Raw genomic sequence first — 57,671 nt, forward strand, 5'->3', positions numbered from 1 at the left:
GCGCAAATGGGTGCACTATGACGCTTAACTCTGAAACGAGGGCACGCCGGAGGCTTGTGCTCGATATTGTCAATCATGCGGCCCTTGCGCTCGTCGCAATCGTGTTCCTTTTCCCGTTTTTCTGGATGGTATCGAATGCGGTGCGCTCGAACGCCGAAGTAACGGCGATACCGGTGCACATTCTGCCGGAGGTCTTCGAATGGGGGAATTTCGCCGCCGCGTGGACCCGGCTGCCCTTCGGTCGTTTCTTCCTCAACAGCGCGGTGATCGCCGTCTGCGTAACGGCGATCACCGTCGTTGTCTCCTGCCTCTCCGGCTATGCCTTTGCCCGGCTGAAATTCAGGGGGCGGGAAACGTTGCTGCTTGGCTATATCGGTACGCTGATGGTGCCGCCGCTGATGCTGATCATTCCTCTCTTTCTGATCGTCAACAAGCTGGGTCTGGTCAATACCTTCCCAGGCGTGATCCTACCGATCTCCTTCGGCACCTTTGGCGCCTTCTTGATGCGGCAGTTCTTTCTCTCGATCCCGATGGAGCTTGAGGAAGCGGCCAGGATCGATGGCGCCTCGCGCCTGCGCATCCTCGTCAGCATCATCGTGCCGCTTTCCATGCCGGCGATCGGGCTCTTGTCACTCTTTACCTTCATGGGACAGTGGAACAACTTCCTCTGGCCGTTGATTGTCATGACCGGCGCCGACAACGCCACCTTGCCGGTTGGCCTCACCATGTTCCAGACACAGCAGGGCACGCAGTGGAACTATCTGATGGCGGGCGCAAGCCTTTCCATGCTTCCGGGTATCTTCCTCGCGATCATCCTGCAGAAGCTCATCTACAACAGCATCGCCCTCAATGCGGGCATGGGCGGGCGCTGAAGCGCCGGCCGACACGATCGGGAGAAATTCATGGCGAAACTGACCATTCGCAACGCCATTAAACGCTATGGCGCGCTCGAGGTGCTGCATGGCGTCTCCGTCGCCGCGCAGGACGGAGAGTTCGTTGTGCTCGTAGGGCCTTCGGGCTGTGGCAAGTCCACCTTGCTGCGCATGATCGCCGGGCTGGAAGGCATTAGCGATGGCGAAATCGAGATCGGCGACCGTATCGTCAACGACCTCGAACCCAACGAGCGCGATATCGCCATGGTGTTCCAGTCCTACGCGCTTTATCCGCATATGACGGTGCGCGACAATATGGCCTTTTCGCTGAAGCTCGCGCGCCGCAGCAAGCAGGAGATCGAGCAGAAGGTGAACAATGCCGCTGAAATCCTCGATCTCGCAGCGCTACTCGATCGGTATCCCCGACAATTGTCCGGCGGACAGCGTCAGCGCGTGGCGATGGGGCGCGCCATCGTCCGCAACCCCGCCGTGTTTCTTTTCGATGAGCCGTTGTCCAATCTCGATGCGAAGCTGCGTGTTCAAATGCGCAGCGAGATCAAGACGCTCCACCAGCGCCTTGGCACCACTATGGTCTATGTTACGCACGATCAGATGGAGGCCATGACGATGGCCGATCGCATCGTGGTCATGCGCGGTGGCCATATCGAACAGATCGGAACGCCGCTCGATATCTATGATGCGCCGGCCAATAGCTTCGTTGCCGGCTTTATCGGATCGCCATCAATGAATTTTATCGACGGTCTCGTCGTCGAGCGCAACGGGACCATCGCACTGCAAGCGTCGGAAAGCCTGCACTGGCCATTGCCGGAAAGCGCCCGCCGTCATCTTGGCCGCTCCGTCCAGCTTGGCATACGTCCTGAACATATCGCCATCGACGCCGTTGGCGTTCAGGCCAAGGTCGTCATCATCGAGCCAACGGGGTCGGACACGCATCTACAGGTGCAGGCGGGCGCCCAGTCGATCGTCGCAGCGGTCAGGGACCGTCCCAACGTGTCTCCCGGTCAGCCGATTCAGCTAAAGATCGAGCCGACCAAGGCGCATCTGTTCGACCCCTCGAATGGCCAGCGTCTGCATTGAAAAGCCAAGCCGATCCAGTTTCGGGCAAACGGCGTTGGGCGCTTCTCCGTTCATCCGCCGCCGTTCAATCCAGGCGGCATGAAAGCGGCTCGGTAGGGGGCTGACACGTGGCCTTTTTGATGATGTACTGCGCATTGCGGGACAGCGCGGTTATCCGGGCGGTATAGATCTTTTGAAGATAGGCTTCGTCCTGGGAACGGGCGCGCGTATACCGCGCCCAGTTGCATTGATCCGTGATTAGCACCTTTTGCCGGGATGATCGGCTGCTGCGAAAACCGCCTTTTCCACCTTCAGCGTTTGACACGGCTCGTCATAGTTGCGAAGAGCGATAGCGACGAACGGAGAGCAAGCTGATGATGGAAAGTGCGTCCGCCGCTTCCGGCCATACGGTCGCCAACGGGATTACGAGATGGACGCTGGCCGATCTATTCAGCACCTATCGTTATTGGGCGCTGTTCGGCTCCATATTCATTCTGGAAATGGGAATGCAGGGCCTAACTAGCGTGCTGCCATGGATCATGCGGGATCATGGCAACAGCTATCAGTCGATTGGTTTATTCAGCATCTCCAACAGTTCGGGATGGGCAATCGGCGCCTTTCTGGCCTTTGTGGCGGCCCCGCGACGTGGTCGGCCGGCGTTGGTTTTTCCAATCATTGTTTTGATGATCCTCACCATCGTCATCCTGGTTGTGCCCAATCTTTGGAGCCAGCCGATCTATCTCTGCCTTTATGGCATGGCGCAAGGATCGGTTCGCGGTGTGATTGTGCTTGCCGCGGCTATTTTTCTGTTTGCCGGCCGGCCGGACAAGATCGATTTCGGCTGCGCGCTCACCCTGTTGTCATCGACGATGCTGACCGGGATCTTCGGCGCGACCGGCCTGTCCTTGCTGACCGAAGCCGATCCCTCCGGTATTTATGTCATCCTGTGTTTTCTTGCCTTCCTAGTCGCGGCCCTTGCTTTGTTATTGCCGCTCCGCCAACCGTCTTTCGAGGATGAGCCACGCCAGCGCCACAACCCGCTGACGCCAAGGGAACGCTCGCCTGTCACGGTCGCGCTGATCCTACTTCTGGCGCCGCTTCTCGTCGTGGCGATCTCGATCGCTCTTTATCTGCTGCAAGAGCAGGCGGCCGACGCTGGTGCCGCGACCATCGATGCGTTGCTTTTTTCGATCGCGGCCTTCGTTATCGCGATCGCCGGCTTGATCTATCTCGCTTGGTGGATCTATCGCATTCACGGCGAACTTGCGGGTGCCGAAAAATCCCAGCGCCTGCTGACGCCGCTGGCGGCCCTTCTGATTGCTATCCTCGTGCCGCTCGGCCTGCCGATTCTTTTGATGACACTCGGCGATCTCCTGAATGACCGTGGGCGGAAGAGGCGCGGGACGAAGTTGGTGTCGATTGTCTGGCTCGCCATCTGGACATTGTTGATGCCGCCGATCGCCATCGCCTTGATCCAGAATGCCGCGAACAAGAGCTATCAAGCCGACCAGGCGGCAGCCTGAAGCCCCACCGCCACCGATAATATGTCACTTCTGTCGTGCCTATCGACCTATGAGCTTACTGTCGCCATGGCGGGATCGCGCCACGAGCAATCTTAGCATACGGCTTAAATGTCGGAATGGCGTGTACCGGACCGATTGCAAAACAAGTCGATGGACGCCGACGTTGCCCCATTAAAGTTATGCCGCGGAACTCTTTAGCAGCATCTTGTCCACGTCGATGTTTTTCGCCCAAGCCGTCGGGCTCAGCGTTCTAAGCAAGTCCGCCCGCACATCGATCTCTCTCCATCCGAAGTGCTGAAGCGACTTGGCCGATAATATTGCGTATGAGATCACTTCTTCGATTGCGTTCTTCGTGCGGCCGGCAAAACCGTAGGGGAGGGACGCAACAGCCCCAACGGTGGCAATCGCTCCATGATAATGCTCGACGAGATCACGCGCATATAAAGTGCCACGCCCGTGGTCAGCCTGATATTTGATCTCCACAAGCTTTTCCCACGGCTCTGGCTGACCTTTCAGCCGTGCAGGGACGAACAATTCTCTTTTTCCGCGAAGCTGAGAAAGCTGAAGCAGCGAGCGTTCAATAGCCTCATCCAGATCAGCCCCGCTACCTTCAGCATTGGAACCCTCAAATTCAACCTCTACCGTCTGCAACTTCCACCCCTTCGCGAATTGACGAGAAGCTTCTTTTATCGGGTAAGTTTGCTGGGTGCCAGCCGCTAAGGGTGACCGCTTCGGGCCAATTGCAGGCGAAGACTGTCCCTTTGATGCTCGACTGTCAGCGTAAAGCGTTGAGTTAGGGGAATTTGGATGCCGACGAGCGCCGTCAAGTCGAAGTTGAGCTTGCCGTTGCGATACAGATGCATATGCATATGCCGAAAGATACCGCGTTCGATGCGGTACTCCTCGGTCTGCCTCAGTGACGGCGGTCTTCAGAACCCGGTTTCAGCCAGATTCTTTATACCAACCCGTAGAGCCAGCTATCATTGACTGTGACGTGCCGGGACAACGCTCAATCAAACGGCGGTTCATAAGGCTGACAATTCTGCAAGCGGCAGCTTCGATCCTTGGCCGGTACCCAGTCATCCGTCGCTACCTCGCCGGAATTGCAGTGCCCGCTATCGCTCACATATCGATCGTAAAGCGTTCCCGACTGGCGAGAGCCCGGATGGGTGACGATCGCTGCGCCGCGGCTTGCGATGGCAGAGCGCAGCTCGCCGCATGTGTTGCGAGTGGCGTCGATCCGAGAAATCGCCAAAGCCGGCGAACTCGAAAGGGCGAGGGCGCAGATCAAAAAGATGGGATTCACGTTGCCGAAAAAGTTGCGCATCACTGTAAACTCCCGTTGTCGTCCAACTAAACTTCACCACGTTTGCAATGGTTCCGAAGACGTCGGTAAATGAGGCCAGGATGCTGAAACGAGCAATGTAGGGCGTGCTGGTCTAGAACTTAGGAGGCGAGAATGCTGCCCTGAACCTCAGAAATTGAGGATGAGTCCGATTAAATACCAAAAGACAATGGGCTGAAGCAGTGTCACGCCCCAGGCGTCTTGTTTCCGAAGTTCCTTGCTCCCTCCGGCAGGGATGTTGTTGAGGCAGTCGACAGTAGAATGATTGGCAGGCACACAAGGTAGGAGGTTCTTATACCAGCGTGCTCCGCCACAAATCCTAACAGAGGCGGAGCGAGGAAAAAGACCACGAAAGACATTTGCGCGACCGCTGCGACATTGGCATGTGGGTTTCGATCGCCGCGTTGGGCGGCGGCTGAAAGCGCCAATGGATAAACGGCGCTGCATCCCGTGCCCATGAGGGCAAATCCCGCCAGTGCAACGCCGGAGACTGGTGCCAGACAGACGCAGCAGAGACCAATGACCGCCAACGAAAGAAGCGCTCGACCAACGGCGCGCGCACCATAACGGTCGACAAATCCATCCGCGAATAGACGGGCAAACGCCATACAGAATGAGAAAAGTGTGAGACCAAGTCCGCCAACGAACGGCTCCACATCGAAAACGTCCCGCATGTAGATCGCCGACCAGTCGATGCCTGCGCCCTCGACGAGAAATGCGCCAACTCCAATCACGCACAGCGGAAGCAGCCCGATTGTTGGCAACGCAATGCTAGAAGAAGAGGCCGCTGTTTCCGGTGAGTAGGGCGCCGGCATGTTTCTCATGCCGGAGATGACCGTCGAGCCAACCAAAACCACGAACCCGCAGATAGCGGCCATGTGCAGTTCAATCGATATGCCAGCTTGCCGAACGAACGATGCGGCCAAAGCAGTCAGAAAAAAGCCCAGGCTCCAAAATCCGTGCGCTCGGCTCATGACACCCCGCCCGATCTCAGCCTCAATACGGTTGATCTCGACATTGAGGCTAATTTCCAGCGCTCCGGCTAGCAGCCCTTGGCAAAATAACAGAAGGAAAACGAACGCCGCCCGATCCATCCACGGAACCGTTGCCACAACCAGGGCTGTGCCCAGAACCGAAATGAACGCGGTGCTCCGCGAGCTGAGCTTTCTGACGACTGGTGAGGAAAGAGCGAGCGAAATGAGCGCCCCCACGGCAGCGCCGATCATCGTTAACCCAAGTTCGGACTTGTCGATGTCCAATCTTTCCTGAATATCAGGCAGCCTCGAAAGCAATCCTCCCATTGAAACCGCTATGAGGAAAAAGCATGTGAAGACACGATGGTGTGGTTCAAGACGCATGACCGGTCTCCTGGTCAAAAGCCCGTTGCGATGATGATTTGCCGACGCCAAGGAAAATGATGACGAAAGCCAACGTCATAAGAACGCCCGCCACTCCGATTGGGGCATAAGGACCGCCGGTGTTTAGGGTGACACCTCCGAAACCAGCCCCGAGCGTGTTTGCAAATTGAACTGAGGCCACGTGAAGGCCGCCGCCACTTTCGACATCGTCACCGGAGTTTCTGGTCACCCACGTTTGCCAACCAACCGGAATGAAGCCAAAACAAAATCCCCATAGCGCAATGGCAGTAAAGACCGCGGCCGGGCTCGAGGCGAACATCAGCAAAACTGCCGCGCAAATGGCGATGCCGATCGGTGGAAATGCCATCGTCGCCTTGAGGCTGGAGCGAACAGCCATCGACGATAGGGCCGTTCCAACAACCGTTGTTGCGCCAAATGTCAACAAGGCCAGCGAGACTTCGTCGAGATCAAACTGCGTGACGCGTTCCAAATACGGGCGCATATAAGTAAAAAAGGCGAGCTGACCCGCAAAAAGGCAAAACACCGCCGCTATGGCGATCGGCACGCCGGGCAGTCGCAAGATCCGAAAGACAGCCATCGCGTCTTTCTGCGCCCTTGTCGGTAAAGGCGGGACAGTTATTGCGATCCCGGCAAAGGCGATAACTCCAATCGCGCCTGCAATCGAAAAGACGCCTCGCCAGCCAACGATCTCCCCAAGAAAGCTGCCCAACGGGGCTGCGACGACCATTCCCACGGAAACCGCGCCCATCACAATCGAGAGCGCTTTCGGTATATCTTTGTGCGGCACCAATCTGATGGTGACTGATGCTGCCATCGACCAGAACCCGCCGAGAGCCCAGCCAAGAAGGCCGCGAGCCGCCATGAGAGAAACGGTGCCCGCCGCGGTCGCGGTCATAATGTTTGCAATTACGAGGATAGCGGCATAGCCAAGCAGGACTTTGCGACGGTCTATAGCACCGACGACGACACCGGCGAACAATCCGGCGATTATCGCAACGAAAGCGGTCAGCGACACAGTTTGTCCCGCGACGCCATCCGATATCCCCAAGCCCTTTGCCATCGGAGTCAATACGGCCGCAGGCAGCATTTCGGCGGCTATGATGGAAAAAACACAAAGTGCAATTGCCAGTACTGCACCCCAATTTGCGGCGCGAACATTGTCATCTACGATGCGAAGGTGTGCGTGTGAAATATCCAATATCCAATATCCAAATACCTTTGCCACGTCGAATTGCTGTAATTCCACAAGCAGATAGGCGGGCGGCATCGGAATTGGTATTCGCGCTCAGCTTGACGCGACATCAAGTAAAATTCATCAATTGGTGTTTGATCGGTCCCTATCCGAGAAAGTTTGGGTGCCTGTGACAAAAACGATTCATCACGGCCACAAAATTCATCAGATATAGGAGTCTGCATGTCCGCTAGAAGCCCGCAGGCTTCAGCTCTCTGATAAGTTCGCAGAGCAATCGCAGTCCCGTTGGAACTTGCTTTCGACTTGAGTAATACATGTAAAACGGCGGCCCCAGCGGCGACCATTCAGTGAGTACGACCGCAAGCTTCCCTTCATCGACAAAGGGTTTCGCAAGCAGTGCCGGAACATAAGCAAGCCCTCCACCGGACAGCAACGCCGGCATGAGTGTCTCAGTCGTATTCACAATAATGTTTCCAGCAACTTGAACCGCGAACTCGTGGCCGCTCTGTTCAAATTCCCATTGAACAATCTTGTTATATCCGCTGCGTCCTCTGAAGCATTTGTGCGATCCCAGATCTTCAGGGTGGTTTGGAGTGCCGTAACGGCTCAGATAATTTGGGGACCCCACCACGACCCAACGGATGTCGGCCGACAACCGCTGTGCGATCATGTCGGCGGGTACAGTCCCACCATATCTGATACCGCCATCGAAACCCTCTGCGATAACATCGACCATGTTATTATCAGCGGATATTTCCAGCTCAACTTCTGGATAACGTTCCATGAACGCGGGCAACACGGGACTGATGAGAAGCGTTGCCGCATCGCCAAGGACATTCAATCTGAGCCGCCCCGTTGGCGCCGCGCGGAACTTGTTCAAGTCTTCGAATGCGCCATCGATTGCATCGATATGAGGCGACACATTCGAATGGAAAATCTCACCAATTGCAGTAAGGGTTACGCTTCTGCTGGTTCGATTGAACAGTCGCACCCCGAGACGATCTTCCAGACCCTTGAGAGCGTGGCTTACAGCTGACGTGCTTACCGATAACTCAATGGCAGCGCGCCGGAAATTTCGATGCTTCGCGACCGAAAGAAAATAGACGATGTCGGCTAGGTCAGCTCGGCTGAAATTCATGTGCACTTCTCACCGCGTTGGTTCGTAGCTGGGGATTAATGATTCTTTTCGTGGGGCGAGCAACAAACGATGCTTTGCTCGCCAATCCCGCAGTCGCGTCACGCTGAGCTTTCACCCGACTTTGCATTTAGCGGTTACCCACCTTCGATATCGATGTAGCAGATTTATCAATCGATTTTCCGTGACCGAATGGATCACCCCCAAATGAAAATCTGGATTAAAGCGTCGTGAAACTCGACAATGAAGCTGCTTAACCAAGATTTCTTACTCCCAGAGTTTTCCGCTCCCTTCTGGAGGTAGGTTGCTTAACCGAAAGTTGTGGTCCCAAATCATACGATGCCAGATCACCCGCCAAGTATAATGTATTAGATTTTTCAAAAACTCATCTTTATCAAGCAGCTAATCTGCTCATCTCTACAATATCACCGGTGCGTCTGAAAATGTATAAACCGGTCGGCTTCCGGCTGGCATGCCGGTGGAACTGTCGAGATAGTCTCCCTGTTCATTACGTTGATCGACATGCGGACGCAACTACACATAATCTGCCGAACCCAGACGGTTCGCGCGAATGGCGAGAAAGCTCGAATAATGGATCAAGGCACCTCTATAGATAAGACCGCAGATGATATTGCCGAAGCGATATTTTACCACAAGGTAAAGGCAGCTCACGACAAACTGTTTGGGGCGCAGGGAGGACCTTACAATATAGACTCGGTCGCCTACTTCGCCGCTGCTATCGAGAGCTACCAATATGCTCGCGATCAAATGCGAAAGGCGGCGCGATTTGATAGCCGAGAAGGGCTGCTGGACTTCAGCCTGGACAAGATATCTCTGGATGGGCTCGTTCTCGAGTTCGGGGTTTTTTCCGGACACACGATCAACATCATCGCCGACAAACTCAATCGCCAGATGATCCATGGCTTTGATTCTTTCAAAGGCCTCCCGGAGGATTGGACCGCGGGTGCAAAGGCAGGCGCATTTGCACGGGATGGACTGCCAGCCGTTCGCGGCAATGTCGATCTCGTGGTCGGATGGTTTGACGACACTTTGAGAACCTTCCTGGCCAGCCATCCGGGCAATATTTCATTCCTGCACGTCGACTGCGATCTCTATTCCTCGACGAGAACGATCCTGACCGAAGCGCGTGATCGCATTGTGCCCGGTACCGTCATTCTGTTTGACGAATATTTCAACTACCCTGACTGGAAGCGGCATGAGCATCGGGCGTTCCAGGAATTCGTATATGAGAATAGTATAAAATACGAGTACATCGGATTGGTTCCGGCTTTTGAACAGGTGGCGGCGCGGATTCTCTGAACGGTGCGTCGACAGATGCATCCCGGCTGTCTCGCAGGAGAATGCCGCGGGAGAGACGTTGATCGGTTAAACGCGGTAAGTAGACCTAACAACTACGCGGTGAGGACAGGCGAATGCTCGAAAGCAACGCATCGGTGAGGAAATCCGCCCAGGAACATAGTTTTCGCACCCCGACAGAGCTGGCCGTTTCAGAGAGCGAAGTAAAGCGAATTCTAGTTATAGGCTCCTGCGCCTCGCAAGGTATTTACCATCACGCCCACAGAGTACTTCCGAAGGCTGAAGTAGAACACATTCTTTACAATTTTCCCGGCGTCGCGGACAGCAATTTGCCGAGACCGGCAAGCGATTACGACTTTCAATTCATCTATCTGCCGCTGCGTACCGTTGTGCCTGAGACCATGCTCGCAAACCTCTCCCATGAAAGCGAAGAGCCCTTTATCGCGAAGTTTGAAGAGGCAAGGAGTAGGCTGATACAGACGCTGAACGGTGCATTGCAATACACGGAAAACTCTGGCCTGCTCACATTCATATCGGAGTTTCTGTCTCCGCAGCAAAGCCTGATTGGGCGTCTTCTGCCTCGCCATGATTATCGCAATCCGACATTCTTTGTCGAACAGCTCAACAAGGTTCTTCATCAGATCGCCGGGGAGCGAGCCAACACTCACATCGTTCAAACGGATGCCATAGCTTCCACCTTTGGCAAGAAGTTCATTCAGGAGGATTTTGTTTGGCCATGGAGCCACGCATCCTATGCCAATGATTGGGATAGCATTCACGATACGAAGCGCATCGCTGTTCCGACCAAGCTTTCGGATCTCTATCCATTCAATACGCAGGATTTCATTCTCGCCATCTGGAGCGAGATTGATGCCATGTATCGCACCATCCGGCAGCAAGACAGCGTAAAGCTGGTGATCGTGGATCTCGACGACACCGTCTGGCGCGGCGTCGTCGCGGAAGACGGCATCCACCCCTATATTCTGGAAGGTTGGCCGCTCGGGATAATCGAGACCCTGAATTACCTTAAGCAAAGGGGCATTATTTTGGCGATTGTCAGCAAGAACGAAGAGGCAACGATAACAGAACTCTGGCCCAATATTCTTGGTGGACGAATTGCCCTAGATGATTTCGCCATCCGAAAAATCAACTGGCGGCCGAAGGTCGAGAATATTCAGGAAATTCTCACCTACACAAATCTCTTGCCGAAAAATGTTCTTTTCATCGATGACAACCCGGTGGAACGCCAATCCGTCCGGGCCGCCTTTCCGACACTGCGTACCTTGGGAGAGGAGCTATATTCGATCCGCCGTATCCTTCTATGGGCTCCCGAATTACAAGTGCCCTATATTAGCAAGGAGTCGGCGCGGCGCACTCAGATGATTCAGGATCAAGTCAAGCGCGAGAGCGCCAGATCCGAGATGAGCCGCGATGACTTCCTGGCATCGCTGGGCGTGAAGGTTGTCGTTCGTGAAATAACCGAGACCTCGAATGGCAGCTTTCCACGCGCGTTCGAACTCATCAACAAGTCCAACCAGTTCAATGCGACCGGCAAGAGATGGAGCACGGAGGAATGCAGCCGGGCATTTGCCAATGGCTGGAAATTCTCGACATTCGAAGTTCAGGACAACTACTCCTCATACGGACTGGTCGGCGTAGCGATACTGAACGGGCCTCATCTTGAGCAGTTCGTGATGAGTTGCCGGGTTGTCGGGCTTGGAGTTGAAAACGCGGTCCTGCGCTTTCTTTATGATCATGCAGGCCTGAAGAGCGGAACTATTATTGAAACAGAAGCCAACCTGATCGTTCGCGATCTCTTTCAGAAATGTGGCTTCTATCACGACGGGGCAAAATGGGTGACCGATGGCGATTTCCCCGAGGTACATACACATGTCTCGATCGGAGCTGCTTGAAAGCAGGGTTTACACCATGCGATCAAGGTTCAATTTCGACGGGTGTTGTCACATTGTTTTTCGTCAGATGATTTGCGGTAGGCGCTCACGGATGAATAACGCGACGTGCCGAGCCTTGGTTCAGCATCGTTCCACACAGCGCAAGATTGCGAAGACACCGGATGATGAGGCGGCGTTGACCGCCGACATCACGCGCTCGCCTTCTAGTATGGCCGCTATAGCTATCCCCTGGCTGGCAGCCAATTGCCTTCAATTGGCGTAAGGCGCCGACATCACGGCGATGTTGCATCAGGGTGGCTGGATCGTGAACGTCAAGCGGGCCGAGCGCATCTGGCGACGTGAGGGACTGAAAGTGCCTCACAAGCAACCGACGCGCGGGCGGCAGCGGTTGAACGACAGTTCGTGCGTCCGGCTTCGGCCGGAATATCCCAACCATGTCTGGTCCCACGACTTCGTCGGGGAGCGCACGCACAACGGCAGGAAAATCCGCATGCTCGCGACAAACGCCGCGCGTTTGCGCCGATGTGATCGACGAGTTCAAGCGCGGCAAATCCCGATGCCACGTCGCCATCCTGCAGAGCCGGCAACATCGAGGCGCCACCATGAAAAGTGCAGATTTATCCCACCATGCAGCCACGCGCGTTCAGCAGCGGGGCTTTTCAGATAGCCTCATAGAGCTGGTGCTCGACCATCACGATATCGACTTCTATGCGGGTGATGTGTGCCGGGTGCTTCGCGTAAGCAGACGGCATGCAGAACATGGATCAATCCCATACCTATCAAAATACGTGGCAGAAAAGTTGCATCACTTGGTCGTCGTCTGGAGCGATGACACGGCGCGGATCGTGACGATCCTCCACATGAAATTGGGGCGACAGGGTCGCCGCTATCGGCAGTGTCGAAATTGAGGCGGGCATCATGACCAACGTTATTAAGTTCCCCCCACAAGACGGAAATGTCGACCCTGTAAAAGCGAACGTTGATAGCGAACGTTTAGAACGGATATGCGCCGCTGCATCGCTTAAGGCCCCGTTTCTGGGCACCGATCAGAAACGGGTCGCTGAAAACCTGCACCGCCTGATCGAATATTACGAAAATCGAGTACAGGTTCGGAAAACGGACGTCACCGTAAAGGCGGGCCTAGGCGATCCAGAATTGAATTCCACCAAGCGTCTGGACACGTACACTCTGCCGCCAGGTGCAAACGAAACGCGGCGAGAGCGTCTAGCGAAAAAGCCTCACCGCTACATCGATATCTCTAACGCATTAGCAAGCCTGGTTGATGAAACGAAAGACGCCATGCTCTGCAAGGTTTTCGACGGAAGCAGTTTCGGCACGGAAAGAGCCTCCGAATATAACTGGCAGGCCCAACCGTGGGAAAAGCTGACAGCTCTCTTAGAGGACCTCGTCGAATACGTCATCCAAACAACCGATATGGAACAATACTGGACAGAAGTTTCTCGGCTACCAGGATGGTTCGATGTTCGGGCATCTTCGTTTAAAGCCGGGTCCATCCCAATTGACGGCGGCTTCAGGACACTGATCGGCAATCCCATCGTCTCGGACGAGATCCCGCCAATTCCATCGGTTCTTATAGTCAGATCATTGAAGGCACCTCCAGTCGATGGGAGTGTGTCGGTCGCAGATTCTGAATGGTACCCTGCAAGATTTCTGTTCTGGCGTGAGACGCGACTGGCAGTCGGCCGGATCAGGACAAATATCGGGCCACTTTTGGAAATGCGTACAGTCCTAGAAGCCTCAAGTGACGAACATGGGGCCATCTCGTTTGATAATCCGTTCACAGACGGCTCGGACAAAATCGAAAAAGGTCTTATCGGCGGTACATTGCAGCCCATCCGAGTAACTGTCGATGGTTATGTGGAGGCAGCAAGACGACAGGGCGTCGAACGTAGCTACTTCATGTGGGACGAACTCAGTGCCGCATCGCTTCGGGCCGCATTGATGCTCGGTCGTCACGATGTCGGCTTTGAATGGGAGTGCTACGCAAATCGAGACGAGTGCGCCCTGCATGAGCGTCCCGTGTCACCGTTCCTTTACCCTGATCCTGCCTTGTTTTTCTACTCCTCCATCATATCGGGTTCCCTTGAACGCGATCTTGCGGAGGCTTGCCGATCTTTGGTCTCGAACCTAGATGCGCACAAGCAGTCAGTGGGGGAGATGATCCGCCAAGGGGAAAGCGCGGCGAGGCTTTGTTGGTCCACGAATCTGAAATCCGAAAAATCCGCTGACTGAACGATTCAAGGCCACGAGGCTAAGTAAATCGACGAGGAAAACTCCATGGACAAAGATACTTTCTTAACCCTTACGCACGCGACCGAACGGGACATCGACCTACTGTTGATCGAAGAGCTTCAGTGCTCGACCGAATTTGTGAAATGGCTCGTTGGACGAGTGAGCAACGATGTGGTCGAGCGTAGTTCGGTTGCGCATAGCAAGCGACGCATTCATAACCGCCGCGAGATCGATATTACTTTGATCGTCGAGAGGCAGGCGGGTCAGACGGTTTGCCTGATTGAAAACAAGCTCGACACTCTGGAGCAGCCACGTCAGGCAGAGTCGTATAAAGAAGAAGCGCGCGCGCTGATCTCAGAAGGCAAGGCACGGGCGGTTCACACCATTCTTATCTGCCCACGACAGTATGCTGAAGCGGCCTCTACTTTCGCTGGAAAATTTGATCATGTAATTGCATACGAAGACGTCGCCGACTTCCTCTCGCTTCGCGCATCAGAAGTCTCTGGGGAGCTGCGTGCAAGGCTTCTTCATAGGCGATCTCTTATGGATCAAGCCATCACTAAGGCTCGACGAGGTTACGAGGCGGTCGGGTTGGTCGATATTGATCGTTTCCTTGAAAAGTACGTCGGAATGCTTCGCCAGGAGAAGATTCCACTTGAGCCGGGTCCATCGATGTTGAGGAACGGGCGTCCAGGTGAAAGCAGGACAATGATATTTGATTCGTCGGCACTGCCGAAATGGTCTTTTCTGCCACAGACGCGGTTGGTGCATCAGCTTCGCGAAGCAAACGCCAACATCAATTTCTATGGTTGGGGGGATCACCTCAGCGAAGTGGCGGGGGAAATCGCGGCCGATCTCAAGAACACCGGATATCGGCTCGTTCCTACGGTAAATAAAAGGGTTGGCGGCAAAAGTGGTCTCATGATTGTTGCCAGTACCCCGACCATCGACAGCCTTGCGTCTTTCGAAGACCAACGTGATGCCATTGTCGAGGGAGCAAAAATCACAGCGCGACTGAAGGAATGGATTTGGTCAAATGAAGAGATACTATACAGATGGGGACAGCTTTTCGGTGAGATCAAAGAAAGGGGCTATTCAAACACCAGCGCGGCAACGTAAACGAGAGCCTTCACCTTCGGGGCGTCTGCCGCCTCAGTTATGATCTGTCCGCCCCCAGCTATGACCGCCGAGCACGACGGGATCATCCTGCATCTCGATCACGCGGCGGGTCGCTGCGACGTCCTCCTCAAGGCTCGTCGCCGGCCCCTGGACTAGCGGCTGAACGTTTCGTGGATCACGTCTTCAGCATTTTTTGGCATGCAGGAACTTGCGTCTCGGATAACGCTCATTCTCTGTATTCCCGCAAGTTGAAACGTCATAAACTCAGTCGCTAAACATGTATTCTATCGAGCAATAATGCGCTTTGGCGCAGTTCGAAATGGGTCGGAACGAGCTTGCGGCTCCGACCACTTTTTGCGGTTCGGCATGAGCTGCATTCGCAACAGCCACATGCAGCTGTCGGCCGCAGCGCCGGAGGCATTTTGCCTTATTCTTCGTTTCTGTCAATAAGCGACTTCTCCGTTGCCGCGTCGAAGATATGGACCTTCGTCAGATCCGGCGTGAGTGCAATCGCGTCTCCCGCTTGAAGCTTGAGGCGCTCTCGAATGGTCGCGACGATCTGTGTGTTTCCAAAAGCCGCTGTAATTTGGGTTTCCGCGCCGGTCGGCTCAATGAGGGTGACTTGCGCCGTCGATCCACCCGGAGCAATGGCCAAATGTTCGGGGCGGATACCGTAGATAATCTCCTTTCCCCGATCGAGCGAAACACCTTCGGGAATTGGCAGACGCGCACCGCCGTCGACGACAAGTTCGATCGGCCCGTCGACACTGGTCTTGCCCTTGATGAAGTTCATTCCGGGTGACCCGATAAAGCCCGCGACGAACAGGTTCGCCGGCCGGTCGTAAAGGTCAAGAGGCGAGCCAATCTGTTCGACGTAACCATCCCGCATCACGACGATGCGGTCGGCCATCGTCATCGCTTCAATCTGATCGTGCGTGACGTAGATGATGGTCGTGCCGAGGCGCTGATGCAGCTGCTTGATCTCCGAGCGCATCTGCACGCGAAGCTTGGCATCCAGATTGGACAATGGTTCATCGAATAGAAAAACCTGGGGCTGGCGCACGATCGCCCGCCCCATGGCAACACGTTGACGCTGGCCGCCGGATAGGTTTCTCGGGTAGCGATCCAGGAGATGCTCAAGCCCGAGAATTTGTGCGGCTTCCTTGACGCGCTGGCTGGTCTCCTGCTTCGGCGCCTTTGCCAGACGAAGGGAGAAACCCATGTTCGCCTCGACTGTCATATGCGGGTACAGAGCATAGGACTGGAATACCATCGCAATATCGCGCTCCTTGGGAGCAACGTCGTTCACGACCCTGCCGCCAATCGAGATCCGCCCGTCCGAAATTTCCTCCAGACCTGCAATCATCCGCAGGAGCGTCGACTTCCCGCATCCGGAGGGACCAACAAGAATGACAAATTCTCCATCCTGGATGTCGATATCGACACCATGCAGAACTTCGAAATGACCATAGGCTTTTCGGGCATTCGCTACGCTTACTGACGCCATAATATTCTCCGACTGAACCTGTTTGATGCGCGCTCGCGGCGATATCGCGCGAGCGGCTAAGAGTTTGGCCCTAGCGGCCGGCCGTTGCCGCCACATAGGGAGCGAGCGCCGCATCGATCGCCGCGAGGCACAAATCGCGAGCACGCGGCTTTACCTCTCCCCGGACCACATCCGGATAGACGCGTGCCAGATGCTGGCTGATCAGTGTTTCCGGAATCGGATCAGGCAGTCCGGTTAGCAACTTGTCTACGGCGCTCGACGCCCGCGTGTCCGGCCAGTAATAACGAATACGATCGCTGTAGCTGAAGTGGCGCTGCAATCGCTGCTCTGCAGGAGAACCACTGTAGTGACCGGACCAATTTTGCGGCTGCGCAAGCATGATCGCTTCCATCTCGCGGTAGAGACTGTCAGATCCAGGCTGTCCGTTAATCAGGCTTCTGATTGCGTCCAGTCCGTACAAAGCTTCCCGTAAGGCGAATGTCAGGCCGGGGCCGACCTTGAGGATTGCAAAGCCATCATCGACCAGCGCGGATAGCTCCTGAACTGTCTGGTAATCGGTGGAATGCGCCTCGTAGAGAAGCTCCGGCATCTCGGCAAGCGCCGATGCCAGCCCTTTGGCGCGCCCCGGCTCAAAGAGAACGACATTCGCGTTGCCAAATTCGACGCCCGGTTGAACGACAATGCCGATGACGCGCTCCATAACTGATTTCACACCCGCCTCCTCAAAGGCCTGGGCATGGACTGCGATCGTCTTCAGCGCCGCGTCAGGGCTCGTGACCCCCAGCTCCGCAATCGAATGGGTCGCACCACCGGGCGGCGGAACTTCCGTGCCGATGATATAGACGGGCGGCCGCTGTCCGGCGCGTTGTGCAACATCTTCGGCCACCTTTGCCAAACGAGCAGCCCGTTGAGCGGTCAGCTCATCGCTCAAAGCTATCGGCTCACCCGCGCATCCCATCGACGTATCGAGATGCAGTTTTTCAAAGCCGGCTTCGACATAGGCCGCGACCATCAATTCTGCCCGCGCCATGGCCTCTTCGGCATTCAGCATGCGCCAAGGATTGGGGCCGAGATGATCGCCGCCGAAAATAATGCTTTCGATGGGAAACGAAACGCTCCTGGCAATTGTCTCGATGAAGCGCCTGAAGGCGACAGGTGTCATGCCCGTATAGCCGCCCTCCTGATTGACCTGATTGCAGGTCGCCTCGATCAACACCACTTGCCCTTCGCGAGCCGCCCGTCGCAAAGTCGCTTCGACGACCAGTGGATGTGCCGAGCAAACCGAGGTGATTCCGCGTGGGAGCGGTCGGCGCCGTTCGCCAAACAATTTGGAGAAAGCGCTCTTTCGGTTCTGATCCAGATCGACGCTCATGCCAGTGTCACGACCTTCGTCAAGTGCCGCGGGGATACGGTGTCGATGCCTCTTGCCTGAGCGACGCGTTCTCCGAAGATCTGTAGCGCAGGGAGGATCACAAGCGCGGCCAGCGAGAGGTCGACGTCAACCGGGAGTTCAATATCGCCGGGGCCTCCAACGCCGATAACGATGGCGCCTTTTTCACGTAATTCTTCCACGAGGGTGGCTTCCGCAGCCTTCTGATCTGTTGAGTAAAGCATGACGGCCGCCGTCTTTTCGTCGACCAGGCTGATCGGACCGTGACGATATTCGAGCGGGTGAAACGGCTGTGTCATGACCTGGCTCATTTCCATCAGCTTCAGGGCGCCTTCCGACGCAATTCCGAAGAGAGGGCCACCACCGAGATAGACGAAATGGCTGCGATCAAGCACATGCTTGGTCAAGGACGCGTCGAGCGCATCGGCAAGCTTGCGCGCTGATGCGATAGCAGATTGCGGAATTGCTTGACCGATCATCTGCATACCGAGCAGAAGCATCAAACTTGCCGAAGCGGTCATGACGATGCCTTCTTCGGCATGTGTCGGCGAAGCGACGAGCTGGTCGCAGTGCTTGGCAATCGAGCTTTCGGCCTCGACAGTCAGTGCCGTGACGAAGGCGCCGTTTTCGCGGCTCTTCTTCGCCGCCGCAACAGTCTCCGTGGTCTCGCCGCTGCGAGAGATCGCGACGACATGCGTGTTCTTCCAGTCGGCCCAGAAGAAGGACGGGCGGTTGAGCCATTCTGCGCCGGGGACTGCGATTGCCTTGTGCCCTGCTGCGTTTGCATAGGCAGCGAGCGACATGGCGAGATAATAGGACGTGCCGCAGCCGACATAGACGAGAATCTCGTTGCGGTCCGTGGCGGTGTTCGATCCGAGCGCCTTTTCCCAGAACGGGAATTGCTCGATGATGACTTTTTCGGTCGTATTCATGCTTGCTCCGATTATTTGACCGATCCTGCCAGCAAGCCGCTGACGAGATATCGGTTGAGGAAGATAACGACGAGGGCCGGGATCACGATCGCGATGGAACCGCTTGACGTGATCAGCCCGTAGTCGATGAAATTCTTTGTGACGAACTCGGGAATGAGAACCGTCAAAGGCTTGGTTGCCTGTGGGGAGAAAATCAGAGGGACGAGATATTGGCCCCAGGCGCCGAGGAAGGTGAGAATGGCGGCGGCTGTCAAACCCGGACCGGCCAGCGGCAGGACGATATTGAAGAATATGTAGAGCCGGCCTGCACCATCAAGCTGTGCAGCCTCTTCCAGAGCGAGCGGAAGCGACTCGAACACGCTGCGCAACAGCCAAAGCGAAAGTGGCAGGTAGGCCGACACATAGATCAGTGCAACGCCGACATAGGTGTCGACCAGATGCATCTTGATCATGATCTGATAGAGCGGGATCAACACGGCATAGGCGGGGATCGCAAGCGTTGCGACAACCAGGCCGAAAAGAGTGTTGCGACCAGGAAAGCGCATGCGAGTAAATGCGTAAGCGCCAAGAGCGGAGATCGCGACGCACAGAAACGTTGCACCGGCGGACGTAATGATACTGTTCAGCAGTGCTGCGCGAAACTGCATCCACACTTCCACACCACCGATACGATCGACATTGATGCCCAGAAGACGGGAATAGTGATCGAGAGTAAAGTGTTGAGGGAAGAAGTGAATCGGCCTGACGGAAAAATCGTCCGTCGGCGTTACCGAACTGGCTAGCGTCCAGTAGATCGGTCCAAGCGACCAGAGCAGCAGCAAGGCAACGCCGATCCATATCAGAAAGCGATAGAGAAGCGTGGGTTTCATCAGTCGAACCGTGTGTTGCGATAGACCCGAAGGACGTAAATGAGCGAAATGAGAAGGGAGACGAAGGTGATGACGACCGAGAGTGCCATGCCGTAGGAGAACCGCAGGTTCTGGAAGGTCTCAAGATAGATCTGGACGAGGATAGGCCGCGTCTCCAGGCTGGAACCGGCGAGCACCCAGGCCTCGTCGAAGAGGTTGAAGGCATTCACGGTCGCGTTGGTCATTGCGACGGCAATGGCGCTGCGGACGAGCGGTAGCGTGACCAGCGCAAACATCTGCGGTCGCGTGGCACCATCGATGCGGGCGGCTTCATAGAGGTGCGAGGGAATACTCTGCATCGCCGCAAGAACGATCACGATCGTCAGCGGCATCATCCGCCAGACGTGAACGACGGTAACAGCGATGATCGCGCTTGTCCGGTCATTGAACCAGACATGATTTTCGAAAGGAAGACCAAACGACGACAGAATGCCGTTCAGAAGCCCTGCGCCCGGCTGATAAATCCAGAGCCAGATGACGGAATTGACGACACCAGGGAGTGCCCAGGGTAGAATGACGGCGGCCAACACCCATTGCCTGCCAACCTTGAGCTGGTTGATCAACGAGGCCGCGAGAACGCCGAAAACCGTTTCTGCAATCACGGCCAGGACAACGTAGATCAGGGTATTCACCCAGGTCGTGCCGAGCTGCCCGTCCGAAAACATGCGGGCGTAGTTCTCCAATCCGACAAAGGGCGTGCCGGCTTGCATAGGATTGACCCTGTGCAGGCTGTCCCACATTGTTCGCGCCATCGGATAAAATACCAGCGCCGCCATCGTGATGAGGATGGGTGACACCAGCAGCACCCCAAGGGTGATGTCGGCGTTCAAACCGACACCTTTCCTGCTTTTAGTCCCTTTGAAGGCGACAGAAGTCATTGTGCCATTGCCTGCTTGGCGGATTCAGCGATGCTCTCGACTGCCTGATCGACGGTCATCTGTCCTTTGGCCGCGCTATTGATGGCCGTGTTCACGCCGCTCGAAAACTGCGGATACCAAGGAGGCGTGCCCTGCGGGAAAAGTGCCTCGGCCGTTTTCGACTGAGCGACCAACGCATCGCCGCTGTTCAGCTTACCTTCCGCATTAAGCTCGGCGAGCGCCGATGTGCGGGTCGGCAGGAAGCCATTGGCGACGTTTTTCTTCTGGAACGCACGGCTGGTGAACCATTTCACGAAGGCGACGGCCGCTTCCTTGTTGGGTGAGACATTCGGGATCGCAAGCGCTTCCGGCAGGCCGAAGCTGCGGGTCTCGCCGCTTGCCGTCGGAACAAGGATCGCCTCGACCTGCCCGGCCACCTTCGATTGCTTGGGATCGTTCATCTGCCCAAGGCGACCCGGTTCACCCGAAATCATGATGCTGGTCAGACCCTGGGAGAACATGCCCTCGTTGATCTGGCTATCCTTAAGCCCGGTCGATGCGGGATCGACAAGACCTTCCTTGAGCAACATCAATTCGAAGGCAAGCGCTTTGTAGCCAGCGGAGTCCGGCTTGGTGAACAGCGGATTGAAGTCCTTGTCGAACAATTCCCCGCCAAAGGCTTTTGTCAGAAGATACCAACTTGTTGAGGAGCCTTCCGTCGCAGATACCGGCAAGCCGATGGGATATTTCGAGATACCTTTTTCCTTGATCTGCTTGGCCGCCGCGACAAGCTGATCGAGCGTCTTCGGCATTTCCTTGATGCCTGCGTCATCAAAATGCTTCTTGTTGACCAACATCACGCGGAAATCGTTGGAATAAGGAACTCCGAGCAGTTTCCCATCGACGGTAAAGATTTTGGCGACCCCGATGTCGGAGACCGTATCAGCATCGATGACGTCGTTGAGCGGCATGTACCAGCCGGCCGCGGCAAACTGGCCTGTCCACGACCAGTCGAATTCTGTGACGTCGGCAGGTGCCGTGCCGGCAACGAGGGCTGTTACCAGCTTCGGGCGAATGTCGTCCCACGATAGCGTCTGCAGATCGACATGAATGCCGGTTTCGGCTTCAAACTCAGCTGCGATGTCGGGGCCTTGCGGCGACGGCATCAAGACCGTGATCGACTTGCCCGCCAACGGCTTGGCGTCTTGCGCGGCGGCGGGAGCGACGGCCAGTACGGCCGAGGCAAGTAATGACAAGAGAATTTTACGCATGTTCCCATCCTTCTTTGTGAGCGAGGCTTTACTTTTTCTATTGCGCAAACGCCGCCTTTGCCGACGCGGCGACATGCTCGATCCAGCCGTCGTCTATGGGCCAGTCGAGAATTTGGGCGGCCGCTAATAGAGCGCCGCCGATCGGGGGAAGTTTTGGTCCTGTCGCCAAGCGACCGATGCGGCGCTCAAGCGCCTCTATAAGAACGCGGCTGCCGAACGTGCCACCGGCGAAAGTCCAGCTAGCCTGTGCGTCACAGTGATCGGCAATCGCATGATAGTGCTTAGCAAGCTCGTCGGATGCTTTTTCAAGGAGCTCGATGGCAACAGCGTCACCGTCGCGCGCGGCTCTGTCGACGATCACGGACAGGCCGGCAATGCTGGCGCGCGGTTTGGCAAGTCCCGTGACCCAATCACATAGGCCTTCCATGGCTTCCGACATATCCAGCTGCAGATGGTCGAATACCGCCTTGCTCAATGCAGTTGGCGGTCCGCGCCCATCAAGACCTTGGCTCAGAAGACTAAGCGCCTGCCTGCCGATCCAGTAGCTGCTGCCCTCATCGCCGATGACATCGCCCCAACCACCGGTGCGCGCAGGCTCGCCCTTGGCGTTTCTCGCCCATGCCATGGAGCCTGTTCCCGACAGCAACAGAATGCCCTGTTGGCCGGCCAGCGCGCCACGGTGAGCGGCATCGACATCATTGAGCACGCTGGTGCGCACGAGGGGGAAGGCCCGCTGAATAACCTCCTCCTGGAGACGCGAGATATGCGACACTTCGCCGTAGGCTGGTAATGCCGCACAAACGGCACTCAGCGCCGTCTCATTGCGAAAGGGCTCGATCTGCGTTTCAAGCTCACGTCGCCAATCCGGATTGTCCATGGGGTTGACGCCGCCGCCCCGCGTGGTCCGCAGGATCCGACCGCTCCTGTCGGCCAGCGCAAGCAGGATCTTCGTCCCGCCACCGTCGATTCCGAGAATGAGATCGGCGCTCATGACTTCGGACCCTGCTCAGCGAAGATCGTGTCAACGCAAAGATCACCGAGCTGTGCGCGCCAGTGCGGCGTCAAATTGGTGTCGGTGATCAGTTTAGCACTCTTGAGCGGAGCCACCCTGTAGGTCGCCATGGTGCCGAACTTCGATGCGTCGGCGAGAACAAACCGGTCTGCAGAGCGGGCGAGCATCCGCCGGTTAAGGCTGGCTTCGGCACTGTCAACGCTATAGATCGCACCATCAGCGCCGATCGCGCTCGCGCCGAGGAAAAGCTGGTCGAACCAGATGTCCTCAAGCATAGCCTCCGCCTGAGGCCCGACGAGGGAGGCATTTTCGCTTCGCAGCTGGCCTCCGAGAAGAACAACGTTGAGATGGGGGATGTTCAAGAATTCCTGCGCGACAATCAATCCGTTGGTGAAGATGCGGAGCGGGATCGGATTGATGCGAATGAGCTTGGCAAGCTGTAGCACCGTGGTTCCCGCATCCAGGAAAATTGCAGCGCGCGGGGAAAGCTGCTCATAGGCTGCATTTGCGATTGCACGTTTTGCCGAGAGCTGTCGCTTCTCCCGCTCCTGAAAAGCAAGTTCGACGGCGGATCCCTCTGCGATGCGCGCACCGCCATGAATTCGGTCGATGGCGCCATCCTGCTGAAGAACCTGAAGGTCTCGCCGAATGGTTGCCAGAGATGCACCGACGGCATCAGCGATGTCCTGAATTGTCGAAAACCCGTTCGCATAAAGATGGCTGCGGATGAGATCCAGCCGATCCGTCTTCAAGCCCGCACCCTGAGTCAACGTTTGCTCCCCTGCAAAATCTAGTTTCAATCAGAAAATCACTCAATAAGATCAGAGTCAATCAATATTATGATCTTTTATGATCGAATTAATCGGGCACACAAGCGAGAATGGCGCCTTTGGAAGGCGCCATTCTCGAGGTCCAAACGGAATCGCTCAGTGATACTTCGGCAGCAAATCGCCATGCTGCTCGATGAGTTCATCAACCATGCGCCAGATCTGATCGGGCGAAAGTTCAGCCGACGTATGCGGATCCATCAGCGCGGCTTGATAGATGCGATCCCGTTTCCCTGTCAGGGCCGCTTCCACCGTCAGCTCCTGTACGGAGATGCTGAGCCGCATGACTGCTGCCAACTGCGAAGGAATTCTGCCGATCCGTATCGGCTGAATGCCATTGCGATCGACATGGCAGGGAACCTCGACCACGCATTCCGGCGGCAAGTTTTCGATCAGACCATTGTTCGGCACGTTTCCGTAGATCAACGCCGGCACTCCGGTCACCGCTGCGTGGATGATACCGGCGGCATATTCATTGCTGCGGCAGACCTCTATCGGCTTGCCACCCTCCAGATTCTGGCGCAGCGCATGCCATTCGCCAATCTGCACCTCGCAACGACGAATATATTCATCTAGCGGAATGTTGAGTTGATCCACCAGCTCCGGCTGCCGATCTTTGATGTACCAGGATGTGTATTCGGAGAAATGCTCGCTGGATTCGGTTACAAAGTGACCGAGCCGCTTCAAAACATCAAATCGAACGCGATCGTCATCAGGCACCTTTCCGTCGAGCGCCAGAGCCCTCAGCCGCGGATAGAGATCCTCGCGTCGGCCATCGGGATGATGCCTCTCGTATTTGAGGAAGAAAGCGATGTGATTGATGCCGGCGGAGACATAGTTGATGTTGTCGATATTTTCGCCGAGGCAATCGGCGAGGTGGCTCGCGGTATGCTGCACACTGTGGCAGAGACCGACATTGCGAATGCTTGGCGCAATTTCCTTTATTGCCCAGCAATTTATCGCCATCGGATTGACGTACTGCATCAGCAGCGCATTGGGGCAGACCTCTTCCATATCCCGACAGATCGCTTCAAGAACAGGGATTGTCCGCAAGCCGCGGAAGATACCGCCGATGCCGAGAGTGTCTGCTATCGTCTGGCGCAGGCCATATTTTTTGGGAATCTCGAAATCGGTGACGGTCGCCGGCTTGTAGCCTCCAACCTGCATCATCAGGATAACAAAATCTGCGTCCGTCAGCGCCTTGCGTCGATCAAGCGTCGCTTCGACGCGAACGGAGCGCAGCGCCAGCGCCTCACATATGCGCAGAGCAACGATTTCCGATGTTTTCAAACGGTCCGGATCGATATCAAACAGGCTGATGACGTAGTCGTGGTCAGATGGCGTCGAGAGGACGTCACCCAGAATGTTCTGGGCAAACACGGTGCTTCCTGCACCGACGAGGCAAATTTTTGGCATGTGAATCTCCTCTTACGGGTTCACACTGAAATGCCTCTTTCAATCAGGATTTTCTTCCTGCTAAATATAGAAATATTCTTGGATCGGAGCAAGTCGCGTGAATTCGAGGGAAACCGAGGCGAATGGCAGGTGGAGCGAATCCCCTCGCGGTTTTCTCATCGAGCAGCATATTGCCGATACGATGACGTCTGCGCATTGGCACGATCACATCGAGATCAATCTGCTTCTCGAGGGATCCATGACCTACCTTTTCAATGGTAAACAGGAGCACGTCGAGGCTGGGCGCCTTGTTCTTTTCTGGGCTGCAATCCCCCATCAGACCATCCACGTCACCCCGGATTCGCCGTTGGTCTGCATCTATCTTCCGCTCGTCGATTTCCTGGCGCTGCCGATCGAAGCGAAGGCACGGCAGGCGATCTTGCAGGGAGCGTTCACTCAAGAGTCGAAGTCATGCTGGGGCATCCAAACCGGTGCGACATGGATCGCCGAATGGCGCCATGGTGACACGGCGCGTCGCCAGCTGGTCGCCGATGAGGTTGGCATCAGAGTGAGACGGCTGATCCTTGACCATGCGGAGCGCGAGTTCAGTCGACTTGAGGCAACAGTACCCGCCGGCCCCGGCGTCAAATACACGCAGCTCCTGACCGAGCTCATTAGTTCACATTACGCCGACGCCTTGACGCTGACGTCGCTTGCTGAACTTGCCGATGTCCACTCGACAACGGCAAACCGGGCCTTTCGGGAAGTGCTTGGCATCTCCGTCATGGAATATCTTACGCGCTACCGCTTGGCGCGCGCCATGCAAAGGCTGGCCGAAACGGAGGATCCCATCATCACCATCGCTTATGATTGCGGCTTCGGATCAACGGCACGCTTCTACGAAATCTTTAAAAAGCGAACCGAGACCACGCCGCGTCAATTCCGCATGAAGACGCGGTCCGGCTCTTGAGTCAGATGAAGTTGATCTGATCGCATCCAAACAGCAGGAGCCTCAGGTTCGCCTGCGCCAGATGACTGACGCTTCGTCAGCATCCGCTCGCATTTCTTCGCAAGGATCTGATCACCCGCAACGTCGTCACTTGCGAAGAGGCTATGTCGGCACGCGACGGCCGCTGCCGACTAAAATTTCCCGGGGCGGGACCCTGTTAGACCCAGTATATATTTTGACAGCAAGTCAAACGACTGTGCCCGCACCCAATTGGTCGGCAAGATCTTCTACGCTCGTTGCGACTACATCCCAGGCATCGTCTGCATGGATATCCCGAACTTGATGATGGCCATATTCGGTGGGTCTAGCAATAAATGCAGTCTGCAGGCCGAGAGATCGAGCCATTCTGAGATCGCTATTATGCGCGGCGCAGAGCATGACTTCCTCCGGACGGAGGTTGAGAAATTCGCAGGCGCCCAGATAGGTCTCTCGATCGGGCTTGAAGTGATGGAACAAGTCCGAAGCAAAGACCATGTCCCAGGGGAGGCCGGCATACTTCGCCAAATTCACCAGTAGCGAGACATTCCCATTCGACAGTGGAGCAATGATAAAATTTCGTTTGAGGCGAGTCAGACCACCGACTGAGTCAGGCCATGGCCGCAAGCGATGCCAGCCTCTATTGAGGTGATCAAGATCCTCCTCGGAAAGGCCTTTCACATCGAATTCCGCTACAAGTCTGTCGAGGGTCAGGCGGTGTAGATCATCAAGTCGCATCCAGGGTAATTCATCCTTACGGACCCTGTCCATGGAGGGTGCGTAAGCCGCGCGCCAGGCATCCACCAGACTTACCCAGTTTGCGACGAGCGCGCGGCTAATCCCAAATGCCTGTAATTCGTCGATCAAGCTCGACCGCCAGTCGACGATCGTTCCGAACGTGTCGAACAGAATTGCTTTTGGATAGATCATTTCGTTTCCTCTCCAGCTGAAGACTGATTTGATTGACAGCAGACTACGCGCTCGTGAACCATTCGAATATGATATGAATCCGTATTTCAGTAATTGCGATTGGAAATGGTAAAATGCAAAAATTTCTGGACATTGAAGCGGTACGAGCTCTCATTCTTGTCGCAGACTTGAAGAGCTTTACACGCGCAGCGGAGGCGCTTGGGACTACACAATCGGCAGTCAGCCTTAAGGTAAAGCGCCTTGAGGAAAACGTTGGAGTGCGGCTTTTGGAGCGTACACCGCGAATGGTGCGCCTCTCCATCGAGGGAGCCGCGTTTCTCGGCGCCGCCCGCACATTGGTGGCAGCACATCAACAGGCCCTCGGCTCACTTTCGACGCAGCGCAGGAAGCTATCGGTTGGCATCAGCCATCACGTCGTCGGCCCTCGACTACCTTTGGTTCTCAAGTACCTGAAAGATGCAGACCCGCAGTTTGTGCTGGACGTGCGTGTGGCGATGTCTCGGCAGATTATCGATGACCTCGACGCCGGGCGCCTGGATGCGGGCATAATCCTCCACAGCGAGGATCGACGCAGAGACGGCCAGATACTCTTCGAGGAGACCTTTGGTTGGCGCGCGGCACCGGATTATCAACCTGCGTCCGGCTTGCCGCTGCAGCTTGCGACACAGGGCGACCCATGCAGTGTCCGAAGCATGGCAATAATGGCCCTGGATAACGCCGGTATCCCTTGGGAGGAGGCATTTGTCGGTGGCGGTACTGCCGCGATCGGCGCGGCAGTATCGGCCGGACTTGCCATTGCCGCACTTGGTAGCCGCGTGGCGCCCGTCGATACGATTGATTGTCGGCAATCATTCGGACTTCCAAAATTGCCGACACGTGAAGTCATTTTGTACGCCAATACATCCGATCGGCGCGCGCGGAATGCTCTTTACGGGCTTGCTGCTGCGATACGAACGAGAACATAATCGCAGCTGCAATCGTGTAGAGTTCGCCTATTGAGATTGGCCTCGCCGAGCGCCGTCAGCTAAACTTTCGACGAGCTCAAGTGCTTTAGCAACGGCCTCTGCAGACATTATTGAGGATGGATCACCGTGCCCTCCGGGGATCGGAGTGACACGACGACAGATTAGCCAGTTAGTTTCGTGCGTCAGTTCTTCAGCTTCGCGGCTTCCGCGAGAGCGTGATCCATCTCGGCTTTCGAGAGGAAGCCGTCCTTATCGGTGTCAAGAGCGTCGAAATAAGTCACCAGGATCGTGTTCGCTTTGGCCTCTTGCCTGTCGATCTTTCCGTCCTTGTTGACATCGACCTCTTCGAAACCAGCGTCAAAGTCCTCGCGCTGCTTGTCGATAATGGCCTGCATGTAGACCCCAAGCTCTGCACGGTCGATCTTTCCATCCTTGTTCGTGTCCATGCCCGCGAAGGCCTTGTTGATCGTCTCCTTGTCGTCTGACTTCTCCTGGGAGAGGGCAGGGCCAAAGGCGATGGCCAGCAGCGTCGCCGCTACAGCGAGTGTCTTCTTCATGGTGTCATTCCTTTGTCTTCGAAATATGGTGCGGACCGTTAGCGCCAGTCGCGGTAGCCCGGACCCCGGCGATCCCAGCGGCCGCCGTCCCACTGCCTGTCGTCCCGCCAGGACCGGCGGTCGTCGCGTCGATCCCTGCGGTCTTTTTCAGCGACCGCTCCGATGAGGCCGCCCGCGACGGCTCCGCCGAGGACGGCGCGTGGATCGCCACGGGACGCGAGCGCGCCCCCGAGGATCCCAATCCCGACGCCGAGAGCGATGGCGCGCTCCTTCTTTCCGGCGTGAGCAATGCCCGGTGCCATGACAGACAAGGCCAATGCGACGACGAGGGCACGATGGGCGAGTGATTTCTTGATTTCTTGCATGGTGTTCTCCTGTGCGGCGCGACCGTTGCGCGCTGACGCCGACATCCCAAGGGTCAGGGGCCTAGGTTACGAGAACATTGCGTGCGAAAACTTTTTCAAGAGGGCAAAGAATGACGGGCTCCCGGAACATTCGAGCCTGCCTTAAGGGATTGGATGTTTTGGCCGAAGCATATCGAGCATTGGAGAGATAGTTGCGGCACTTGGTCGGCGGGATCGTGATAACGCGTGCCCGACGTCCCGCCGTGTCCTTTTCTGGCTCGTGAATATCATTCCACGAATCCATTCCAGTTCGCCAGATATTTTATGAAGGCATCACTGAGACCTTGCTGTCTAAGGTGATGTTTCGTCACGGGCGTCTTTGGAGAAAGATAGTCCGGGGTGGAGAGAACCTGGCTCAGAAAATCCTTGTTTAGAATTGCCGAACGACCAATCATGATGAAATCAAGCCCGTAATCGAAAACGCTCAGCAGGGTTTGCGCGTCCATTACTTTTCCGGACGTACCGACTTTCACAGACGTTCCGCAAAGCTGGCTGAAAACCTCCAGCATCTTGCGGCCCGCGAAAGGACCTACGTCTACAGCTTTTTTGACATCCCACGGGACAAGATCCAAAAAGTCTATTTTTTGCTCCTCCACAAGCATCTCGCACACACGGTAGACGTCCTCAAAGGTTTGGCCATATCGCTCAAATGAGAATCTAACGCCAATCTGGAAATCGGGCCGGCAGCGCTTGCGGATGCCATCAATAATTTCGAAAATCAGCCTCACACGATTTTCAAGAGGACCGCCGTACCTGTCGGTTCGACGATTGAGTGTCGGAGACAGAAACTGAGTGAGTATCCATCCAAATGCACCGTGAAGCTCAACACCATCAAAGCCCGCTCTTTCGGCGCGCGCCGCCGCTTCGATAAAGGCATCCCGAAGCTCCTCAACTTCGCAGAGAGCTAAAGCGCGCGTATTGTATTCGGCGATCGCTGAAGGACCGATATTGGGTGTTTCTCCGTTGAATTGTGCGCGCATGCCCGCGTGATGCAACTGAACGGAGGATACGCCGCCATGTTTGCGAATGATGTCTGCAATTTTGCGTAAGCCTGGCTCATGCTTGTCATCGAAAATGCCGAGCTGATTGTTGAATGCTTTTCCGTTTTCCAAAACGTGCGCAGCGCAGGTCATTACCATGCTGTAGCCGGCGCGTGCGCAGGTTTCGATCCAATCGAAGTCATCCTGCGAGGCGGTCCCATCTTCGTTGCTCTGTTCATTGGTGAGAGGGGCCAGCAGGATACGATTTTTGAGCGCAGGGCCTCGATCAAACCTGAGAGGCGTGAAGAGAATATCATTCATAACGTTATCCGATTAGAGAGTACGAACTGAAGCTCCCCAGTCGGAACAGTGTGTGTGCCATGGAGCGTTCAAAACGAAATTGCATCGGAGCGCCGTCGTAGTGAATATACATTTCGTGCAAGAGACCGTTGCTCGAAATTACAGGAAAAGTGCACCCTTTAGCGACTAAACTCGCGGCGGTCTTACGTGCTGGAGAATCCAGGCCGCCTCAAAATCCGTCGTTTAGGAAGCTCATTGAGCCAGCGCCTGGCCTGCGCCTTCACCGGGTCTGTCGAGTACGAATAGTTCACACAACGCTGCTTCCGCTCATCAACGACCCATCTGGGAGTGGTCCGCCGGCGGAAGCCGCTCGTTGTTTTGAAGGCGCGAAATATGGGCGCGCATTCGTCATATAGTGTGCGACATCGACCTCCAGCAGGGAATGCCCACCGGCGTCTTTTTCATCTGGAAGAGCTTGGCTCAATAGTTTCCGGTCAAAAAGGGCATCCCCGGTTCATCAACGGGACATTGAATTTAGGATTGTCATTTAGTTCCATAATTCTCATTATCTGATAATCGTATGTGACCGCAAAGTTGTAATGCCCTGTTTCTGCAAATATGTGCTGGAACCGTTTCAAAAGCATCGACATCGTTCGACAGCCGACGATCTCGCTCTCGTTATTGGCGCGATATCGATGCTGAACGAGACCTGATTAACTGGTGGAGCATAAAAAACTAGTTTACTAGTAAATGGATTCGGATCGCGTGGGAGGAAATTGCGTAGGCTTGCTGCGCGGTTCCCCTTTGAGCCAGCTTGAGTGACATCGGATGGGAGGAGATGACATGAAGATTAAAGACACGATCGATCGGATACCGGGCGGTCTGATGCTTGTTCCCTTGCTGTTGGGCGCGGTATGCAAAACCTTCGCTCCTGATGCAGCCGGCTATTTCAAAGGCTTTACGCAAGGCATCATGACCGGTGTCATCCCGATTCTCGCGATTTGGTTCTTCTGCATGGGCGCATCCATCAAATTGAGCTCAACCGGGGTGGTCTTGCGCAAGTCGGGCACGATCGTGCTGACGAAATTCATAGCCGCCGGGATCATCACGCTGATCGCGTCCATGTTTCTTCCGCCCGAGGGAATTCAAACCGGCCTTTTCGCAGGGCTGTCCGTGCTTGCCATCGTCTGCGCCATGGATATGACCAATGGCGGTCTTTATGCTTCCTTGATGCAATCCTATGGGACCAAGGAAGAAGCCGGAGCCTTCGTTTTGACGTCGATTGAATCCGGCCCCCTAATGAGCATGATCATTTTGGGCGCATCCGGTGTCGCACATTTCGAGCCGCAGATATTTATTGGTGCGATCCTGCCGTTTATCGTTGGCTTCGCGTTGGGTAATCTGGATCCGAAGCTGCGTTCGCTTTTCGCTCCGGGCAGCGTCCTGCTAATCCCATTTTTCGCCTTCTCTCTGGGCAACACCATAGATTTGCACACCTTGCTGTCGCCACTCGCCGGTTTGGGTATCGCTCTTGCGCTTGCGGTCATCGTCCTCACGGGAATACCGCTTATCCTCGCGGACAAATACATAGGCGGCGGCAACGGGACCGCTGGCCTCGCAGCCTCTTCGACCGCCGGTGCCGCCGCAGCCAACCCGGTCGCAATTGCTGCGGTCGCGCCGCAATTTGCGCCTGCCGCACCTAGCGCGACGGTGCTTGTTGCGATCTGCATCATCGTGACGTCAATAGTCGTGCCGATCATCACCGGTCTCTGGTTCAAGAGGTTTGGCAACCCGGCGGAAATTGCCGATGCTCGGGCGGACGAAGTTCCGACAAAGCATCTTAACCTTGCCGAATGATGCGTCGGCGACGGAGGCCTAGCTTGGGGTTGGTTGACGGGATTCGAATATCTGCCGGGTCCCAAACGCGCTCAACGTCAGCTGTGTCACTGAAGACGCTGGTCACATGGGCAGATCGAAGCATCCTCGTTTGCGGTGTCAGCGTTTCCCGGAATCGGGAACGCAGCCCTCGCTTGCAACCGTATGCTGATTTGCTTGGCTCCACACAGCAAGCACCGCCTCCCCTCGCTGGAAATGCAGCGGGTTGCCCGCGGTGATCAGCGAAGAGCCGATCTCTCCGTCAGAAAATGACAATCCCACCTTGAGGTGGGCGCCAGCAAAAGCGATATCGGTTATCGTTGCGGTCTTTGAAAGCTCGCCCTCCGAGCACTTGCTGGTGAGGGCTTTCAGATTGATATGCTCGGGACGCACAATGATGTTCGTTGCCGGCCGCGATCCTTCCATGACGTTGGATTCCCCAAGGAATCTCGCGACAAATAGCGAATTCGGACGCTGGTAGAGTTCAGTCGGCGTACCAACCTGAACGATCTTTCCATTGTTGAAAACCGCGATACGGTCGGAGAGCGTGAGCGCTTCCTCCTGGTCATGTGTCACGAAGACGAATGTCATTCCCAGCTCGCGGTGCATGCGAGCGATCTCAAGCTGCAGTCGGTCGCGCAGGCGCTTGTCGAGGGCCCCGAGCGGTTCGTCGAGCAAGAGAGCTCTGGGCTCGTAAACGACGGCTCTGGCGAGGGCGACGCGCTGTTGTTGGCCTCCCGAAAGTTGCCGTGGCAATCGATGAGCGAAGTCGCCGAGCTGTACGAGGTCGAGAACGTGCGTCACCTTCGTCGCAATTTCCGCCTTGGAAACACCCCTTTGCCGCAGCGGATAGGCGATGTTCTGAGATACCGTCATATGAGGAAAAAGCGCGTACTGCTGGAAGACGACCCCAAGATCGCGCTTGTGCGGCTTGAGATTGGTAATGTCCTGACCATCGATCTCAACCGACCCGGCATTGAGTGTCACGAAGCCGGCGATGATGGACAGCAGAGTTGTCTTGCCTGAGCCGCTGGGGCCGAGAAACGTCATGAACTCACCCGGCGCGATGTCGAGCGATATATCGTCGATGGCAGGCTTTGCAGCGCCAGGATAGTAGCGGGTTGCGTTCGAGATCTTGATCGAGTGCTTTTTCATCATTCTTGCGAAACCGCTTTTTCTAAAACTTGTTGCCGGCTCTGAGCGAGACGAACAGGAAAATGATCGTCGTCGCAACGACGATCACACTGGAGGCCGCAGATATGGTCGGATCCATATCGAGCGCGATCGAGTTATACATCTGGACCGGCAGCGTCCTGAGCTTCGGCGTCTGCAGAAAGAGTGCGACGACAAACTCGTCGAAGGAACTGACGAAGGCGAATAGGAAACCAGAGATGACGCCGGGCGCAAGCAGCGGGATTTTGATCCGAAAAAGCGTCGTGATACTTCCGGCGCCCAGGCTGGACGACGCAAGATCAAGTGCGTTGTCATAGCCCGTGAGGCTGGCGGCCACCGTTGTAATCACGAATGGAATGGCGAGCGCTGTATGCGCAAGGACAAGACCGGATAGAGTACCGGCGAGATGCCATCTTAGAAACACCGCATATATGGCGATGCCGACCACCACGCTCGGCACAGTCAAGGGGAGTGAGAAGAAGAGCCTGAGCACCGCTCCCGTCTTGCGCGAAATTCGCGTCAGTCCAATTGCCGCGCTCACTCCGAGGACGGTTGCGAGAACGGCAGTGAACGATGCAATCTGCAATGACTGAAGCAACGACGAAAGCCACATGCGCGAGGTAAAGAAGTTCTCGTACCATCGCAAGGACCATTCCCGCGGCGGGAATTGAAATGTCTCTCCTGCGGTGAAGCTCGCCGGGATCACGACGAGTATCGGCAGAATGATGAGGATTGCCGTGAGCAGGGTCATCGACCCCAGAAAGAGGCCTGGTCCGCCTTGGCGGCGCGTCGAGAAAAAGGACATCGCGCTCACCTCACTTTCCGGCCATATTGGGTTGCAGATCGAGGCGGGCGTTCAGCCTGCCAATCAGCGTCATCAGGGCTGCGGCGACGAGCAGGACGATGACGGCAAGCGCACCGGCCCCGCCAAAATCCAGCAATGTGTCAACGCGTGTTGCGATCAACTGCGAAACAAGCGCTTCCTGCGGCGATCCAAGGATTGCCGGGGTCACGTAAAAGCCGAGCGAGATAACAAACACGAGAGACAGACCCGCCAGCATTCCGGGCAGCGACAGCGGCAGATAGATGTCCAGAAAGGCTCGCCACCGCGCAGACCCCATGGACGCCGCCGCATCCAACAGCCGCCGGTCGATCCCGCGCATATTGCTGTAGAGCGGCAGGATCATGTAAGGCAACAGGACTTGCGCCATGGCGATCGTGACGCCTGTCGACGTGCGAACCAGCACCATGCCCGGCAAGCCGATCCAGGCGAAGGCCGCCTCGATCAGGCCACCGCGCTGCATCAGCAATGTCCATGCGAAGCTGCGAGCGATCGCCGATGTCCAGAACGGCAACAGTGCTATCGTCATCAGGACAGCGCGCATCCGGGGAGTGACCAGGGTCAACGTATAGGCGTAAGGGAACCCTGTAATCAGCGTCACAACCGCGACGATTGCGGCGATGCGAAGCGTTCTTAGAATGATGACGATGGAGATGTCGTCGGTCAAAAGAGATCCGTAGTTCTGCAGCCCCAACTCCGGATCGGTAAAACTCCGCATCGCGATGACAAGCAACGGATAGAGAAAGGTTGCGAGCAGCAGGACTGTCGATGGAAGCAGCAGCCAGACCGCAATATTGATCGGTGCTGTTTTGGTTTTGCGTCTTTCAACGGCGCGGCTGTTTACAACTGCTTCCATCATAGGACCTATCGGGACATCCAGGGGGTGACCTTGGCGATGACGGAGTTGAGGTTCGCCGCCCACCATTTCACGTTGGAAAGGAGAACCTTGTCACCGGTTTCGTCATGCAGGCGCGGATTGAACGTCTTGTTCAGGTCGGAATAATCCGGCGTCGCCTTGTTTGTGGCGGCAATGACGCCCGCAAGCTCTGCAAAGCGCTTGTTCTGCTCCGGATGCGACACGAATTGGACGAAATCCATCGCCGTCGCCAGGTTTGGCGTGCCTTTCGGCACGATCAACGCGTCCCAGCCAAGGATCGTCTTGTCCCAGACGGGAGCGATCGGTGCGCCTGCCTTGGCCGAGGCCATGACGCGACCAGTGACGGCAAAGCCCATGTCGGCCTGACCATCGACGAGAGCCTGCTGGAGCGCACCATTTGTCTTGGTGAAAATAATCGACGATTTGATCGTATCGAGCTTCTTCAGCGCCCGATCGACATCGGGCGGATAAAGGTTCTTGGCGTCGACACCATCCGCCATCAGGGCGTATTCGAGCGTGCCGAGGCTGATATCGGGCGGCAACACGCGTGTTCCAGGAAAATTCTTAAGGTCGAAGAAATCCGCCAGCTTTGTCGGCGGGTGGTCCTTATACTTTTCGGTATTGTAGACGAAGGTCAAAGCGAAAAAATAAACAGGCAGGCCGCAATCGCTGACAGAGCCTGCCGGAAACTGCGAGGTGTCGACCTTGGAGAAATCGAGCTTTTCCAGGAGCTTGCCGCAATTCTGCTCGGCGAAGGCAGCGCCTTGGTCCATGACATCCCAGGAAACCGCGCCTGCTTCCACCATCGCCTTCAGCTTCGCGCCGTCGGGAGGTGAATCGTTTTCGAACTGGACATTCTGGCTTGCGGTATAGGGCTGCTGCCACGCCTTGATTTGCGAATCCTGCAGCGTGCCCTGGTAGGAAACAAAGGTTAGCGACTTCTCCTCCGCCTGCGCCTGATTGATCGCGGCGACAGCACTCGTGGCACCGATGACAGCAGCCAGCACCGAGTTTCTTATTCTTGACATGAGTTCCTCCTCCTTCTTCGTATTCATTCCGGATCGTTCCGAGCGCAAGCTTCGCGAGCATGCGCCTCCATCGGCCGCCCGGCCCTATCCGGCTAGTTGTTTGATGCAATCATGGTCTCGACAGCATCCCGATTGTTCGAGAGCCGATCCAGCAAGGGCTGCACGTTCGGTGGCCTTTCCCCTGCGGCTGCAAAGGGTATCGCCTGCCGGGCAAAGGCGAATAATTGCCCCGTGATTTTTCCGAGCGGTGTGCGCCCACGCAGCTCGGCGGCCTGTGCGGCGACCATCAACTCCATGGCAACTATGGACGTGACCAACTGCGCCAGCTCCAATCCACGCCGGCCGCCAAGTGCTGAGAGCGACGCCCGATCCATCACTCCGTTCGAGTGGCTCGAGCTTGCCAACTCGCCCGCCAGCGGGACAGTCAACAAACGTGCTTCAGAGGTGATCGACTTGTGAAACAGGGCGACCCCATTGAACCCCGGCGCACCGATCCCGTCCTCTTCGATCAGACCGATGGCAAGACCGGACCATGTCGTATCGACGAGCTTTGCGAGCCGCTCCGTCGAACTTGTGACGACGGGCGCGAAAGCCTGCCGCATAACATCCAACGCCATGCAAAGCGTCACCATGTCGAAATTCGCGACGGCTGCCAGCCGCCCATGCTCCAGCGATATGACAGGATTGCCCTGGCTGGCATTCAGCTCGCGCTCGATCTGTTGCTTCGAAAAGGAAAGGTTGTCTTCGGCGGCGCCATGGATCAGAGCGATCGAACGAAAACATAGGGGATCTTGAAGGTTTCTGGGACCGCCCTCTGCGAGAATGTAGCTTCCGTCGATGTATCTCCGGATCGCCGAGCCATGCCGATGGAGGCCCAGGAACGGGCGTGATTGCAGAGCGATGTCCGACACAATCGATGGATTGGCCGCATAGCCCTCCATGCTAAGGGCCCCGACCAAAGTCGAAAGCTCCAACAGGTAATGAAGGTCGACGAAGGACAGCACTGCGACAGCCGTCGACATGGCGCTCGAATTGAGAAGTGCGAGCGCCTCGCCCGCCTCCAGCTCGATGTCAGCAAAGAGAGCAAGGGCGACATCGGCCATCGACGACATGTCGCTTTGCCCCATGGAGCCCCATAAATGCATAGCGACGGGCCGATCGGCATTCAAGGCATCCACCAGCCGTTTGGCCAGGACTGGCCGCGCACCGGTCGTGCCGCTCGCAAGTGAATTGAGAAGGCAGACCAGGGTCGCGCGGGTAACGTCCTTGGCGGCAATAGGTCCATGCCCCGCATTATGGGTTCGCAGCAGCCGCCGGCTGAATTCGGCTTGATTTGATTGGCTGATACTGGCGGAGGTTTTCGGTCCGACGCTTGTGGTTGCGCCGTAGATCCGTTCGCCGCGGCGGATCGCCTCCTCCAAGATACTACGGCCGCGCGCCATGCGCTCAATCGCGTCGGAGCTCAAGCTGACTTTCGCGCCATCCCGGGATGTGGACACGACTTGCTCGATAGTCAGGTTCTGCCCGGTGATCTCGACGACATCTTGGCGCAATGATCGCATGTGGAATGGCCCGCCTGCCCTACCGTGGAATGTTTTGTCTGGGGCTTTAGCGCCCTTGCGCAGTCGAGACCCTCCTCCCTGCGCCATCGAGGTGCATGGGTAGGGCATTCAACGCCGGCGAACAACAGCGGATTCGATGCATTTCAACAGATGAAATAAACTGCAGTTGGAACGAAACCGCTCTTGCCTAAGATCCGGGCAACGATCTAATCGAGAGGAAAGACCGATAGCGCTAGACTGGTTGCCAGTCCGCGCAGCATTTCGGCCTATGGGAGGTTTCAGATGACATTCGCACCCGTGCAGGCGGTGACGAAAGCCCTTTCGGTGCTCGCAACCGTAAACCAAGGCGGTCTCGTGAGCGTCAGGGACATACATTCCCGAACCGGTATTCCGAAGCCCACGGTTGTTCGCCTGCTGCAAACTTTAATCGCCGCCGGCTATGTCAATCAGGATGAGAAAACACGCGGCTACCATGTAACCTCGGCGATCGCCAATCTGAGCTCGGGATTTCACGGCGCGCCGCGGGTCATCGAAGTCGCTCGATCCTTCGCCGACAAGCTGACGAAAGAGATCCTGTGGCCCTGTGCCATTTGCACGCTCGATATCGATGCTGTCGTCATCAATTACAGCACGATCCCCGATAGTCCGATTTCACCTTTTCACGCGTCGCTGGGACGCCGCCTAAGTCTCGGCGGCCGCGCGCTCGGTCGTGCCTATCTCTGCTTCTGTCCGCCAGACGAACAGCGAATTCTGCGAGATGTCATGAGGGCCTCCAAGGACCCGGAAAACAGTCAGATGGGCGACGGCACCTTCGACAGAATAGTCGCCCGTACAAAGGCGAAGGGCTTCGCGGAACGCAACCCGGAGCTGGAACCCAAGAGTTCGGGCACCATCGCATTTCCGATCCGGTCAGGAGAACGTGTTCTCGCGACCTTCGGCGTGACCTATTTCAGATCCGCCTTGCGCGGAAACCAAAATCGGAAAGTCATCATCGAAGCTTTGAGCGAGGCGGTTGCTGCCATCGAAGCGCAGTTGCAAGCACCCTGACAGGCCGTGAGATCAAAGTGCGGCCAAACTCGCTTCAAAGCCGTATCGCTCAATGGGATTCCGCAACAAAATGCGCTCCTTCACCGCGTGGTCCGAGACCCAGATTTCGAACAGAGCAAGCAGTTCCTCGATGGTCGGCGGCGTTCCTGCGAAGCGCACGAATGGAAAGTCCGTGGCCCACAGAAGGCGGTCACTATTGGCCTCTATCATGGCGTCGTGAAACGGCCTGATAGCGTCATAGCCGATACCGGCCGCCCGGCGACAAAGAGCAAGCTTCACCCAGACAGCACCATCCCTCAGCAACCCGAGAAGTCGCTGGAAATGCGGGTGATGAAGACCGAGTTGCGGATCGAAGCCACCCATGTGATCGAGCACGATGGGGATCCCCGCCTTTTCAAGTGCCGGCCACCGTTCGAGCGTCACCGATAACGGCGCCCAAACCTCTGCATGCACACCAACCTCTAGCATCTTGGGCGCAAGCGTCTGAAGGAGAGCATCAAGCGGCACGGTGCCTGGCATACGATTACCATCGGGAAGCAAGTTTTCGACGAACCGTAGCCCGGCAATGCCCTCTGCTCTCAAATCTGCGAGAGCGTCGATGTCGATCAACGCATCCGCGACGCCGACGCCTCTGGCTCGCGCGCCCAGTTTCTTCAGCGATTTTTTCAACACATCAAGATTTCGCCCATAGGGCGTCGGCTGGACAAGGACCATACACGAAACGCCGGCTCGGGCAGCATCCGTCAGAAGTGCACTTGCCGGCGAATATGGTGGCGCATAGGCAGGGGCATTTTCGAATGGGAATGTCTCCGGATCATCGAATACATGCACATGACAATCGCAAGTGGCGTGTCTGAAGGGAGGCCGATTTGTCCGCGTTTCGATTGGCATGGCTATACCTGCGCCTCAATGGGGTTCTTGATCGAATTGGGCTCCAGGTCCTCGGCTCATGGAGAACAAGCCGTTGGATCAGCCCCGGTAATCACCGGCATTGAACACCCAGCCCTTGGCGATGAAATCCGTCCGTGGCGGCGCGAATACGTCGATCAAGATATGTTGCCCGGGGCCTACACCTTCCGTGGTGTGAATGAGCTCGGGAGGAATGATCGCCATGCTGCCCGCCGATGCCTCGATGTGCTGATCCTCGCGCCAGAGCTCGGCATTCGATGCCCAGGGGGTGCGGATGTGGTGGACGAAATCACCAGTTATCGCGAGGGAGCCCTGTTCGAAATCGTCGTGAGAATGGGGCGACAGCTTCGTTCGATCCCGCTGTCCGTCGTATTCGACCCAATTGATGCTCATCGTCGCGCTCTGGAAGAATTTCAACCGCGGATTTCCGTCCGGGAATGGCACCTCATCCACCGGATAGACCCGGATCTGCCGTTCGTCCTTCGCCAGCCGCTCCATGGGCTTGGCAATCGGAAGCACACGCTCATCAAGCGTCTGGTAGTCGGTTGAATTGACGACATTTAGGGGGTCCGTACCGATGCGCGCCGTCGTCAGCGCATACGCCCTCGCCCCCTCCGGCAGTGTGAGCCGAGCACTGCCGGCCGGAACAACCGCGATTGAGCGAGCGGCGATGTCTGCCGTTTCGAAGTCGCTTGCCAGCGTTGCGCCGCTTTCGGGAAGAATGAGAATGGTTTCGTGATCACTGTGGATGGCATGGTCAGATCCAGCCGCACCTATGATGCATTCCACAGTAAAATTCTGACCTCGAATGATCGAACTCGTGTCAGTTTGCTTGGCGAAGTATGAGAGCGAAACAGGGCGTGAAGTCATCATTCATTCCTCAATAGGTGCTCTCATCGGCACGGGTAAATTGCCGCTGTAGCTCAAAGCTTGGTTGGGAAATGGCATATTCGGCACCGCCCAGGCGGGTGACGGGCTGTGCTAGGGCAGTGTTGAAGTATCCGCCGTCCTCGAGGAATCCAGGCTGAATATGCATGCCGACGACTTTGCCGAAGGTGACGTTCACATTTGCGCTGCCCGTATCGTCGGTCAACCTGACGATCTCTACCACCTTGCACTCCAGCGCAGCAGGCGATCTGGCCACGCGCGGAGCCTTCACATAAATGCAATCCGCCTTTTCCAACCCGGCATACTCGAACTCATCCATCCCGGTAGGGATCGGCGCAGACGTCATGTTCATCTCTCTGACGAGGTCAAAGCTGACGAGGTTGAACACGAATTCGCCGGTCTCGCGTACGTTTTTCAAAGTGTCCTTGGCAGTGCGATCTTCCGGCGTGTTGCATGAAAATGCCAGGATCGGCGGCTCGTTGGACATGATGTTGAAATAGGAATAAGGAGCCAGATTGGCATTCCCCTCGCTGTCGACGGTACTCATCCAGCCTATCGGTCTCGGGGCAATGATCGCGTTCAGAATGCCTCGCTTGTAGGCTTTCAGCGCGATATCGACAAAGACGGGCTCGGTATTTGGCATAAAGGACTCTCCAGCTGAGACGGTGCCACGCTTGCGCTGCGATCTCATTGGATCCGAGATCATGCCGCAACCGATCAATGAGGCGCGACGCCGCTTTGCCGGACGCTATGCAAGACGACATTTCGGGACAAGTTCAGAATCCAGGCGTTTCAACTGTTGAAACGGGATCGGAAACGAAGTCCATGCTGGCCTGTGAGGTGTATTGATAATCCAACGGAACAAAAGCGCGGCGTTATCAGGAGTCCGAAAATGAGCGATTACGATTCTCGTCTTTCTTTAAGGACACGAATTGCAGGCCATCAAAGCCTGATGGGCACTTTCGTCAAGATTTCCGGGCCGTCTTCGATTGAGATAATGGCAGGGGCGGGCTTTGATTTTGTGGTTATCGATCAAGAGCACGGCGTGTTTGATCGCACCGCGACAGACCTGGCGTTGCTCGCCTGCAAAGCATCAACGATTTCGGGAATAGTCAGAGTTCCAACCTTAAGCGCCGACGGTATTCTCTCGGTTCTAGACTGTGGCGCTGCCGGCATTCTCGCACCGCATATCGACTGCGCCGATCGGGCCAGGGAGCTTGTAGCCGCATGCCGCTACAGAGGTGGTCGCCGCGGCTTCTCCGCAGTCACACGCGCCGGAGGCTATGGTGCGCATGCCATGTGGAAACACATCGATGAGGCAGACGCTGGCGTGGCGGCGATCGCAATGATCGAGGATCCCGCCGGCGTCGATAACATCGCCGACATCGTCGCCGTCGAGGGGTTGGACGCAGTCTTCATCGGGCGAGGAGACCTAACGGTTGCTTATGGTGTGAGTACGCGAGAAGACCCGGCAATCGTGTCAGCGGTCAACAGGATCATCGACGCCGCCCGTCACGCAGGTAAACCCGTGTGGATGATGGTCGAGACTATTAAGGACATCGCGCCGCTAACCAGCAAGGGCGCCTCTTCCTTCATCGTATCGTCGGATCAAGGCATGCTTCGAAATGCGGCGCTTCAAATCATGCGAGACGCCAAGCTGATCGCTGACAAAAGCATGTAACGGTATCGTTCAGGCTGCGAAGCCGATGGGTTGATTGATCCAACCCCTCCCCTCGCACGACGACCCGTCTGTCCGCTGGGTCGTTTGCCATTGCGCAGCCGACTGATTTCGAACGGGTTCGCTCTACGCACGGCCCGAGTACCTTCAGCAATGCGGCAGATCAATCGCAGTTCGTATGATCCCTTCCTGTCTCAGCCGCATAGTGATGCGTTGAGAGGCCAGCAGCTAACGTGAAAAATTTGAGAAAACGTTTTCTCTTATTGACATGCGAATTGGGAAAGGCTTTTCTCACCTCAATTGAGGAGGCAATCCCAAATGGTTGGCAGAAGCAGTCGCGTCACGATCCATGACGTCGCGAAGGCGGCAGGCGTGAGCGTCTCTACGGTATCCAAGGCGCTGAACGACACGGGGCGTATGGCCGTCGAAACACGGGACAGGATCAAATCCATCGCGGCCGATGTCGGCTTTCGTCCGAATGCCCTTGCCAGAAGTTTGCTGTTCAATCGAAGTTTTACAATCGGTCTTTTGACCAACGATACCTATGGTCGTTTCACCCTGCCGCTGATGGCGGGCATCTCGGAGGCGCTTGTCGATCAGGGGGTTTCGGTCTTCCTTTGCGCGATAGAGGACGATCCCGGGCTGGCAAAGATTCATGTCGACGCCATGCTGGACAAGCAGGTGGACGGGATCATCGCGACAGGCAAGCGGATCGACAGGTCTCTCCCGGTCGATCTTGCCGGCCTGCCGGTGCCGGTCGTTTACGCCTATACCGCAGGGGCTGAGGGAAGCGTGACGCTGACCGCCGATGATATGCAGGGCGCCGAGCTCGCGATCTCCCGGCTGCATTCGGTCGGACGGCGAAAGCTCGCCCATGTGACCGGGCCGGAGAGCTTCGCATCGGCCACAGAGCGAGCGGATGCTTTCCGAAGAATGGCCGGAGCAAGCGCGATCATTCTGCATGGGGAATGGACGGAGGCCTGGGGACATCAATGCGTTGCCACGCTGTTCGATCGCAAGGGAAGCGATCGGCCGGACGGTGTGTTCTGCGGCAACGATCAGATTGCCCGTGGCGTGGTGGATGCGCTGCGCGAGAGGGGAATTCGTGTTCCCGAGGACGTGTCGGTTGTCGGTTTCGACAATTGGGAGATCGTCGCCGCACAGACGAGGCCGGCGTTGACGACGATCGACATGAACCTGAAGGAACTGGGCCGGATCGCCGGCCTCACGATATTGGATCTTGCCGAAGGCCGGGCTGTTACACCCGGTCTCCGCAAGCTTCCATGCAATCTGGTCGTGCGCCAATCATGCGATGGTGGGCGCCGGGAAAACTAACGGGAGGCGGGACGAAAGTTCGTCCCTTCATATGGAGGAAGTAATGCTCAAGAGAATGCTTGCAGCAACCGCGTTGCTGTCGATATGTCTATCGTCAGCAGCGTCTGCCGACACCATATCACTTTGGGTTCGATCGGGGAGCGGAGGTGGGGCCTTCAAGGCCGTCATCGATCAATTCAACGCCACGAGCAGCGATAAGCTGCAGCTGACCGAAATTCCCGCCGAGCAGATGGTACAGAAATACGCGACCGCGGTGGCGGGCGGCCAGGCACCGGATGCGATCGCGATCGATCTCATCTATACGCCGTCGTTTGCCGCGACAGGTCAGCTTCAGGACATGACCGACTTCGCGAAGTCCCTGCCCTACTTCAATTCCCTTTCCCCGGCGCACGTCAAGCAGGGTACCTACGAGGGCAAAGTCTACGGACTTCCGCTGCTCGTCGAGACATCCGTGTTCGCGTGGAACAAGAACCTCTACAAGCAAGCCGGGCTCGATCCTGACAAGGCTCCGACGAGCTGGGAGGAAATCACGTCCAATGCCGACAAGATCCGCAAGATCGGCGGTGATGATTACGGCTTCTACTTTTCGGGCGGGGGCTGTGGCGGGTGCATGATCTTCACCTTCACACCCCTCGTCTGGGGAGCCGGCGCAGACATCCTCTCGCAGGATGGAAAGACCGCGACACTAGATACTCCCCAGATGCGGAAGGCCGTTGGCTACTATCGTTCGATGGTGAAGTCCGGCGCCGTGCCTGCTAGTGCCGCGACCGACAACGGCGTGGACTTCCTCAAGTTTCTCGGCGGCAAGATCGGTCAGCAAGGCCTCGGGGCATTTGCGATCGGTCAGCTGATCACCCAGCATCCCGAGATCAACTTCGGGGTCACGCTCATTCCCGGTATCGATGGCAAGGCCTCGTCCTTTGCGGGCGGCGACAACATCATCGTCACCAAGGGTTCGTCCCATGTCGCCCAGATCCAGAAGTTCCTCCAGTTCGTCTATTCGGAGCAGGGACAATCGATCCTCGCAAAGTACGGTAGCCTTCCGACCCGCACCGACATCGCCGACAAGGTGCTCGAAGGACAGGATGCCCGCCTGAAGATCGCTGCAAGCGCGATTGCGATCGCCAAGACCCCATACACGCTTCAGTTCAACGACCTGATCAACAGCCCGAACAGCCCTTGGTCGACCTTCATTAACTCCGTCATGTTCGGCGACGATGTCGATGGCTCGTTCAAGAACGCCCAATCGGACATGCAATCCATGCTCGACAGCGCGCAGTAACGCTCTCGGCCGGAAGCGTTCAAAACTTCCGGCCTCCAAGTCCTCCACAAGACGACGAGATCAAAGATGACGTCTCAAATCATCTCCGTGTCTCCCCGGCGTCGCAAGCGGCGAAGAGGGAGCTGGCGTGGTATTGCCTACATCGCCCCGGCGATCTTCCTGGTGACGATATTCTTCCTGCTGCCGCTTCTCTTCACGGTGTGGATGAGCCTTCATCGGTGGCCGCTGATGGGCGCGCCGCGGTGGATCGGCGTGGACAACTATGTTCGCATGTTTCACGACACGCGCTTCTGGTCGTCGCTCGGCTTCACCGCCGAGTATACGCTGGTGGTGACGATCGCCATATTTGCGGTGGCCTTCCCGCTGGCTTTTTTTGTCGATCGGCAGCGCAAATTCGTCTCCGTCTACCGAACGATCATCTTCCTTCCTGTGGTCATCGGCCTGGCGTCGGCATCGCTGCTTTGGGTGTGGCTCGCCAATGTCGATAGCGGTCTCTTTTCGCCGCTCTTCGAAATGATCGGCCTGACACAAGGCAGGAAGAACCTCCTTGCCGATTTCGATTCCGCCTTCCTTACCATCATCGTCATGGTGGTCTGGAAGATCGCGGGCTTCACGATGATCATTCTTCTGACGGGACTTCAGGGCATTCCCTCGGAGCTGACGGAGGCGGCCCGCATCGATGGCGCAAGCGCCTGGCAGCGATTTCGCTACCTTACGCTGCCGATGATGCGACGCACGATGGCGTTGGCGCTCATCCTGTCCGTCACCGGCTCGATCCTCGCCTTCGACCAGTTCTTCATTATGACGAGCGGTGGTCCACAAAACCGGATGATCTCCATCGTCTACTACATCTTCAATCAGTCCTTCGTGTCCTTCAATCTCGGATATGGCGCAGCGCTTTCGATCGCGCTTCTAGTCATTCTCCTTGCCCTCAGCGTCGGCCAGCTGTGGTTTCTCAAGATCGGGGAGGATCGTCCGTGAGCACCCGCAATCAATCACGCATGCGGCGCAGGTTGCGTTCGGCAACGGGATATCACGTCGTCGGCGCGGCTGTCGTGCTGTTTTTCCTGGCGCCGTTTGCCGTCATCCTGCTCGCGTCCTTCCGGCCGCGCAGCGAGACGGCAGAGCCGCCGCTGCCGCCCTGGCCGCATACGGGCTTCAGCGTCGATGCGTACCGCACGCTGAACACGTTCGGAGCCGGGATCTGGCATCACATGTTCAACTCGGTCATCGTTTCCGTTGCCACGGTGGTGTTGACGGTCGTGATCAGCCTTCTCGCCGGCTATGGATTTTCGCGTTACCGGTTTCCGCTGAAAAACGCGTTGTTCGTGCTTATCATCGCCACGCTGATGATCCCGTTCCAGTCGATCCTGACGCCACTGTTCATCATCCTGTCGAAGATGGGTCTGAACAATTCGCTGTTCGGCCTGACACTGGTCTACGTAACGCTGCAGCTGCCGTTCTCGGTCTTCATGATGCGCAACGCCTTCGACGCGGTGCCGAAGGAAATCGAGGAAGCGGCTCGCATCGATGGCGCGCGGGATCTTGGCCTGCTTGTGCGTGTGCTCTTTCCGCTGGTGCTTCCAGGCGTGGTCACGGTTGCGATCTTCGCCTTCCTGAACGCCTGGAACGAGTTCTTCGCCGCCCTCGTACTGCTCTCCAGCAACGATCTCTTCACGCTGCCGGTCTTGATGACGGCCGTCCGTGTTTCGCGAATGGGGGCTGTCGATTGGGGCGCCGTACAGGCGGGCGTCGTCGTCATGGTGATCCCCTGCCTGCTCGTATTCCTGCTTCTGCAACGCTTCTACATGCGCGGTCTCATGGCCGGCGCCGTCAAGTAATCCAAAGGAGACATTTCGATATGACGACCCAAAACAAGAGCCAGTTTCGTCCGGTTGCCGTTCCAGATGTGGAACTTGGCGGCTTCTGGGGGAATTGGCAGGACGCCGTATGCGACTCGACGGCGGCAATCCTGCTCGACCGCTGCGAGAAGGCCGGAATGATCCAGGCAATCGACGTCAGCCAGCCGAGCCCCGGTGTCGTCATTCCGATCGACGAGAAGTGGACAGGCTCGACGCAGATGTTCTGGGATTCCGATCTCGGCAAATCGATCGAGACGATCGCCTACTCGCTCTATCGCAAGCCGAACGCTGAGCTGGAGGCACGCGCCGACGCCATCATCGACATGTATGAAAAGCTGCAGCAGGAGGACGGTTATGTAAACGCCTGGTTCCAGCGCGTGCAGCCGGGCAAGCGCTGGACAAACCTTCGCGACCATCACGAACTCTACTGCGCCGGACATTTGATGGAAGCGGCCGTCGCCTATTATCAGGCGACCGGAAAGCGCAAGCTGCTCGACATCATGTGCCGCTATGCCGACCACATGATCGAGGTTTTCGGCCATGGCGAAGGTCAGATCCCCGGCTATTGCGGGCATCAGGAGGTCGAGCTTGCGCTTGTGAAAGTTGCCCGCGTCACCGGAGAGCAGAAATATCTCGACCTGTCGAAATTCTTCATCGATGAAAGGGGCCGGCAGCCGCATTTCTTCACGGCGGAAGCGCTTCGAGGCGGACGCGATCCGAAAGACTACGTCCACAAGACCTATGAATACAGCCAGGCGCATCTTCGCGTTCGCGAACAGGACAAGGTCGTCGGTCACGCCGTCCGCGCCATGTACCAGTATTCCGGCATGGCCGACATCGCGACCGAATACCAGGATGACACGCTGACGAGCGCGCTGGAGACGCTCTGGGACGACCTCACCGTCAAGCAGATGTACGTGACAGGCGGCATCGGGCCGGCCGCGATCAACGAAGGCTTCACCGACTACTACGACCTGCCGAACGACACCGCCTATGCCGAGACCTGCGCCTCGGTGGGCCTGGTGTTCTGGGCAAGTCGCATGCTGGGGCGCGGCCCAAATCGACGCTACGCCGACGTCATGGAACGGGCCCTTTACAACGGCGCCCTGACCGGACTGGCGCTTGATGGCAAGACCTTCTTCTACGACAATCCGCTGGAGAGCGTGGGTAAGCATCACCGCTGGGTTTGGCATCGCTGCCCCTGCTGCCCGCCGAATATCGCGCGCCTCGTCGCATCGGTCGGATCCTACATGTACGCGGTGGCCGACAAGGAGATCGCGGTGCATCTCTATGGCGAAAGCAGCGTCAAGGCCAAGATCGCGGGCGGCAGCGTAAAGCTGGTCCAGCACACCAACTACCCGTGGAACGGTGATATTCGTATCGAAGTCACGGCCGACGGCGTATCAGATTTCGCGATCGCATTGCGTATTCCGGAATGGGCTGACGGTGCGAGCCTGCGGGTCAACGCAAGCCCGGTCGATCTTGGCTCTTCTGTCATAGACGGTTATGCGCGCCTCAATCGCACATGGAGCTCCGGCGATGTCATCGAACTGACGCTGCCGCTGGAATTGCGCCCTCAATATGCCTCGCCGAGAGTGCGACAGGATGTCGGTCGCGTTGCGCTTGCCCGCGGTCCGTTGATCTATTGCGTCGAGGAGACCGACAATGGCGGCGATCTCAATGCATTCCTCGTGCCGCAGAACCTGCAGGGCCACCGCACCAAGGAGGTCGATGGACTGAACGGCGCCGTCGCGGTCGAGCTTGACGTGTCGAGGCAGGATTCCTCCGGCTGGGGCGGATCGCTTTATCGCTCGCGTCCGCCAGAGCAGGTGCCAGCGACGGTCACGCTGGTGCCCTATCATCTCTGGGACAATCGCGATCCCGGCGGCATGCTGGTGTGGCTCCAGTCCGAATAGTAGACGGGAAGAATCCGATGGATAAAGCAAGCGTCTGCCTGAAGAACATAAGGAAATCGTACGGAAATCTGCCTGTCGTCCATGGCATCGACCTCGATATCCGGGAGGGAGAGTTCGTCGTGTTCGTCGGCCCCTCCGGATGCGGCAAGTCCACGCTTCTGCGAATGATCGCGGGACTGGAGGATGTGACCGACGGAGAGATCAGCATCAAGGGTCGGGATGTCACCGATCTCGATCCCTCCGATCGCGGCATCGTAATGGTCTTCCAGAGCTACGCACTTTATCCGCATATGTCGGTGCGTGAAAACCTGGCGTTCGGGCTCAAGATGGCCCGAACGGACGCTGCCGAGATCAGCCGCCGCGTCGACCAGGCGGCGGCCATTCTCAAGATCGACCAACTCCTGGAGCGGCGGCCGGGACAGCTTTCCGGCGGCCAGCGCCAGCGCGTGGCCATCGGCCGGGCGATCGTGCGCAAGCCGGATGTCTTCCTTTTCGACGAGCCGCTCTCCAATCTCGATGCAGAACTCCGGGTGTCGATGCGTATCGAGATCGCCCGCCTGCATCGGGAACTCGGCAACACCATGATCTATGTCACGCATGACCAGACCGAGGCCATGACGCTCGCTGACAAGATCGTCGTTCTGCGCAACGGAAAAGTCGAGCAGTCCGGCTCTCCAAGAGAAATTTACGAAAATCCCTCGAACGTCTTCGTCGCCGGCTTCATCGGTTCGCCGCGGATGAACTTTCTGAAGGCAGTGGGCCAGGCAGGAAGGAGCTTCAAGATCGCAGGCAACGAGTTCGACGGGCTGGGGCTGCCTTCGCAGCTTTTAGAAGGCACGGAATTTATGATGGGCATTCGCCCGGAGCACATCGCAATCGCAGCGGATGGCGCGCGTGCGATCTCCGCACGCGTGGAATTTTTCGAGTATCTCGGCGGAACGCGCTACATCTATTGCTCGCTCGAAGACGGCCAGAACCTTGTGGTCGAACAGCGGTCCGGCAAGGACATCGAAGCGGGAAGCTTGATCGCCCTCGACTTTCCCGCGGAACATCGATTGTATTTCGATAGCGACGCTGCCGGGCGGAGGGTGGTCAATCAACACCAATGATAAACCCCGTCTGTAGCGGGGTCGGCTAGCATCCGTGCAACGAAAGATTTCTGCAATTCAGGCTTGCTCCCTTCTGTCGTTGCGCGATTGGGGCAAGAAGGCGACCGCATCCCTCAGTGAGGGGCAACATGGATCGGACGACCCAGGAGGCCCCTAAATTGCTGGCGAAAGCGATACCGCTTACGCTGCTCTGCCGTTTCGGATCGGAAAGAACGACGCCCGCGATCCGTCGTTCTACTGCACTAACCGTGAGTAGCAGAAAATTCCCGTGACTCGCATTTCCTTTTGCCGCACCGCCGCTACTTATAACGGCGAACTTGATTAGTAATGTCACATGACCATAGCGAAGAGCTGCTACGGCATTGAGGGATGTTCCAGACAAATGTGCTATTCCGTTAAGCAACATATGGGGGGAAATTGATGATCGGCACGCGATATCAAATCAAGTCGGGCGACACGCTCTGGTCGATTGCCCACGAATATCTCGGCCATGGCGCGCAATGGCCGCGGATTTGGCGTTATAACAACCGCCGCGACGTCATTCGTGCCACCGGCCACGCAATTCCCGATCCCGATCTGATCCATGCCGGCCGCACAATTCTCATTCCCGTTCTGCCGGGTCAGCGCGAGCATGGCGGCAAAGGCCATCAGCATAAGCATCATACGCCGCAGCATCATAGTCCCTCGGCGTCCGCCCCCGCGCAGGCGCCGCATTCTCCCTCGCCGCAGCCGCTCCGTACCGACAGCCCGGCTACGGAGCTGAAAAAGGAATTGCCGCACGTCTATTCGCCGATCTCGATCAAGTACCGCTTGAACGATCTGACGATGCCCGTGATCGAAACCCCGACGGCGACGATCGAGTTCCGCATAACCGGCGATGTCGTCCTGATGACCGACAAGCGCTATCCGGCAACCTACGTGAGCAACGGCGGGCGACTGGAAACACAGATCTCGCAGCAGGCCAACGTTGCCTTCGGTCAGCTCGTCGGCGACACGCGCTTCATCTATGACTCGAAGAAAAAAGAAGTGACCGTTCGCTCCATGCTGGTCAGCCAGAGCACAACGCCGAATGCGGCGGCCACCGCAGTTGGCGTCGAATTCAGCTCCAGCAGCCCGATCCCGAAGCTGCGCGCCGAGGTCCGCTTCCCCAAGCTGCAAGGCAGGATCGGCCCGTTCCACTATGTTGCCATGAGTGTCGCCTTCGTCATTCTGATTACGCCAAAGGCTCACATTCCTCCGTCCGCGCCCTCACCTCAGGCCGTGCGTAACCCCGTGAGTGTCCGCGAGCCCGAGGAAGGGACCAACTGGGGTCGTGTCATTGGCACCGGCCTCGTTATTGGCGCTGGCGTCATCGTCGTCGGGACCCTGGTCGAGGATTTCTTCTCCGGCGGCGTCGGCGTTGCGGATGATCCGGCCTCCTTTGCCGCCGCCGGCGCCTCATTGACGCGCGGCCTGACGATGCTTCGCGGTGCGGCCACCACAGCCCTGCCACGTGCAGTGGTTCCAGCCGCCGTGCACGTCGGTGCCCGGGTCGGGCTGGCACATTGATCGTCTCACGGCGCCTTCTACTTGGCGCAGCGGTGGTTCTGGCCGGGAGCGGTTCCTACCTTCTCGGCCGGTCGACACCGAAAGAAGATACCATCGTCGATCCTGATGCGTATGCGGCCAAGCTTGGTCGGCAACAGGGTCTGACGATCGGCTTTGGCGATCCCTCGACCTTCTTCGTCGCGCCCTATCTGCCCGCTGATGCGCCGGTAGAGGGTGTCACGTTGAGCCCGGCCGACCGCACCGTCGTAAAGGACTCGCTGCACGGTATCGCCAAGGCTTTCGAAGCCTATCCAGAACAATGTCTCGGCCGGATCATCAAGGCGATCTTCATCGCTGGCAAGATCTTGATCGACGGCGCCGAGGCTGGCGGTACTTATGGGCTAGACTGGATATTTCTCGCCGCACCCTCCAACGTATCGGCCGAGGCGCGTCGGTTGACTGCAGAGCTTGGCGTACACCACGAAACGAGTTCCTTCATCTGGCTGCGCAACGATGCCCTGCAGCGCGCCTTCACCGCTCTCGAGCCGGCCGACTGGCAATTTCAAAACAGTGCGACTGATCAGATTGCGCGCAATGGCCAGACCGCACCGCCAGTGGAAACCGGCTTCCTTTCCGCCTATGGCGCGACGACCTCAGAAAATGATTTCAACACCTATGCCGAAATCGCCTTTTCCGATCCGGGACGCCTGATAAAGCTGGCAGAAAGTGTGCCGCTCATTTCGAAAAAGCTCGCGCTGATGCTCGATTCCTACATCGGTGTCGATGAGCGTCTTCGCGAGACTTTTGCTCAAACGGGCCTGCTGAAAGCTGTCGGTCGATAAACGGGCGCGCCCGTCACCGGTTTTGTCGCAACGTTTACGGTTGCTTGCGGATCGAAACGATCGCGTACCAGAGTTCGGTGTCTCCCAGTCAAAATCGGTGCTCGCCTGCCTGTCCAGAAATCCCGTGCGAACGATAACTTCTTGACATTGGCGTAGATAATAGTGAATTCATTATTCACTATTATTGGAGGCGGTATTTTGGAACGCTCGTTGACGCCACACCATTATGACGAATTCGCGCATCTGGATGCGACCGCGCAGGCAAAGCTTGTGCGCAATGGAGACATCAAAGCAATCGAGCTAACAGAAGCTGCGATCGATCGCATCGAGCATCTCAACCCGTTGGTCAATGCGATCGCGTCCCATGACTTTGACCTCGCCCGCGAGAGAGCACGCACGGTCCCGACAGGTGGCGTCTTTGCCGGCGTGCCCACCTTGATCAAGGACCTGACGGCGTATCCTGGCCATACAGTCAGTTACGGGTCGCGGTTATTTGCCGGCCTGCGAGCGAATGAAGGCTCTGCCTACACCGCATCGCTGGATGCTGCAGGACTTGTAACCCTGGGGAAGAGTGCAACATCCGAATTCGGTCTGATCGGTACGACCGAAAGTCTTGCCAATGGAGCGACGCGCAATCCCTGGGACAGATCGCTATCGCCGGGCGGCTCGTCCGGAGGCGCGGTCGCCGCCGTGGCCGTAGGCATGGTGCCGGTCGCGCATGCATCTGACGGCGGTGGCTCAATACGCGGGCCGTCCTCTTTTACAGGGCTCTTCGGTTTCAAGCCGAGCCGTGGCCGAACCGTCAGCAATGGGATGCCGCCGGACCTACCAACCACCAGATTGATAAGTGAACATTGCGTCAGTCGTTCGGTTCGCGACAGCTACAACTGGCTGCTCGCAACACAAAAGCCCGACATTTCGGCTGGCTTAGCCCCAGCAGATATCGCCACGCTCCCGCGGGCAAAGCGGCTTAAAATCGGTGTTTACCACCGTGACACATTCGGGCAATCCCCTGCCCCCGGCGTCGAAACGATAACCAATAAGGCGGCTGCGCTGTGTAGACACCTTGGCCACGACGTGCGCGAGATCGATGGCCCTCGGATGAATGCAAAGGCGAACGGCAAAGCCTATTTTGCGCTGACCGGGTTTGCGATCAACTCCCTGCTCGCGCAGGCTCGTAACGCGATGGGGCCGGCCTTTGATCCATCGCTTCTGGAACCCTACACGCTCGATCTCGCGTCTCGTGCGCAAACTTTGACCCATGAGGATATTGTTGCTTGCACCAAAGTGTTGGAGGCCGCGACGGCAGCTGCCAACGACGCTATGGAGGGCTTCGATGTGCTGCTTTGCCCGACGATCGGTTTTTCCGCATTTCCTCTCGGTCGGCATGGTCCGGACCACGCGCCGGCAGAAATCGATGCCATGATCGCACGGCTTGCAAGCTATACTGTCGTTGCGTCTCTCGCTGGCTGGCCGGCCATGTCAGTCCCCCTCTTCATGACGGATAGCGACATGCCGATCGGTTGCCACTTTGCGGCTGCAAAAGACCGCGACGAGCTGCTTTTTTCTCTTGCCTTGGAGCTCGAGGAAGCAAATCCATGGATGCCCCGCCTGCTGGATTTACAAGAGAGGCTCCGTTGGCTCAACGTTTGAAGGAAGAGGTTCGTACGCGGATCATTGAGGCAGCAGCCAGCGTATTTGCGGATCGTGGCTATGCTGCCACCAAGCTTTCCGATGTGGCGCAACGTGCGGATATCAGCACAGGAAACATTTATAAGTATTTCGAGAACAAGGAGGCGATGTTCGATGAGATTGTCACCGTTTCGATCGCGGCCGAACTGCTACGGCGGCTGCGGGCCCGCATCCGCGATATAGGCCGGCTCGAAGATTGGAGCAAAGCGGATGCGGCGGGATCAGCCTCGGCTCGTGCTTTGCTTTCCTTCTGGGTGGACAACCGTCTTGCCGTACTCATCCTTTTACGCGGTGCCGAGGGCACACGCTTCGGGCATGTCCGCGACCTCGTGATCACAGAGATGCAACGGCTCGCCACGCGGTATATCCAGCAGATACACGGTGCGCAACAGGTGCCTGAGACCGTCCGTTTCGTGCTTCACAAGGTTTTCGCCCGCACGGTGGATATGGTTGGCGACATTCTGGCAACATATGAACAGCCATCCGCCATTCAGCAGGCTTTTGCGACCTTCTGGCGTTACCAGCTTGCCGGGTTGCAAGCGCTCTTGAGGCCGGATCACGGATAACGCCGCAACGAATGCCTCTTCCAGAGGCTTGCTGCCAAACTCCTGGCCCAGTTGCCGGTGGGCGAAGGTGTGTGGAGTGGCCCCAAAGCTGCCAAGCGTGGAATTTTTGCTTTACCGAGCCTCAGCATTGTGAGTAAATCTGCCATATGAGCAAACAATCACACACAGCAATCAATAATAACGGCCCCTCCGGGGTCGTGGATGTCGTGTGCGCATACTGACGTAGCTCATTGATCACCACAGCCCTGCCGGTTTCGGAAGGGCTGCATGTCTTGGCTTCTCCGTCCGGCGTTTTTACCGGAGAAAGTCATGTCCCCTGTATCATCGTTACCCCGCTCTCTTGTTGCCGATCTTCCCTTCAGCATTGGCAAGCGAGTCAAGCTCTACGGCTTCGCAGAAACCGTTCGCGATCAGAAGCGTATGCGGTTCATTGTTCTGCGTGATCCGACAGGGAAAGTTCAGCTTACCCAGAGCAAGGGCAATGTTGCCGTCACAGCCGCCCTCGATGGTCTCACACCCGAGAGTGCTGTCATGATCACCGGAACAGTCGTCGCGGCTCCTGCCGTCAAACTTGGTGGCCTGGAAGTCTTGGTGGAAACCGCGGAAATCTGCGGAAGGGCCGACAACCAATTGCCGATCGTACACGAGTCCGGCCTTGATAAATGGATCGACCACCGGCAGGTGAGCCTGCGTTACCCCGAGCAGCAACTGGCATTTTCTGTGCAAACGACGCTGGAGGAGGCTATGCGTGGATTTTGGAAGCAGCACGGTTTCCGAGAAATCCACTCGCCGAAGTTGATGGGGACATTCAGCGAATCCGGCTCGGAAGTTTTCAGCGTTAAATACTTTGGTACAAAGGCTTTTCTTGCCCAGTCGCCACAGTTTTACAAGCAGATGGCCATTGCTGGCGGCATGGAAAAAGTCTTCGAAATCGGCCCGGCCTTTCGCGCCGAGCCCTCGTTCACGTCACGCCACGAAACCGAATTCACCTCGATTGACATGGAGATGGCCTGGATCGAGGACCATCATGAATTGATGGACTTCGAAGAACGCTGGTTGGCGCATGCTATCGGCGTGGTAGCAGATGTTCATGGCTCTGACATCGAGGCGCTTTTCGGTGTCACCATCACCCCGCCAACCATGCCGTTCCCGAAGCTGACTTTTGCCAAGGCTCTCGAAATCCTTGCGGAACTTGGCCATGAGCCGTCGCGGCGCGATGATCTCGACGCCGAAAGCGAGCGTCTTCTATCCGAACACATGGCGGCGACAACGGGGCACGAATTCCTTTTCATTACCGACTATCCTGCCAGAGGCCGGGCGTTTTATCACATGCGGCAGAGGGATCGATCAGACCTCACCAATGGCTTCGACCTGCTCTGGCGCGGATTGGAAGTCACGACCGGCGCGCAACGCGAACATCGCTATGATCGCCTGGTGGCGCAAGCCAAGGAGCGCGGGTTAGATCTGGAAAGCCTGTCAGACTATTTGAACTTCTTTCGGTTCGGTTGCCCACCGCACGGTGGAATGGGCGTGGGCCTCGGTCGGATCCTCATGAGGTTGCTTGGAGTTGCGAGCATCAGGGAAGTCACACTGCTCAGTCGTACTCCCAAAAGGCTGCGCCCGTAAAAGACTAGAGCATGCACTGGGTGGCGTGCCTGTTGGGTACGTCGCCTGGTCCGTGCAGATACCGTCGAGGACTGCGTTGCCTTTTGAAACCGCAAACGTTCATCCCCAGCAATACCGTTTACCGACTATTCGCCAGAATACTCGTTTGCTTTTGCACGATATTGAGGAAGCGGGTCATCGCTCCGCTCGAACTCTCCTTTCTGCGGGCGAGGTACAAGGGTGCGACGAGGGGCGAGCGGGCGTTGATGGCCAGATAGGCGATCCCATTCGTTTCCAGCCGCGCCATCGAGCTCGGGATGATCGAGATGCCGAGCCCCGCGGCAACGAGGCTGAGCGTCGAAACGAGACGGGTTGCCTCGTGCCTGATCCTGGGGCTGAAACCGGCGCCGAGACAGGCGGCGATGATCGAATCGTAAAGCCCTGGCCCGGATGGACGTCGATAAAGTATGAAGTCTTCATCGGAGAGATCGGATAGCTGCACCGACGCCTGCTTGCCGTAAGCGGCCGATGCCAGCGGATGCCGATCCGGCAGGGCGACGAGCATCTCCTCATCCAGCAGATGCGATACATCCAGGTTGGAAGAGAACTCGACGGGCGAGCGCACGAACGCCACGTCAAGTCGACGCTCCAGAAGCGCGTCGATAAGATCCGGGGTACTCGCCTCCTCCAGTCTCAGAGTCACTGCCGGCGATATCTCGCCAAAGGATCGCACCGTCGAGGTCACGATCCAGTGGAAAGCCGACGAGCTCGTGAAGCCGATTGCCAGATTGCCTTCCTCACCCCGGGCGTTGCTTCGGGTAGCTTCGATCGCCAGGTCGACATCCAGCAGGATCGCCCTCGCCTTCTCGACAAAGGTCTTGCCCGCCTCTGTCAATTCGACACCACGCGGCATACGGAGGAACAACGCTGTTCCGATTGCGGTTTCGAGACTGCGAATCTGCTGGCTCAGCGGCGGCTGCTGGATACCAAGCCGCTCAGCAGCCCGCGTTATATGTCCCTCGTCAGCAACTGTTACGGCATAGCGAAGATGGCGCAGTTCGATCATTGGCATATCTCAGATATATGGTTTATGGCTTATCCATATATTGGACATGCATAATGTAAAGGCGTATTTCTCCGGCGATATCGAATAATCGCACAGGCCGCCCTCATGGATAGTACGTTCACACCCATCGCCGAAAATGCCCAGTCCCCGACTGCCACCGAATTGTTCACCGGGTTTTTCACGCTTGGGCTGACAGGTTTCGGAGGGGTTCTGCCCCTCGCCCGACGGATGGTGGTGGAGACAAGGCATTGGCTGACCGCGGACGAATTCACCGAGCTTCTCGGCCTCTGTCAGTTTCTGCCCGGCGGCAATATCATCAACATGTCGGTTGCGATCGGCTTGAAGTTTCGAGGCGTTTCCGGCGCATTGGCTGCGCTTCTGGGCCTGATTGCCGCGCCCACGGTGATCGTGATCGCCCTCGGCGTCGTTTATGATCAGTATCACGACAATATCTACGTGGAACACGCCTTTGCCGGCCTAGCCGCGGCAGCCGCCGGTCTTCTGATCTCGATGGCTATCAAGATCGTCAGGCCGCTCGCCCGCAAACCATGCGCAATCGGCATCGCCACTCTTTGTTTCCTCGCGATCGCCGTGTTTCATTTTCCTCTGGTGCTGACCATGCTTGTGCTCTCGCCTGTCAGCATAT

The 57,671-nt window shown here is 56.9% G+C and carries 53 protein-coding genes and 2 pseudogenes (2 of these 55 cut by a window edge); 27 read left to right on the forward strand and 28 right to left on the reverse strand.

What is annotated here, in order from left to right; translation table 11 throughout:
- From HGP17_RS24030 to HGP17_RS24045, 4 genes are all read left to right on the forward strand, one after another.
- On the forward strand, positions 1–28 hold the 3' portion of the coding sequence (locus HGP17_RS24030) for a sugar ABC transporter permease (RefSeq protein ID WP_168813183.1). The gene continues 899 nt to the left of window position 1, outside the view; only the last 28 of its 927 coding nucleotides appear in the window; its start codon lies beyond the left edge, outside the window; its stop codon occupies positions 26–28.
- Positions 18–872, forward strand: a complete 855-nt coding sequence (locus HGP17_RS24035; RefSeq protein WP_168812977.1) for a carbohydrate ABC transporter permease — start codon at positions 18–20, stop codon at positions 870–872. Before HGP17_RS24030 ends, HGP17_RS24035 begins: the two co-directional genes overlap by 11 nt.
- Before the next feature lie 30 nt (positions 873–902).
- Entirely contained in the window at positions 903–1,970 is a 1,068-nt protein-coding gene (gene ugpC, locus HGP17_RS24040; protein WP_168812978.1) for a sn-glycerol-3-phosphate ABC transporter ATP-binding protein UgpC, read from the forward strand.
- Between the two features lie 353 nt (positions 1,971–2,323).
- Positions 2,324–3,472, forward strand: a complete 1,149-nt coding sequence (locus tag HGP17_RS24045; RefSeq protein WP_246704185.1) for an MFS transporter — start codon at positions 2,324–2,326, stop codon at positions 3,470–3,472.
- 177 nt (positions 3,473–3,649) lie between these two features.
- Here the strand turns inward: HGP17_RS24045 and HGP17_RS24050 are convergent, their stop codons facing one another.
- The 5 genes from HGP17_RS24050 to HGP17_RS24070 all read right to left on the reverse strand — a co-directional run bounded on the left by HGP17_RS24050 (position 3,650) and on the right by HGP17_RS24070 (position 8,526).
- On the reverse strand, positions 3,650–4,123 hold the full coding sequence (locus HGP17_RS24050) for a hypothetical protein (RefSeq protein WP_168812979.1): 474 nt from the start codon (positions 4,121–4,123) through the stop codon (positions 3,650–3,652).
- A 358-nt stretch (positions 4,124–4,481) separates the two neighbouring features.
- Positions 4,482–4,799: a hypothetical protein gene (locus HGP17_RS24055; protein ID WP_168812980.1), complete on the reverse strand. Its 318-nt coding sequence runs from the start codon at positions 4,797–4,799 to the stop codon at positions 4,482–4,484.
- Between the two features lie 203 nt (positions 4,800–5,002).
- Positions 5,003–6,175, reverse strand: a complete 1,173-nt coding sequence (locus HGP17_RS24060) for an MFS transporter (protein ID WP_168812981.1) — start codon at positions 6,173–6,175, stop codon at positions 5,003–5,005.
- Positions 6,165–7,463, reverse strand: a complete 1,299-nt coding sequence (locus HGP17_RS24065) for an MFS transporter (protein ID WP_168812982.1) — start codon at positions 7,461–7,463, stop codon at positions 6,165–6,167. The genes HGP17_RS24060 and HGP17_RS24065 overlap by 11 nt, the downstream gene beginning before the upstream one ends.
- A gap of 154 nt (positions 7,464–7,617) precedes the next feature.
- On the reverse strand, positions 7,618–8,526 hold the full coding sequence (locus HGP17_RS24070) for a LysR family transcriptional regulator (protein ID WP_168812983.1): 909 nt from the start codon (positions 8,524–8,526) through the stop codon (positions 7,618–7,620).
- 588 nt (positions 8,527–9,114) lie between these two features.
- Between HGP17_RS24070 and HGP17_RS24075 the strand changes: the two genes are divergently transcribed.
- From HGP17_RS24075 to HGP17_RS24095, 6 genes and pseudogenes are all read left to right on the forward strand, one after another.
- Complete coding sequence (locus tag HGP17_RS24075; RefSeq protein WP_168812984.1) at positions 9,115–9,843, forward strand: class I SAM-dependent methyltransferase; 729 nt, start codon at positions 9,115–9,117, stop codon at positions 9,841–9,843.
- Positions 9,844–9,956: 113 nt separating this feature from the next.
- Positions 9,957–11,753, forward strand: coding sequence for an HAD-IIIC family phosphatase (locus HGP17_RS24080; RefSeq protein ID WP_168812985.1), 1,797 nt, complete (start codon positions 9,957–9,959; stop codon positions 11,751–11,753).
- A 106-nt stretch (positions 11,754–11,859) separates the two neighbouring features.
- A pseudogene (locus HGP17_RS33790) lies at positions 11,860–12,249 on the forward strand (IS3 family transposase); the annotation flags it as partial.
- Positions 12,250–12,355: 106 nt separating this feature from the next.
- The gene (locus HGP17_RS24085) at positions 12,356–12,661 is read left to right on the forward strand and encodes a DUF4258 domain-containing protein (protein ID WP_168812986.1); all 306 of its coding nucleotides are present in this window, start codon (positions 12,356–12,358) and stop codon (positions 12,659–12,661) included.
- A 10-nt stretch (positions 12,662–12,671) separates the two neighbouring features.
- Complete coding sequence (locus HGP17_RS24090; RefSeq protein ID WP_168812987.1) at positions 12,672–14,006, forward strand: hypothetical protein; 1,335 nt, start codon at positions 12,672–12,674, stop codon at positions 14,004–14,006.
- A 45-nt stretch (positions 14,007–14,051) separates the two neighbouring features.
- On the forward strand, positions 14,052–15,125 hold the full coding sequence (locus HGP17_RS24095; protein WP_168812988.1) for a PD-(D/E)XK nuclease family protein: 1,074 nt from the start codon (positions 14,052–14,054) through the stop codon (positions 15,123–15,125).
- On the opposite strand, the pseudogene HGP17_RS33795 reads toward HGP17_RS24095, so the two are convergent.
- The 10 genes and pseudogenes from HGP17_RS33795 to HGP17_RS24140 all read right to left on the reverse strand — a co-directional run.
- Positions 15,110–15,281, reverse strand: a pseudogene (locus HGP17_RS33795) (alpha/beta fold hydrolase); the annotation flags it as partial. The gene HGP17_RS24095 and the pseudogene HGP17_RS33795 sit on opposite strands and share 16 nt — an antisense overlap.
- 271 nt (positions 15,282–15,552) lie before the next feature.
- Positions 15,553–16,632, reverse strand: a complete 1,080-nt coding sequence (gene ugpC / locus HGP17_RS24100) for a sn-glycerol-3-phosphate ABC transporter ATP-binding protein UgpC (RefSeq protein WP_168812989.1) — start codon at positions 16,630–16,632, stop codon at positions 15,553–15,555.
- Between the two features lie 70 nt (positions 16,633–16,702).
- The gene (locus tag HGP17_RS24105; protein WP_168812990.1) at positions 16,703–18,004 is read right to left on the reverse strand and encodes a D-tagatose-bisphosphate aldolase, class II, non-catalytic subunit; all 1,302 of its coding nucleotides are present in this window, start codon (positions 18,002–18,004) and stop codon (positions 16,703–16,705) included.
- Positions 18,001–18,954, reverse strand: a complete 954-nt coding sequence (locus tag HGP17_RS24110) for an SIS domain-containing protein (RefSeq protein ID WP_168812991.1) — start codon at positions 18,952–18,954, stop codon at positions 18,001–18,003. The genes HGP17_RS24105 and HGP17_RS24110 overlap by 4 nt, the downstream gene beginning before the upstream one ends.
- Before the next feature lie 11 nt (positions 18,955–18,965).
- A complete protein-coding gene (locus HGP17_RS24115) occupies positions 18,966–19,823 on the reverse strand; it encodes a carbohydrate ABC transporter permease (RefSeq protein WP_168812992.1) in 858 nt (285 codons plus the stop codon).
- On the reverse strand, positions 19,823–20,740 hold the full coding sequence (locus HGP17_RS24120) for a sugar ABC transporter permease (RefSeq protein WP_168812993.1): 918 nt from the start codon (positions 20,738–20,740) through the stop codon (positions 19,823–19,825). The genes HGP17_RS24115 and HGP17_RS24120 overlap by 1 nt, the downstream gene beginning before the upstream one ends.
- Positions 20,737–21,990 (reverse strand): sugar ABC transporter substrate-binding protein, encoded by a 1,254-nt coding sequence (locus HGP17_RS24125; protein WP_168812994.1) that lies wholly within the window; start codon positions 21,988–21,990, stop codon positions 20,737–20,739. The genes HGP17_RS24120 and HGP17_RS24125 overlap by 4 nt, the downstream gene beginning before the upstream one ends.
- A 37-nt stretch (positions 21,991–22,027) precedes the next feature.
- Positions 22,028–22,981 (reverse strand): BadF/BadG/BcrA/BcrD ATPase family protein, encoded by a 954-nt coding sequence (locus HGP17_RS24130; protein ID WP_168812995.1) that lies wholly within the window; start codon positions 22,979–22,981, stop codon positions 22,028–22,030.
- Entirely contained in the window at positions 22,978–23,772 is a 795-nt protein-coding gene (locus tag HGP17_RS24135; protein ID WP_168812996.1) for a DeoR/GlpR family DNA-binding transcription regulator, read from the reverse strand. The genes HGP17_RS24130 and HGP17_RS24135 overlap by 4 nt, the downstream gene beginning before the upstream one ends.
- Before the next feature lie 156 nt (positions 23,773–23,928).
- Positions 23,929–25,245 carry an alpha-glucosidase/alpha-galactosidase gene (locus HGP17_RS24140; RefSeq protein ID WP_168812997.1) on the reverse strand — a complete coding sequence of 439 codons (1,317 nt, stop codon included), beginning with the start codon at positions 25,243–25,245 and terminating at the stop codon, positions 23,929–23,931.
- Positions 25,246–25,342: 97 nt separating this feature from the next.
- Here HGP17_RS24140 and HGP17_RS24145 point away from each other — a divergent pair, with 97 nt between their 5' ends.
- Entirely contained in the window at positions 25,343–26,194 is an 852-nt protein-coding gene (locus tag HGP17_RS24145) for a helix-turn-helix domain-containing protein (protein ID WP_348648987.1), read from the forward strand.
- A 225-nt stretch (positions 26,195–26,419) separates the two neighbouring features.
- Here the strand turns inward: HGP17_RS24145 and HGP17_RS24150 are convergent, their stop codons facing one another.
- The gene (locus HGP17_RS24150) at positions 26,420–27,139 is read right to left on the reverse strand and encodes a haloacid dehalogenase type II (protein WP_168812998.1); all 720 of its coding nucleotides are present in this window, start codon (positions 27,137–27,139) and stop codon (positions 26,420–26,422) included.
- 113 nt (positions 27,140–27,252) lie between these two features.
- On the opposite strand from HGP17_RS24150, the gene HGP17_RS24155 reads away from it, so the two are divergent.
- Positions 27,253–28,104 (forward strand): LysR family transcriptional regulator, encoded by an 852-nt coding sequence (locus tag HGP17_RS24155; RefSeq protein ID WP_168812999.1) that lies wholly within the window; start codon positions 27,253–27,255, stop codon positions 28,102–28,104.
- A 182-nt stretch (positions 28,105–28,286) separates the two neighbouring features.
- On the opposite strand, the gene HGP17_RS24160 is transcribed toward HGP17_RS24155, so the two are convergent.
- The 3 genes from HGP17_RS24160 to HGP17_RS24170 all read right to left on the reverse strand — a co-directional run bounded on the left by HGP17_RS24160 (position 28,287) and on the right by HGP17_RS24170 (position 30,366).
- Positions 28,287–28,661 (reverse strand): EF-hand domain-containing protein, encoded by a 375-nt coding sequence (locus HGP17_RS24160; protein ID WP_168813186.1) that lies wholly within the window; start codon positions 28,659–28,661, stop codon positions 28,287–28,289.
- A gap of 38 nt (positions 28,662–28,699) precedes the next feature.
- Positions 28,700–29,026, reverse strand: a complete 327-nt coding sequence (locus HGP17_RS24165; RefSeq protein WP_168813000.1) for a hypothetical protein — start codon at positions 29,024–29,026, stop codon at positions 28,700–28,702.
- Between the two features lie 266 nt (positions 29,027–29,292).
- On the reverse strand, positions 29,293–30,366 hold the full coding sequence (locus tag HGP17_RS24170) for an NADH:flavin oxidoreductase (protein WP_168813001.1): 1,074 nt from the start codon (positions 30,364–30,366) through the stop codon (positions 29,293–29,295).
- A gap of 822 nt (positions 30,367–31,188) precedes the next feature.
- Between HGP17_RS24170 and HGP17_RS24175 the strand changes: the two genes are divergently transcribed.
- Complete coding sequence (locus HGP17_RS24175) at positions 31,189–32,202, forward strand: 2-keto-3-deoxygluconate permease (protein ID WP_168813002.1); 1,014 nt, start codon at positions 31,189–31,191, stop codon at positions 32,200–32,202.
- Between the two features lie 138 nt (positions 32,203–32,340).
- Here the strand turns inward: HGP17_RS24175 and HGP17_RS24180 are convergent, their stop codons facing one another.
- From HGP17_RS24180 to HGP17_RS24200, 5 genes are all read right to left on the reverse strand, one after another.
- On the reverse strand, positions 32,341–33,378 hold the full coding sequence (locus HGP17_RS24180) for an ABC transporter ATP-binding protein (RefSeq protein WP_168813003.1): 1,038 nt from the start codon (positions 33,376–33,378) through the stop codon (positions 32,341–32,343).
- A 19-nt stretch (positions 33,379–33,397) separates the two neighbouring features.
- A complete protein-coding gene (locus tag HGP17_RS24185; RefSeq protein WP_168813187.1) occupies positions 33,398–34,198 on the reverse strand; it encodes an ABC transporter permease in 801 nt (266 codons plus the stop codon).
- A 10-nt stretch (positions 34,199–34,208) separates the two neighbouring features.
- Positions 34,209–35,093: an ABC transporter permease gene (locus tag HGP17_RS24190; RefSeq protein WP_205926107.1), complete on the reverse strand. Its 885-nt coding sequence runs from the start codon at positions 35,091–35,093 to the stop codon at positions 34,209–34,211.
- Between the two features lie 5 nt (positions 35,094–35,098).
- A complete protein-coding gene (locus tag HGP17_RS24195; RefSeq protein ID WP_168813004.1) occupies positions 35,099–36,139 on the reverse strand; it encodes an ABC transporter substrate-binding protein in 1,041 nt (346 codons plus the stop codon).
- 92 nt (positions 36,140–36,231) lie between these two features.
- The gene (locus tag HGP17_RS24200) at positions 36,232–37,701 is read right to left on the reverse strand and encodes an aromatic amino acid lyase (RefSeq protein ID WP_168813005.1); all 1,470 of its coding nucleotides are present in this window, start codon (positions 37,699–37,701) and stop codon (positions 36,232–36,234) included.
- Positions 37,702–37,983: 282 nt separating this feature from the next.
- Between HGP17_RS24200 and HGP17_RS24205 the strand changes: the two genes are divergently transcribed.
- A complete protein-coding gene (locus HGP17_RS24205; protein WP_168813006.1) occupies positions 37,984–38,748 on the forward strand; it encodes a DNA-binding transcriptional regulator in 765 nt (254 codons plus the stop codon).
- 12 nt (positions 38,749–38,760) lie between these two features.
- On the opposite strand, the gene HGP17_RS24210 is transcribed toward HGP17_RS24205, so the two are convergent.
- The 3 genes from HGP17_RS24210 to HGP17_RS24220 form a co-directional block, all read right to left on the reverse strand.
- On the reverse strand, positions 38,761–39,579 hold the full coding sequence (locus HGP17_RS24210) for an amidohydrolase family protein (RefSeq protein WP_168813007.1): 819 nt from the start codon (positions 39,577–39,579) through the stop codon (positions 38,761–38,763).
- Between the two features lie 138 nt (positions 39,580–39,717).
- On the reverse strand, positions 39,718–40,530 hold the full coding sequence (locus HGP17_RS24215; RefSeq protein ID WP_205926108.1) for a hypothetical protein: 813 nt from the start codon (positions 40,528–40,530) through the stop codon (positions 39,718–39,720).
- A gap of 7 nt (positions 40,531–40,537) precedes the next feature.
- Positions 40,538–41,266, reverse strand: a complete 729-nt coding sequence (locus HGP17_RS24220) for a flavin reductase family protein (RefSeq protein WP_246704187.1) — start codon at positions 41,264–41,266, stop codon at positions 40,538–40,540.
- 171 nt (positions 41,267–41,437) lie between these two features.
- On the opposite strand from HGP17_RS24220, the gene HGP17_RS24225 reads away from it, so the two are divergent.
- The 12 genes from HGP17_RS24225 (at position 41,438) to aspS (ending at position 55,980) form a co-directional block, all read left to right on the forward strand.
- On the forward strand, positions 41,438–42,226 hold the full coding sequence (locus tag HGP17_RS24225) for an aldolase/citrate lyase family protein (RefSeq protein ID WP_168813009.1): 789 nt from the start codon (positions 41,438–41,440) through the stop codon (positions 42,224–42,226).
- Positions 42,227–42,541: 315 nt separating this feature from the next.
- The gene (locus tag HGP17_RS24230; RefSeq protein ID WP_168813010.1) at positions 42,542–43,558 is read left to right on the forward strand and encodes a LacI family DNA-binding transcriptional regulator; all 1,017 of its coding nucleotides are present in this window, start codon (positions 42,542–42,544) and stop codon (positions 43,556–43,558) included.
- Between the two features lie 43 nt (positions 43,559–43,601).
- Complete coding sequence (locus tag HGP17_RS24235; RefSeq protein WP_168813011.1) at positions 43,602–44,840, forward strand: sugar ABC transporter substrate-binding protein; 1,239 nt, start codon at positions 43,602–43,604, stop codon at positions 44,838–44,840.
- A 66-nt stretch (positions 44,841–44,906) separates the two neighbouring features.
- Positions 44,907–45,821 carry a sugar ABC transporter permease gene (locus HGP17_RS24240; RefSeq protein ID WP_168813012.1) on the forward strand — a complete coding sequence of 305 codons (915 nt, stop codon included), beginning with the start codon at positions 44,907–44,909 and terminating at the stop codon, positions 45,819–45,821.
- A complete protein-coding gene (locus HGP17_RS24245) occupies positions 45,818–46,681 on the forward strand; it encodes a carbohydrate ABC transporter permease (protein WP_168813013.1) in 864 nt (287 codons plus the stop codon). Before HGP17_RS24240 ends, HGP17_RS24245 begins: the two co-directional genes overlap by 4 nt.
- Positions 46,682–46,701: 20 nt before the next feature.
- The gene (locus HGP17_RS24250) at positions 46,702–48,618 is read left to right on the forward strand and encodes a glycoside hydrolase family 127 protein (RefSeq protein WP_168813014.1); all 1,917 of its coding nucleotides are present in this window, start codon (positions 46,702–46,704) and stop codon (positions 48,616–48,618) included.
- 17 nt (positions 48,619–48,635) lie between these two features.
- Positions 48,636–49,727 carry a sn-glycerol-3-phosphate ABC transporter ATP-binding protein UgpC gene (gene ugpC, locus HGP17_RS24255; protein WP_168813015.1) on the forward strand — a complete coding sequence of 364 codons (1,092 nt, stop codon included), beginning with the start codon at positions 48,636–48,638 and terminating at the stop codon, positions 49,725–49,727.
- A 420-nt stretch (positions 49,728–50,147) separates the two neighbouring features.
- Positions 50,148–51,275, forward strand: coding sequence for a LysM domain-containing protein (locus HGP17_RS24260; protein ID WP_168813016.1), 1,128 nt, complete (start codon positions 50,148–50,150; stop codon positions 51,273–51,275).
- A complete protein-coding gene (locus HGP17_RS24265; RefSeq protein WP_168813017.1) occupies positions 51,272–52,096 on the forward strand; it encodes a hypothetical protein in 825 nt (274 codons plus the stop codon). Before HGP17_RS24260 ends, HGP17_RS24265 begins: the two co-directional genes overlap by 4 nt.
- A gap of 270 nt (positions 52,097–52,366) precedes the next feature.
- The gene (locus HGP17_RS24270) at positions 52,367–53,749 is read left to right on the forward strand and encodes an amidase family protein (RefSeq protein WP_348648993.1); all 1,383 of its coding nucleotides are present in this window, start codon (positions 52,367–52,369) and stop codon (positions 53,747–53,749) included.
- Positions 53,734–54,354: a helix-turn-helix domain-containing protein gene (locus tag HGP17_RS24275; protein WP_168813018.1), complete on the forward strand. Its 621-nt coding sequence runs from the start codon at positions 53,734–53,736 to the stop codon at positions 54,352–54,354. The genes HGP17_RS24270 and HGP17_RS24275 overlap by 16 nt, the downstream gene beginning before the upstream one ends.
- A 267-nt stretch (positions 54,355–54,621) precedes the next feature.
- Positions 54,622–55,980, forward strand: a complete 1,359-nt coding sequence (gene aspS / locus HGP17_RS24280) for an aspartate--tRNA(Asn) ligase (RefSeq protein WP_246704188.1) — start codon at positions 54,622–54,624, stop codon at positions 55,978–55,980.
- 118 nt (positions 55,981–56,098) lie between these two features.
- Here the strand turns inward: aspS and HGP17_RS24285 are convergent, their stop codons facing one another.
- Entirely contained in the window at positions 56,099–57,025 is a 927-nt protein-coding gene (locus HGP17_RS24285; RefSeq protein ID WP_168813019.1) for a LysR family transcriptional regulator, read from the reverse strand.
- Between the two features lie 105 nt (positions 57,026–57,130).
- On the opposite strand from HGP17_RS24285, the gene HGP17_RS24290 reads away from it, so the two are divergent.
- Positions 57,131–57,671, forward strand: the 5' portion of a protein-coding gene (locus tag HGP17_RS24290; protein ID WP_168813020.1) for a chromate transporter. 26 nt of this gene lie beyond the right edge of the window; 541 of the gene's 567 nt are visible here — the first part of the coding sequence; its start codon is at positions 57,131–57,133; its stop codon lies off the right edge, out of view.

It is taken from the genome of Rhizobium sp. P38BS-XIX (assembly GCF_012641435.1).
Classification (GTDB): domain Bacteria; phylum Pseudomonadota; class Alphaproteobacteria; order Rhizobiales; family Rhizobiaceae; genus Rhizobium.

Coding starts and splice junctions, on each gene's coding strand:
- HGP17_RS24125 (WP_168812994.1), bottom strand. CDS start 21,990: ATGCGTAAAATTCTCTTGTCATTACTTGCCTCGGCCGTACTGGCCGTC.
- HGP17_RS24060 (WP_168812981.1), bottom strand. CDS start 6,175: ATGCGTCTTGAACCACACCATCGTGTCTTCACATGCTTTTTCCTCATA.
- HGP17_RS24095 (WP_168812988.1), top strand. CDS start 14,052: ATGGACAAAGATACTTTCTTAACCCTTACGCACGCGACCGAACGGGAC.
- HGP17_RS24230 (WP_168813010.1), top strand. CDS start 42,542: ATGGTTGGCAGAAGCAGTCGCGTCACGATCCATGACGTCGCGAAGGCG.
- ugpC (WP_168812989.1), bottom strand. CDS start 16,632: ATGGCGTCAGTAAGCGTAGCGAATGCCCGAAAAGCCTATGGTCATTTC.
- HGP17_RS24150 (WP_168812998.1), bottom strand. CDS start 27,139: ATGATCTATCCAAAAGCAATTCTGTTCGACACGTTCGGAACGATCGTC.
- HGP17_RS24160 (WP_168813186.1), bottom strand. CDS start 28,661: ATGAAGAAGACACTCGCTGTAGCGGCGACGCTGCTGGCCATCGCCTTT.
- HGP17_RS24110 (WP_168812991.1), bottom strand. CDS start 18,954: ATGAATACGACCGAAAAAGTCATCATCGAGCAATTCCCGTTCTGGGAA.
- HGP17_RS24065 (WP_168812982.1), bottom strand. CDS start 7,463: ATGCCGCCCGCCTATCTGCTTGTGGAATTACAGCAATTCGACGTGGCA.
- HGP17_RS24180 (WP_168813003.1), bottom strand. CDS start 33,378: ATGATGAAAAAGCACTCGATCAAGATCTCGAACGCAACCCGCTACTAT.
- HGP17_RS24170 (WP_168813001.1), bottom strand. CDS start 30,366: ATGAATGATATTCTCTTCACGCCTCTCAGGTTTGATCGAGGCCCTGCG.
- HGP17_RS24035 (WP_168812977.1), top strand. CDS start 18: ATGACGCTTAACTCTGAAACGAGGGCACGCCGGAGGCTTGTGCTCGAT.
- HGP17_RS24225 (WP_168813009.1), top strand. CDS start 41,438: ATGAGCGATTACGATTCTCGTCTTTCTTTAAGGACACGAATTGCAGGC.
- HGP17_RS24155 (WP_168812999.1), top strand. CDS start 27,253: ATGCAAAAATTTCTGGACATTGAAGCGGTACGAGCTCTCATTCTTGTC.
- HGP17_RS24140 (WP_168812997.1), bottom strand. CDS start 25,245: ATGCCAAAAATTTGCCTCGTCGGTGCAGGAAGCACCGTGTTTGCCCAG.
- HGP17_RS24070 (WP_168812983.1), bottom strand. CDS start 8,526: ATGAATTTCAGCCGAGCTGACCTAGCCGACATCGTCTATTTTCTTTCG.
- HGP17_RS24075 (WP_168812984.1), top strand. CDS start 9,115: ATGGATCAAGGCACCTCTATAGATAAGACCGCAGATGATATTGCCGAA.
- HGP17_RS24045 (WP_246704185.1), top strand. CDS start 2,324: ATGATGGAAAGTGCGTCCGCCGCTTCCGGCCATACGGTCGCCAACGGG.
- HGP17_RS24175 (WP_168813002.1), top strand. CDS start 31,189: ATGAAGATTAAAGACACGATCGATCGGATACCGGGCGGTCTGATGCTT.
- aspS (WP_246704188.1), top strand. CDS start 54,622: ATGTCTTGGCTTCTCCGTCCGGCGTTTTTACCGGAGAAAGTCATGTCC.
- HGP17_RS24285 (WP_168813019.1), bottom strand. CDS start 57,025: ATGATCGAACTGCGCCATCTTCGCTATGCCGTAACAGTTGCTGACGAG.
- HGP17_RS24260 (WP_168813016.1), top strand. CDS start 50,148: ATGATCGGCACGCGATATCAAATCAAGTCGGGCGACACGCTCTGGTCG.
- HGP17_RS24120 (WP_168812993.1), bottom strand. CDS start 20,740: ATGACTTCTGTCGCCTTCAAAGGGACTAAAAGCAGGAAAGGTGTCGGT.
- HGP17_RS24090 (WP_168812987.1), top strand. CDS start 12,672: ATGACCAACGTTATTAAGTTCCCCCCACAAGACGGAAATGTCGACCCT.
- HGP17_RS24195 (WP_168813004.1), bottom strand. CDS start 36,139: ATGTCAAGAATAAGAAACTCGGTGCTGGCTGCTGTCATCGGTGCCACG.
- HGP17_RS24185 (WP_168813187.1), bottom strand. CDS start 34,198: ATGTCCTTTTTCTCGACGCGCCGCCAAGGCGGACCAGGCCTCTTTCTG.
- HGP17_RS24190 (WP_205926107.1), bottom strand. CDS start 35,093: ATGATGGAAGCAGTTGTAAACAGCCGCGCCGTTGAAAGACGCAAAACC.
- HGP17_RS24055 (WP_168812980.1), bottom strand. CDS start 4,799: ATGCGCAACTTTTTCGGCAACGTGAATCCCATCTTTTTGATCTGCGCC.
- HGP17_RS24200 (WP_168813005.1), bottom strand. CDS start 37,701: ATGCGATCATTGCGCCAAGATGTCGTCGAGATCACCGGGCAGAACCTG.
- HGP17_RS24205 (WP_168813006.1), top strand. CDS start 37,984: ATGACATTCGCACCCGTGCAGGCGGTGACGAAAGCCCTTTCGGTGCTC.
- ugpC (WP_168812978.1), top strand. CDS start 903: ATGGCGAAACTGACCATTCGCAACGCCATTAAACGCTATGGCGCGCTC.
- HGP17_RS24240 (WP_168813012.1), top strand. CDS start 44,907: ATGACGTCTCAAATCATCTCCGTGTCTCCCCGGCGTCGCAAGCGGCGA.
- ugpC (WP_168813015.1), top strand. CDS start 48,636: ATGGATAAAGCAAGCGTCTGCCTGAAGAACATAAGGAAATCGTACGGA.
- HGP17_RS24085 (WP_168812986.1), top strand. CDS start 12,356: ATGAAAAGTGCAGATTTATCCCACCATGCAGCCACGCGCGTTCAGCAG.
- HGP17_RS24080 (WP_168812985.1), top strand. CDS start 9,957: ATGCTCGAAAGCAACGCATCGGTGAGGAAATCCGCCCAGGAACATAGT.
- HGP17_RS24130 (WP_168812995.1), bottom strand. CDS start 22,981: ATGAGCGCCGATCTCATTCTCGGAATCGACGGTGGCGGGACGAAGATC.
- HGP17_RS24115 (WP_168812992.1), bottom strand. CDS start 19,823: ATGAAACCCACGCTTCTCTATCGCTTTCTGATATGGATCGGCGTTGCC.
- HGP17_RS24215 (WP_205926108.1), bottom strand. CDS start 40,530: ATGATGACTTCACGCCCTGTTTCGCTCTCATACTTCGCCAAGCAAACT.
- HGP17_RS24235 (WP_168813011.1), top strand. CDS start 43,602: ATGCTCAAGAGAATGCTTGCAGCAACCGCGTTGCTGTCGATATGTCTA.
- HGP17_RS24250 (WP_168813014.1), top strand. CDS start 46,702: ATGACGACCCAAAACAAGAGCCAGTTTCGTCCGGTTGCCGTTCCAGAT.
- HGP17_RS24105 (WP_168812990.1), bottom strand. CDS start 18,004: ATGAGCGTCGATCTGGATCAGAACCGAAAGAGCGCTTTCTCCAAATTG.
- HGP17_RS24165 (WP_168813000.1), bottom strand. CDS start 29,026: ATGCAAGAAATCAAGAAATCACTCGCCCATCGTGCCCTCGTCGTCGCA.